General features: G+C 75.0%; 54 protein-coding genes. 22 read left to right on the forward strand and 32 right to left on the reverse strand.

The window, feature by feature from the left end:
* The first annotated feature begins 131 nt into the window (after nucleotides 1-131).
* Nucleotides 132-791, forward strand: a complete 660-nt coding sequence (locus AB0Q99_RS19120; protein WP_363573246.1) for a hypothetical protein — start codon at nucleotides 132-134, stop codon at nucleotides 789-791.
* Between the two features lie 141 nt (nucleotides 792-932).
* Entirely contained in the window at nucleotides 933-1,946 is a 1,014-nt protein-coding gene (galE, locus tag AB0Q99_RS19125; RefSeq protein WP_363573248.1) for a UDP-glucose 4-epimerase GalE, read from the forward strand.
* Between the two features lie 92 nt (nucleotides 1,947-2,038).
* On the opposite strand, the gene AB0Q99_RS19130 is transcribed toward galE, so the two are convergent.
* The gene (locus AB0Q99_RS19130; protein ID WP_363573250.1) at nucleotides 2,039-2,728 is read right to left on the reverse strand and encodes a transglycosylase SLT domain-containing protein; all 690 of its coding nucleotides are present in this window, start codon (nucleotides 2,726-2,728) and stop codon (nucleotides 2,039-2,041) included.
* A gap of 71 nt (nucleotides 2,729-2,799) precedes the next feature.
* A complete protein-coding gene (locus tag AB0Q99_RS19135; RefSeq protein ID WP_363573252.1) occupies nucleotides 2,800-3,006 on the reverse strand; it encodes an antitoxin in 207 nt (68 codons plus the stop codon).
* Between the two features lie 258 nt (nucleotides 3,007-3,264).
* Here AB0Q99_RS19135 and AB0Q99_RS19140 point away from each other — a divergent pair, with 258 nt between their 5' ends.
* Both AB0Q99_RS19140 and AB0Q99_RS19145 read left to right on the forward strand, forming a co-directional pair.
* Nucleotides 3,265-3,906 (forward strand): DUF6542 domain-containing protein, encoded by a 642-nt coding sequence (locus AB0Q99_RS19140; protein WP_363573254.1) that lies wholly within the window; start codon nucleotides 3,265-3,267, stop codon nucleotides 3,904-3,906.
* On the forward strand, nucleotides 3,899-5,632 hold the full coding sequence (locus AB0Q99_RS19145) for an LCP family protein (protein ID WP_363573256.1): 1,734 nt from the start codon (nucleotides 3,899-3,901) through the stop codon (nucleotides 5,630-5,632). The genes AB0Q99_RS19140 and AB0Q99_RS19145 overlap by 8 nt, the downstream gene beginning before the upstream one ends.
* Before the next feature lie 32 nt (nucleotides 5,633-5,664).
* Here the strand turns inward: AB0Q99_RS19145 and AB0Q99_RS19150 are convergent, their stop codons facing one another.
* On the reverse strand, nucleotides 5,665-6,492 hold the full coding sequence (locus AB0Q99_RS19150) for a nucleotidyltransferase (RefSeq protein WP_363573258.1): 828 nt from the start codon (nucleotides 6,490-6,492) through the stop codon (nucleotides 5,665-5,667).
* A gap of 124 nt (nucleotides 6,493-6,616) precedes the next feature.
* Between AB0Q99_RS19150 and AB0Q99_RS19155 the strand changes: the two genes are divergently transcribed.
* On the forward strand, nucleotides 6,617-7,054 hold the full coding sequence (locus AB0Q99_RS19155) for a DUF4259 domain-containing protein (RefSeq protein ID WP_363573260.1): 438 nt from the start codon (nucleotides 6,617-6,619) through the stop codon (nucleotides 7,052-7,054).
* A gap of 7 nt (nucleotides 7,055-7,061) precedes the next feature.
* On the opposite strand, the gene AB0Q99_RS19160 is transcribed toward AB0Q99_RS19155, so the two are convergent.
* The gene (locus tag AB0Q99_RS19160; protein WP_363573262.1) at nucleotides 7,062-8,303 is read right to left on the reverse strand and encodes an MFS transporter; all 1,242 of its coding nucleotides are present in this window, start codon (nucleotides 8,301-8,303) and stop codon (nucleotides 7,062-7,064) included.
* 183 nt (nucleotides 8,304-8,486) lie between these two features.
* On the opposite strand from AB0Q99_RS19160, the gene AB0Q99_RS19165 reads away from it, so the two are divergent.
* Nucleotides 8,487-8,930: a helix-turn-helix domain-containing protein gene (locus AB0Q99_RS19165; protein ID WP_363573264.1), complete on the forward strand. Its 444-nt coding sequence runs from the start codon at nucleotides 8,487-8,489 to the stop codon at nucleotides 8,928-8,930.
* Nucleotides 8,931-8,997: 67 nt separating this feature from the next.
* Here the strand turns inward: AB0Q99_RS19165 and AB0Q99_RS19170 are convergent, their stop codons facing one another.
* A complete protein-coding gene (locus AB0Q99_RS19170; protein WP_363573266.1) occupies nucleotides 8,998-10,377 on the reverse strand; it encodes a DUF6777 domain-containing protein in 1,380 nt (459 codons plus the stop codon).
* A gap of 268 nt (nucleotides 10,378-10,645) precedes the next feature.
* On the opposite strand from AB0Q99_RS19170, the gene AB0Q99_RS19175 reads away from it, so the two are divergent.
* A complete protein-coding gene (locus AB0Q99_RS19175) occupies nucleotides 10,646-11,995 on the forward strand; it encodes a streptophobe family protein (protein ID WP_363573268.1) in 1,350 nt (449 codons plus the stop codon).
* 12 nt (nucleotides 11,996-12,007) lie between these two features.
* Here the strand turns inward: AB0Q99_RS19175 and AB0Q99_RS19180 are convergent, their stop codons facing one another.
* From AB0Q99_RS19180 to AB0Q99_RS19200, 5 genes are all read right to left on the reverse strand, one after another.
* Entirely contained in the window at nucleotides 12,008-12,505 is a 498-nt protein-coding gene (locus AB0Q99_RS19180) for a hypothetical protein (RefSeq protein WP_363573270.1), read from the reverse strand.
* An 84-nt stretch (nucleotides 12,506-12,589) separates the two neighbouring features.
* A complete protein-coding gene (locus AB0Q99_RS19185; protein WP_363573272.1) occupies nucleotides 12,590-12,964 on the reverse strand; it encodes a DUF1304 family protein in 375 nt (124 codons plus the stop codon).
* Nucleotides 12,952-14,106: a serine/threonine-protein kinase gene (locus AB0Q99_RS19190; RefSeq protein ID WP_363573274.1), complete on the reverse strand. Its 1,155-nt coding sequence runs from the start codon at nucleotides 14,104-14,106 to the stop codon at nucleotides 12,952-12,954. Before AB0Q99_RS19190 ends, AB0Q99_RS19185 begins: the two co-directional genes overlap by 13 nt.
* Nucleotides 14,103-14,819 carry a hypothetical protein gene (locus tag AB0Q99_RS19195; protein WP_363573276.1) on the reverse strand — a complete coding sequence of 239 codons (717 nt, stop codon included), beginning with the start codon at nucleotides 14,817-14,819 and terminating at the stop codon, nucleotides 14,103-14,105. The genes AB0Q99_RS19190 and AB0Q99_RS19195 overlap by 4 nt, the downstream gene beginning before the upstream one ends.
* A 186-nt stretch (nucleotides 14,820-15,005) precedes the next feature.
* Nucleotides 15,006-17,396: an ATP-binding cassette domain-containing protein gene (locus tag AB0Q99_RS19200; protein ID WP_363573278.1), complete on the reverse strand. Its 2,391-nt coding sequence runs from the start codon at nucleotides 17,394-17,396 to the stop codon at nucleotides 15,006-15,008.
* A 170-nt stretch (nucleotides 17,397-17,566) separates the two neighbouring features.
* Between AB0Q99_RS19200 and AB0Q99_RS19205 the strand changes: the two genes are divergently transcribed.
* The gene (locus AB0Q99_RS19205; protein ID WP_363573280.1) at nucleotides 17,567-18,916 is read left to right on the forward strand and encodes an acyltransferase; all 1,350 of its coding nucleotides are present in this window, start codon (nucleotides 17,567-17,569) and stop codon (nucleotides 18,914-18,916) included.
* Between the two features lie 3 nt (nucleotides 18,917-18,919).
* On the opposite strand, the gene AB0Q99_RS19210 is transcribed toward AB0Q99_RS19205, so the two are convergent.
* The 12 genes from AB0Q99_RS19210 to AB0Q99_RS19265 form a co-directional block, all read right to left on the reverse strand.
* Nucleotides 18,920-19,708, reverse strand: coding sequence for a DUF3050 domain-containing protein (locus AB0Q99_RS19210; protein WP_363573282.1), 789 nt, complete (start codon nucleotides 19,706-19,708; stop codon nucleotides 18,920-18,922).
* Between the two features lie 119 nt (nucleotides 19,709-19,827).
* Nucleotides 19,828-20,796, reverse strand: coding sequence for a transketolase C-terminal domain-containing protein (locus tag AB0Q99_RS19215; protein WP_363573283.1), 969 nt, complete (start codon nucleotides 20,794-20,796; stop codon nucleotides 19,828-19,830).
* Entirely contained in the window at nucleotides 20,793-21,902 is a 1,110-nt protein-coding gene (locus AB0Q99_RS19220) for a thiamine pyrophosphate-dependent dehydrogenase E1 component subunit alpha (protein WP_363573285.1), read from the reverse strand. Before AB0Q99_RS19220 ends, AB0Q99_RS19215 begins: the two co-directional genes overlap by 4 nt.
* Nucleotides 21,899-22,813, reverse strand: coding sequence for a phytanoyl-CoA dioxygenase family protein (locus tag AB0Q99_RS19225; RefSeq protein WP_363573287.1), 915 nt, complete (start codon nucleotides 22,811-22,813; stop codon nucleotides 21,899-21,901). The genes AB0Q99_RS19220 and AB0Q99_RS19225 overlap by 4 nt, the downstream gene beginning before the upstream one ends.
* Before the next feature lie 32 nt (nucleotides 22,814-22,845).
* A complete protein-coding gene (gene hppD / locus AB0Q99_RS19230) occupies nucleotides 22,846-23,832 on the reverse strand; it encodes a 4-hydroxyphenylpyruvate dioxygenase (protein WP_363573289.1) in 987 nt (328 codons plus the stop codon).
* Between the two features lie 99 nt (nucleotides 23,833-23,931).
* Nucleotides 23,932-25,230, reverse strand: coding sequence for a beta-ketoacyl-[acyl-carrier-protein] synthase family protein (locus AB0Q99_RS19235; protein WP_363573291.1), 1,299 nt, complete (start codon nucleotides 25,228-25,230; stop codon nucleotides 23,932-23,934).
* Nucleotides 25,227-26,843, reverse strand: a complete 1,617-nt coding sequence (locus AB0Q99_RS19240; RefSeq protein WP_363573293.1) for a class I adenylate-forming enzyme family protein — start codon at nucleotides 26,841-26,843, stop codon at nucleotides 25,227-25,229. Before AB0Q99_RS19240 ends, AB0Q99_RS19235 begins: the two co-directional genes overlap by 4 nt.
* A 317-nt stretch (nucleotides 26,844-27,160) precedes the next feature.
* Nucleotides 27,161-27,688, reverse strand: a complete 528-nt coding sequence (locus tag AB0Q99_RS19245) for a hypothetical protein (RefSeq protein ID WP_363573295.1) — start codon at nucleotides 27,686-27,688, stop codon at nucleotides 27,161-27,163.
* A gap of 13 nt (nucleotides 27,689-27,701) precedes the next feature.
* A complete protein-coding gene (locus AB0Q99_RS19250; protein WP_363573297.1) occupies nucleotides 27,702-28,940 on the reverse strand; it encodes a beta-ketoacyl synthase N-terminal-like domain-containing protein in 1,239 nt (412 codons plus the stop codon).
* 122 nt (nucleotides 28,941-29,062) lie between these two features.
* Complete coding sequence (locus tag AB0Q99_RS19255; RefSeq protein ID WP_363573299.1) at nucleotides 29,063-29,347, reverse strand: acyl carrier protein; 285 nt, start codon at nucleotides 29,345-29,347, stop codon at nucleotides 29,063-29,065.
* Nucleotides 29,344-29,628: a phosphopantetheine-binding protein gene (locus AB0Q99_RS19260; protein WP_363573301.1), complete on the reverse strand. Its 285-nt coding sequence runs from the start codon at nucleotides 29,626-29,628 to the stop codon at nucleotides 29,344-29,346. Before AB0Q99_RS19260 ends, AB0Q99_RS19255 begins: the two co-directional genes overlap by 4 nt.
* Nucleotides 29,629-29,735: 107 nt before the next feature.
* Nucleotides 29,736-31,193 carry an AMP-binding protein gene (locus AB0Q99_RS19265; protein WP_363573303.1) on the reverse strand — a complete coding sequence of 486 codons (1,458 nt, stop codon included), beginning with the start codon at nucleotides 31,191-31,193 and terminating at the stop codon, nucleotides 29,736-29,738.
* A gap of 182 nt (nucleotides 31,194-31,375) precedes the next feature.
* Here AB0Q99_RS19265 and AB0Q99_RS19270 point away from each other — a divergent pair, with 182 nt between their 5' ends.
* From AB0Q99_RS19270 to AB0Q99_RS19285, 4 genes are all read left to right on the forward strand, one after another.
* The gene (locus AB0Q99_RS19270) at nucleotides 31,376-32,470 is read left to right on the forward strand and encodes an alpha-hydroxy acid oxidase (RefSeq protein WP_363573304.1); all 1,095 of its coding nucleotides are present in this window, start codon (nucleotides 31,376-31,378) and stop codon (nucleotides 32,468-32,470) included.
* 45 nt (nucleotides 32,471-32,515) lie between these two features.
* Nucleotides 32,516-33,352, forward strand: a complete 837-nt coding sequence (locus AB0Q99_RS19275; protein WP_363573306.1) for a methyltransferase domain-containing protein — start codon at nucleotides 32,516-32,518, stop codon at nucleotides 33,350-33,352.
* 115 nt (nucleotides 33,353-33,467) lie between these two features.
* Nucleotides 33,468-34,403, forward strand: coding sequence for an alpha/beta hydrolase (locus tag AB0Q99_RS19280; RefSeq protein ID WP_363573308.1), 936 nt, complete (start codon nucleotides 33,468-33,470; stop codon nucleotides 34,401-34,403).
* The gene (locus AB0Q99_RS19285) at nucleotides 34,400-35,686 is read left to right on the forward strand and encodes a PLP-dependent aminotransferase family protein (RefSeq protein WP_363573310.1); all 1,287 of its coding nucleotides are present in this window, start codon (nucleotides 34,400-34,402) and stop codon (nucleotides 35,684-35,686) included. Before AB0Q99_RS19280 ends, AB0Q99_RS19285 begins: the two co-directional genes overlap by 4 nt.
* 120 nt (nucleotides 35,687-35,806) lie before the next feature.
* On the opposite strand, the gene AB0Q99_RS19290 is transcribed toward AB0Q99_RS19285, so the two are convergent.
* From AB0Q99_RS19290 to AB0Q99_RS19305, 4 genes are all read right to left on the reverse strand, one after another.
* Nucleotides 35,807-36,571, reverse strand: a complete 765-nt coding sequence (locus AB0Q99_RS19290) for an ABC transporter permease (RefSeq protein WP_363573312.1) — start codon at nucleotides 36,569-36,571, stop codon at nucleotides 35,807-35,809.
* 64 nt (nucleotides 36,572-36,635) lie between these two features.
* Entirely contained in the window at nucleotides 36,636-37,610 is a 975-nt protein-coding gene (locus AB0Q99_RS19295; protein WP_363573314.1) for an ATP-binding cassette domain-containing protein, read from the reverse strand.
* Between the two features lie 194 nt (nucleotides 37,611-37,804).
* Entirely contained in the window at nucleotides 37,805-38,950 is a 1,146-nt protein-coding gene (locus tag AB0Q99_RS19300; protein WP_363573316.1) for a glycosyltransferase, read from the reverse strand.
* Nucleotides 38,947-39,300 (reverse strand): hypothetical protein, encoded by a 354-nt coding sequence (locus AB0Q99_RS19305; protein ID WP_363573318.1) that lies wholly within the window; start codon nucleotides 39,298-39,300, stop codon nucleotides 38,947-38,949. Before AB0Q99_RS19305 ends, AB0Q99_RS19300 begins: the two co-directional genes overlap by 4 nt.
* A gap of 188 nt (nucleotides 39,301-39,488) precedes the next feature.
* Here AB0Q99_RS19305 and AB0Q99_RS19310 point away from each other — a divergent pair, with 188 nt between their 5' ends.
* The 5 genes from AB0Q99_RS19310 to AB0Q99_RS19330 all read left to right on the forward strand — a co-directional run bounded on the left by AB0Q99_RS19310 (nucleotide 39,489) and on the right by AB0Q99_RS19330 (nucleotide 44,249).
* Entirely contained in the window at nucleotides 39,489-40,421 is a 933-nt protein-coding gene (locus AB0Q99_RS19310) for a 3-oxoacyl-[acyl-carrier-protein] synthase III C-terminal domain-containing protein (protein WP_363573320.1), read from the forward strand.
* An 83-nt stretch (nucleotides 40,422-40,504) separates the two neighbouring features.
* Nucleotides 40,505-40,795, forward strand: a complete 291-nt coding sequence (locus tag AB0Q99_RS19315; protein ID WP_363573322.1) for a phosphopantetheine-binding protein — start codon at nucleotides 40,505-40,507, stop codon at nucleotides 40,793-40,795.
* Between the two features lie 4 nt (nucleotides 40,796-40,799).
* Nucleotides 40,800-41,582 (forward strand): hypothetical protein, encoded by a 783-nt coding sequence (locus AB0Q99_RS19320; RefSeq protein WP_363573324.1) that lies wholly within the window; start codon nucleotides 40,800-40,802, stop codon nucleotides 41,580-41,582.
* On the forward strand, nucleotides 41,579-42,256 hold the full coding sequence (locus tag AB0Q99_RS19325) for a 4'-phosphopantetheinyl transferase superfamily protein (RefSeq protein ID WP_363573326.1): 678 nt from the start codon (nucleotides 41,579-41,581) through the stop codon (nucleotides 42,254-42,256). Before AB0Q99_RS19320 ends, AB0Q99_RS19325 begins: the two co-directional genes overlap by 4 nt.
* A 115-nt stretch (nucleotides 42,257-42,371) precedes the next feature.
* Complete coding sequence (locus tag AB0Q99_RS19330) at nucleotides 42,372-44,249, forward strand: condensation domain-containing protein (RefSeq protein WP_363573328.1); 1,878 nt, start codon at nucleotides 42,372-42,374, stop codon at nucleotides 44,247-44,249.
* A 120-nt stretch (nucleotides 44,250-44,369) separates the two neighbouring features.
* Here the strand turns inward: AB0Q99_RS19330 and AB0Q99_RS19335 are convergent, their stop codons facing one another.
* Nucleotides 44,370-45,092: a hypothetical protein gene (locus AB0Q99_RS19335; RefSeq protein ID WP_363573330.1), complete on the reverse strand. Its 723-nt coding sequence runs from the start codon at nucleotides 45,090-45,092 to the stop codon at nucleotides 44,370-44,372.
* Between the two features lie 59 nt (nucleotides 45,093-45,151).
* Entirely contained in the window at nucleotides 45,152-45,781 is a 630-nt protein-coding gene (locus AB0Q99_RS19340) for a sigma-70 family RNA polymerase sigma factor (protein ID WP_363573332.1), read from the reverse strand.
* 228 nt (nucleotides 45,782-46,009) lie between these two features.
* Between AB0Q99_RS19340 and AB0Q99_RS19345 the strand changes: the two genes are divergently transcribed.
* The 5 genes from AB0Q99_RS19345 (at nucleotide 46,010) to AB0Q99_RS19365 (ending at nucleotide 50,575) form a co-directional block, all read left to right on the forward strand.
* The gene (locus AB0Q99_RS19345) at nucleotides 46,010-46,813 is read left to right on the forward strand and encodes an SAM-dependent methyltransferase (protein ID WP_363573334.1); all 804 of its coding nucleotides are present in this window, start codon (nucleotides 46,010-46,012) and stop codon (nucleotides 46,811-46,813) included.
* 88 nt (nucleotides 46,814-46,901) lie between these two features.
* The gene (gene bla / locus AB0Q99_RS19350) at nucleotides 46,902-47,921 is read left to right on the forward strand and encodes a class A beta-lactamase (protein ID WP_363573336.1); all 1,020 of its coding nucleotides are present in this window, start codon (nucleotides 46,902-46,904) and stop codon (nucleotides 47,919-47,921) included.
* Nucleotides 47,922-48,060: 139 nt separating this feature from the next.
* Nucleotides 48,061-48,948 (forward strand): hypothetical protein, encoded by an 888-nt coding sequence (locus tag AB0Q99_RS19355; RefSeq protein ID WP_363573337.1) that lies wholly within the window; start codon nucleotides 48,061-48,063, stop codon nucleotides 48,946-48,948.
* Between the two features lie 78 nt (nucleotides 48,949-49,026).
* Nucleotides 49,027-49,845 (forward strand): SDR family NAD(P)-dependent oxidoreductase, encoded by an 819-nt coding sequence (locus AB0Q99_RS19360; protein WP_363573339.1) that lies wholly within the window; start codon nucleotides 49,027-49,029, stop codon nucleotides 49,843-49,845.
* Between the two features lie 7 nt (nucleotides 49,846-49,852).
* Nucleotides 49,853-50,575 carry a polysaccharide deacetylase family protein gene (locus AB0Q99_RS19365; RefSeq protein ID WP_363573341.1) on the forward strand — a complete coding sequence of 241 codons (723 nt, stop codon included), beginning with the start codon at nucleotides 49,853-49,855 and terminating at the stop codon, nucleotides 50,573-50,575.
* 52 nt (nucleotides 50,576-50,627) lie between these two features.
* Here AB0Q99_RS19365 and AB0Q99_RS19370 read toward each other — a convergent pair whose 3' ends face one another.
* The 4 genes from AB0Q99_RS19370 to AB0Q99_RS19385 all read right to left on the reverse strand — a co-directional run bounded on the left by AB0Q99_RS19370 (nucleotide 50,628) and on the right by AB0Q99_RS19385 (nucleotide 55,007).
* The gene (locus AB0Q99_RS19370; RefSeq protein ID WP_363573343.1) at nucleotides 50,628-51,578 is read right to left on the reverse strand and encodes an excalibur calcium-binding domain-containing protein; all 951 of its coding nucleotides are present in this window, start codon (nucleotides 51,576-51,578) and stop codon (nucleotides 50,628-50,630) included.
* A gap of 166 nt (nucleotides 51,579-51,744) precedes the next feature.
* Nucleotides 51,745-52,836, reverse strand: coding sequence for a hypothetical protein (locus AB0Q99_RS19375; protein WP_363573345.1), 1,092 nt, complete (start codon nucleotides 52,834-52,836; stop codon nucleotides 51,745-51,747).
* A gap of 13 nt (nucleotides 52,837-52,849) precedes the next feature.
* Nucleotides 52,850-53,794: an NAD-dependent epimerase/dehydratase family protein gene (locus tag AB0Q99_RS19380; RefSeq protein WP_363573347.1), complete on the reverse strand. Its 945-nt coding sequence runs from the start codon at nucleotides 53,792-53,794 to the stop codon at nucleotides 52,850-52,852.
* 88 nt (nucleotides 53,795-53,882) lie between these two features.
* Nucleotides 53,883-55,007: a DegT/DnrJ/EryC1/StrS family aminotransferase gene (locus tag AB0Q99_RS19385; RefSeq protein ID WP_363573349.1), complete on the reverse strand. Its 1,125-nt coding sequence runs from the start codon at nucleotides 55,005-55,007 to the stop codon at nucleotides 53,883-53,885.
* Between the last annotated feature and the right edge of the window lie 278 nt (nucleotides 55,008-55,285).

The raw sequence follows: 55,285 nt of genomic DNA on the forward strand, positions 1-55,285 counted from the left end.
GCTTGACCTTGCCGGTCTTCGTCACGGTGGTGAAGACCAGCGCGTCGCCGTCCCGCGCGACCCAGACCGGGGTGGCCGGCGCCCCCGCTTCCCGCGCCCGTCCCCCCACACCGCCCCGAGGAATGACCGCCATGCGAACCCGCCCGACCCTCGCCGCCGCCGCGCTCGCGGCGGCGGCCGTCCTCGCCACCGCCGTGCCCGCGGCCGCCCACGGCGACAGCGTCCACCTCGACGTCACCGGCCAGCAGAACGGCCATGTCAGTACCGTCGCCACCTGGGAGAACGACCGCGACCCGGTTACCGAGGAGTTCGCCGGCACCCTCTCCGCCACCGCCGCGGACGGCCGCGCGGTGGGCCCCTGGCGCCTGGTCGCCGTCCCGGGCCACCCGGGGACGTACACCACCCGGGAGATCCTCCCCGCCGGGCACTGGCAGGTGACCGTGGACTGCGCGTTCCCCTCCCTGGGCCACGCCCAGCGCGAGCTGGACGTCGAGGCCACCGCCATCAACGACCCGGTGCCCGCGGGTACCGCGGCCTCGCCGCGGCCGACCGACACCACCGCCGGGCCGACCCTGGAGACGGTCACCGGAGCCGCCCCGGCCCCGACGCCCGCCCCCGCGCAGCCGACCACCACCGGGCCCGCCGACGGGACTACGGTCGCCTCCGCCCACCAGACCGGCCCCGCCCGCGAGACCATCTCCGACGGCACCACCTGGGCCGCCGTCGGCACCGCCGCCGCGGCCGTCCTGCTGGCCGGCGCCGGCCTCTGGCTCCGCCGCCGCCGGGCCTGATCGGCCCCGCCGCGACCGTCGGGACGCGCCGCCCGCGACCGGTACGGGAACCAGCCGGGAACCGCCCGGGTACGAACCGACGTCCCTTCCGGTCAGCGGGCACCACCGGGCGCCCGGCCGATCGCAGGGGAGCATCCGCGCATGAAGAAGGTCCTGATCGCCGGCGGCGCGGGGTTCATCGGCAGCACGGTGGCCTCCGCCCTGCTCGACCGGGGGATCACCCCGGTCGTGCTGGACGACCTGTCGAAGGGCCGGGCCGAGTTCGTCGAGGACCGGATCTTCTACCGGGGCGACATCGCCGACGCCGCCCTGCTCGACCGGATCTTCGCCGACCACCCGGACATCGACGCGACGGTGCACTGCGCCGCGAAGATCGTCGTACCGGAGTCGGTGGCCAAGCCGCTGTACTACTACCGGGAGAACGTCGCCAAGACCATCGAACTCCTGGACGCCCTCCAGCGGCACGGCTGCACCCGCATCGTCTTCAGCAGCTCCGCCTCCATCTATGCGCCCACCCCGGACGCCCGGGTCGACGAGAGCTGCCCGGTCGACGCCGGCAGTCCGTACGCGCGCACCAAGCAGATGATGGAGCAGGTGCTCCAGGACTGGACCCGGGGCGAGGGGGCCGAGCGCCAGCGCGTCATCGCCCTGCGCTACTTCAACCCGATCGGCGCCGACCCGCAGCTGCGCACCGGCCTGCAGGACCTCCACCCCACCCACGCCCTCGGCAAGCTGATCGAGGCGCACAGCACCGGCGCGCCGTTCACCCTGACCGGCGTCGACTGGGCGACCCGCGACGGCTCCGGCATCCGCGACTACATCCACGTCCAGGACCTCGCCGAGGCGCACGTCGCCGCGCTGCTCCGCTTCGACCAGGTGATCGCCCCGGGCGCGGCGGACCGTTACCGCGTGATCAACGTCGGGACGGGCGACGGCACCACCGTCCGTGAGCTGATCGCCGCCTTCGAACAGGCTGTCGGGGTCCGCCTCGACGTCCGGGAAGCGGGCCCGCGCCCCGGTGACGTGATCGGCTGCTACGCCTCCGTCGACACCGCCCGCGACCTGCTCGGCTGGCAGCCCCGGCGCGGCATCGCCGAGGGGGTCGCCGACGCGCTCGCCTGGCGCGCCAAGTGGGCCGCCCGCCTCGGCGTCTGACGCCCGGGGAGGCGGGGCGGGGCCGGCCGCCGCCCGGCTCCGCCCCCACCGCCTCGCTCCACGGCCTCAGTGCACATCGTCACTGCACAGCGTCACTGCACGGCCTCGCCGGACTTCGTCCAGTTGTCGCGCAGCCGGTCCAGGTAGGACTGCGCCTGGGAGCCGATCTTGACGCCCCGGGCGAAGGCCAGCATGTTGCCCGCGCCCGCGTTGTAGCCGAGGGCGACCAGTTCGTCGCGGCTCAGCGGCACGCCCGGGCGGGCCGGGAGCTGGGCCGCGAGGTCGTGCAGGTGCCACGCGGCCGCCTGGACGGCCAGGTCGCGGTCGTCCGGGAGCTCCTCCCACTGGCGGGAGGCGAACGGGCGGCCCGGCTTGGTGTCGTCGAAGGCGGCCCGGTGCATGTTGGCGATGCCGAAGGACGCGTCCGGTTTGCCGCGCTGCCAGGCGCGTTCGAGCTCGGGGTCGTGCGGCTTGTACGACTCGTTGTAGAGGATCGCCATCAGCAGCTGCGGGTTGACCCCGGCCTCGGCGGCGTACTGGCGGACCGGCGCGGCGTAGTCGGCGGGGTCGTACCGCCCCGAGGGCTTCGACGGCGCCGCCGAGGCACCGGCTGACGGTGCGGTGCCGGAGGCCGGTGACGACGCGGCGGCGGACGGGGCGGGGTCGGCGGTGGTCGCTCCGTCGTGGCCGTTGCCCCGGATGAGGCCCAGCCCGGCCACGACCACGACGCCGATCACCAGCCAGCGCCCCCAGCCGGCGGGCCGCTTCTGTTCCTCGCTCACCGCTGCCGGCCCTTCCCGTTCGCCCGTGTGTCCGTTCGATCGCCGTACGGTCGATCGTGCCCGGCGGCAGGCTACTCGGCGGGCTTCCGGCCCTCGTCGAGGTTGCGCAGGAAGTCCTTCGCCTTCTCGACGCCGGTGTCGATCTGCCCGCTGTACTTGCCGTCCGTGCGGTCGTCGATCGCGTCGCCGACCTTCTCCAGCCCCTGCCCGATCACGTCGCCGTGCTCGCGGGCGAGGTCGGTGGCCTTGTCCGCGAGGTTCTTCAGACTCTCAAACATGGTGACGCTCTGCTCCTCTGATGCGTTCCTGATGGTGTGCCGACGTGGCGGGGATCATGACCATCCTAACGACGGCCCACCGGACGGTTCGCCTGCTGCCGGTCGGCCGCGGGTGACGTGGTCGACCCGGGTTTGTATGCTCCAACCCGACTTCTACAGAGGTGTAGAGGACGGGATCGCCGCCGGGACGGAAGGCGTCCCGGCACCGGCGGCGGTGCAATCGCGCCGCCGCAGCCGCAACGATCGAGGGAAGTGCGCATGGCCGGCCAGCGGGCGAGAACGCCGTACCAGGACGCGGGACCGCGTACCGAGGACCGCGCCTTCCCGGCCCAGCGCTCCCGCGAGGGCGGTGACCCGGGGGGCGCGGCGGACGCCGGGGGCGCCGGCGCGCAGCGGTCGGCGCGGGCGCCGCGGGCGGGGGAGGCGCGCCGTCGGCAGCAGCAGGCGCGGCGGCGCGGTGGGCTGGTGGCCGCGGGCTCGGCGGTCGGGCTGCCCCTGCTGGGCGCCGTCGCGGACGAGCTCGGCGGGCCCGGCGTCGGCCTGCTCTTCGCGGTGGGCGCGGTGCTGGGGACGGGCGCCGCGGCGGCGGTGTGCAGCCGGGCAGGCCGGTGGTGGGTGGTGACGGCGGCACCGGTCGTGGTGCTGCTCGTCGCATCGGGCGTGGAGTACGCGGCGGACCCCGAGCGCTACCAGGGCAAGAACCTCGGCACCGGCGCGCTGCGCTGGGTGGTCGAGGCGTTCCCGGTGATGGCCACCGCGGTGGGCGTGGCGCTGGCGGTGGCCGTCGGGCGGGCGGTGGCCGACCGCCGCCGGACCGTGCTGAGCCGCCGTCGGACGGTGCTCGACCGCCGACGACCCGACGGTTCGGGCGGCCCGACCGGGGGGAGCCGCCGTGGCTGAGCGCAACCGGAGCCGGAACGCGAACCGGAACGCGAACCGGAACGTGAGCCGGGGCGGCGGCAGCAGTGCCAGTGGCAGCAGTGCCGGCGGCCGCCAGGCCCGCCAGGGCCGCACCGGCGTCCCGCGTGGTCGCGCCCCGCGGCGCGGCGTCGCCCCGCTGACCGTCGCCGGGCGCACCCTGGCCTGCGCCGTCTCCGTCGCCGTGCTCGGTGCCAGCGGTTTCACCTGGTACGAGTACCGCAGCCTGGACGACGGCATGATCAAGTCCACCGCGCTGAGCGAGGCCAAGAAGAACGCCCCGCCGCACCTCGACAAGTCCGTCAACCTGCTGCTGATCGGCCTCGACAGCCGCAAGGACATGGACGGCAACGACCTGCCCAAGCAGTTCGTCGAGGACGAACTGCACGCCGGCTCCAGCGAGATCGGCGGCTACAACACCAACGCCCTGATCGTGCTGCACATCCCGGCCAACGGCGGCAAGGTCACCGCGCTGTCCGTCCCGCGCGACGACTACGTGCAGACCGTCGGGGCCGACGGCCGGATGCACAAGATCAAGGAGGCGTACGGCATCGCCAAGGAGGCCGCCGAGCTGAAGCTGGCCGGCAAGGGGCTCTCCAAGGCGGAGCTGGAGCGGCAGAGCCGGGAGGCCGGCCGCTCGGCCACCATCCAGACCGTGCAGGGCTTCCTGGACGTCCCGATCGACCACTTCGCGGAGGTCAACCTGATCGGCTTCTACGACATCGCCAAGGCGGTCGAACCGATCCAGGTCTGTCTCAACCACCCGGTGGACGATCCGATCATCGCCCGGACCGCCACCCACGAGGGCGGCGGCACCGGCCTCAAGCTCCCGGCCGGGATCAGCTCCCTCAACGCCGCCCAGGCGCTCTCCTTCGTCCGCCAGCGCCACCACCTGACCAACGGCGACCTCGACCGCACCCACCGGCAGCAGGCGTTCATCTCCTCCGTCGAGTACAAGCTCAAGCAGCAGGGGATCCTGAACGACTTCGGGCAGATGCAGAGGTTGTTCGGGGTGGTGAAGAAGGACGTCGTCATCGACAACGAGTGGAACATCCTCGACTTCGCCCAGCAGGCGCCCAACCTGACGGGCGGCAACGTCGAGTTCAACACCCTGCCGATCGCGGGCTTCAGGACGGTCGGCGGGCAGGAGGTCAACACCGTCAACCCGGACCTGATCAAGAAGATCGTCCGGCAGCTGTTCAACCACGAGTCGGCGCCGGGCGTGGCTCCCGGGGACACCCCGGGCGATGCTTCCGCCTCCGCCGGGGCCTCCGCCGCTTCCCCGGCCGGTTCCGCCCCGGCCTCGGCTCCGGCGCCGGGCGGTCCGGGCGGGCCGGCGAAGGCGGTGGTCGACGTCAACGCGGCGGCCGGCGCCGGTGCGGCCGCCAACGAGTCCAGGGCGCTGGCCGAACTCGGCTACCAGGCGGGCCGGATCGGCGACGCCCCGGCCAGGACCAGGGTCACCACGGTGGCCTACGGCGCCGGGGCGAAGACCGACGCCCAGCAGCTCGCCGCCCGTTACGGCGTCACCGCCGCGCCCTCCGGGGCCGTTCCGCCGGGCCACGTCCTGCTCACCCTCGCCGCCGCCCGCACCCCGACCCCGGCCGCTCCCGGGCCCTCGGGCGCGGCAGGGTCGGGTGCGCCGTCCGCCGTCCTCCCGATGCAGGGGCCCGCGGTGAAGGCGGGCGGGATCCCCTGCGTGGACTGACGACCCGTGGGCGCGGCCGGGGCCGCCGCCGGTCAGGGGCGCGGGGCCTTCTCGCCGTGCACGGCGGTGTACTCCGCCGCGAGCCAGGGGCCCAAGTCCTCGATGAGCACGGCGAGAACGGCCCGGTCCGCCTCCGGGGTGCGGGCCGTCACGGAGGCCCGGGCGGTGGCGGCGGCGAGGCGCATCTGGCCGGCGCGCTCGGGGTAGTGGGCGGCGAAGGCCTCGGCGGAGGCGGTGAGGTCGCTGGTCCAGCTGCCCCAGCGGGGCATGACCAGCGTGAAGCCGGTCCGGACGATCCGCCGGGTGACCGCGCGGGTGAGGGCGCGGAGTTCGGCGTCCGTGGTGGCGACGGCCGCTCGGTCGCGCCAGCCCGGGAGGGCGAGGGCCAGGTCGCCGTTGGTCTCCCGGGCGAGCAGGGAGCTGGGGCGGTAGCGGGGGAGCCCGGCGGCGAGGTCCGGGCCCAGCAGCGGGGTGCAGAGGCAGGCGACGAACCAGCCCAGGTCGTGCCGTTCGAGCTCGCTCAGCAGCGTGGCGGTGCCGAAGAGCAGCACGCCGACCCCGTCGACCTGCGCGAACTCGGCGTCCAGCGCGGCCTGGAGGGCGTCGGCGTCCGCCCGGTCCGCGGCCGTGGGCTCGTGGTGCAGGGCCAGCAGCAGATCGAGGTCGGAGACGCCGGGCACCGCGGTGCCGCGCGGGATGCTGCCGTAGAGGTAGGCGCTGTGCAGCCGCTCGGGGCCGAACGCGTCGGCGATCCGCTCCCGGGCGGCCGCCACCACCGGCGCGAAGGCGGCCGCCACCCGGTCGAGCGAGCCCTCCCGTGCGATGCATCCCTCGGCGTCCAGTCCCCGGTTGGTCGTCATGGGGCCTACTCTGCCCCGTGGTTGCGCCGCTGACCAGCGAATATCCGCCTGCCGGGCGGACTTGTCAGTGGGACGTGCAAGCATCGGTCGCACGCGAACACGGAGGGCGTGCGAGGGGATCGGCATGGGCACCTGGGGCATCGGGCACTTCGACAACGACACGGCGGCGGACTTCGCCGACGGCCTCGACGAGGCGGCGCCGGCCGAGCGCGAGGCGATCCTCCGGTCCGCGCTGCTGGGCGCCGCCCGGGCGGGGGAGTACCTGGACGACGGCGAGGGCGTCGAGGCGGTGGCCGCCGCCGCCTTGGTGGCGGCGCAGTGCCCGGGCGGCGCGGCGGTGGCGAGCGCCTACGGTCCGGACGGGGCGATACCGCCGTCGGCCGTCGAGCTGCGGGGGCTCGCGGTGGCGGCGCTCGATCGGGTGGTGGCCGAGGAGTCGGAGCTCGCGGAGCTGTGGGACGAGACGGCGGAGGGCCTGGCGTGGCGGCGGGGCGTACGGGCGTTGCGCGAGGTCCTGGAGCCGGTGCCGCCGAGGGCGGGGGTGCCGCTGTTCGAGCTCTGAGCGGCCGTCAACGGCGGGGCGCCGTCGTGGTCGCCCGCCAGTAGCCGAGCGCGGCGAGGCTGGTGGCGGCGCCGAGGGCGCAGACGGACGTCCAGCCGCCGTGCTCGTAGACCACGGTGGAGAGGATCGCGCCCGCGGCGCACCCGGCGGAGTAGAGCAGCATGTAGCCCGCCGTCAGCCGGCTCCGGGCCTCGGGGCGGATTTGGTAGAGGAGGTGCTGGTTGGCGACGTGGACGGACTGCAGGCCGTAGTCGATCACCACCATGGCGAGCACCAGCCACCACACCGAGTGCGGCAGGAGCGCGGCCGGCAGCCAACCGACCGTCATGGCCGCCAGCCCGAGGCCTGCGGTGCGGTCGGCCCGGCCGCGGTCGGCCTGGCGGCCCGCGAACCCGGCGCCGAGCGCCCCGGCGGCGCCGGCGAGGCCGAGGAGGCCGATCCGGGTGTGGCTCAGGCTGAAGGGCGGCGCGGCGAGCGGCAGGACCATCGGGGTGAGCAGGACGGTGATGGAGGTGAAGGTGAGCAGGGCGAGGACGGCCCGCACCCGGAGCACGCGCTCCTGGGCGAACAGGGTGAACACCGAGCGGATCAGCCGCAGGTAGCCGACCCGTTCGGCCGAGCGGCGCCGCTCGGCCGGGAGGACGGCGGCGACGGCGAGGGCCATGGCGGCGGTCGCGACGGCGGAGGCGACGTAGACGGCGCGCCAGCCGGCCAGGTCGCCGATGGTCCCGGCGACGGTGCGGGCGAGCAGGATGCCGACCACGATGCCGCCGGTCACAGTGCCGACCACGCGGCCCTGGTCGCCCGGCGCGGCGAGCGCGGCGGCATGCGCGACGACGACCTGGGCGACGACCGCCAGGACGCCGACGGCGGCCATCGCGGCGAGCATCAGCGGCGCGGAGGGGGCGAGCGCGACGGCGACGAGGGCGAGGACGGACAGGCCGAGTTGGGAGGTGATCAGCGCGCGGCGGTTGACGTGGTCGCCGAGCGGCACGAGCAGCAGCAGGCCGAGGGCGTAGCCGATCTGGGTGAGGGTGCCGACCAGGCCGATCGCGGCCGGGTCGATGCCGTGGTCCCGAGCGATCAGGTCGAGCAGCGGTTGGGAGTAGTAGACGTTGGCCACGGCGAGGCCGCAGAGGACGGAGAGGAGCCAGTTGACGGCCGGTGGCAGGCCGCGCGCCGGGGTCTCGACGGCGGGGACGGTCGGGGTCGTGGTTCCGGCTGCGGTGGTGCGTGCGGGTGTGGTCATGGGCGGGCTCCCTCGGGCGGCACCAGCATGGTTTCAAAGTGCTACCACGACACCCTGGCATATCCTGGTTTCAATAAGCAACCTCGTCCGGTCGGTACGCTGGGCGCCGACCGGCGGGAGCCGACGCGCGCGGACACGAGCCGATGAGAGCCGCGAGCCGATGAGAGCCGAGAGGTGGGAGAAGTGCCGAAACGCACCACGTACGAGGAGTGGACGTGCCCGGTCGCCCGTCCGCTCGACGTCGTCGGCGACGGCTGGGCGCTGCTGATCGTCCGTGACGCCTTCGACGGGCTGCGCCGCTTCGGGCAGTTCCAGAAGAGCCTCGGCCTGGCCAAGAACATCCTCTCGGCGCGCCTGGGCAACCTGGTCGCCAACGGCGTGTTCGAACTCGCCCCGGCCGCCGATGGCAGCCCGTACCAGGAGTACGTGCTGACCGAGAAGGGCCGTGCCCTGTTCCCGGTGATCACCGCGCTGCGCCAGTGGGGTGACCGCTGGTTCTTCGAGGAGGGCGAGCCGAGGACCCGTCTGGTGGACCGGGAGTCGGGCGCGCCGGTCGCCCCGGTGGAGGTGCGCGCGGCGGACGGGCGGGTGCTCGGGCCGGAGGACGCGACGGTGCTGCTGCCCTGAGGCGCGCCGCTGCCACCGGCCGGGAGGCCCGGACGGCGGCAGCGGGGGTGGGTGGGCCGGACGCCGGTCAGCTCGGCGCGGTGCTCACCGTGGAGACGGTGGTGCTGGTGGCCGGCGTCGTGGTGACGGTCGGCTTGACGGTGGTCGTGGTGACGGCGGCGCTCGTCGTGGTACCGGTGGCGGTCGACGCGGTGGCGCTCGACGTCGTCTTCGTCTGCGACGGACTGCTCGTGGTGGTGGAGGAGGTCGCCGAGGGGGACGACGGCCCGCCCGACGAGGTGGTCGGGCCCGAGCTCGTGGCCCCGGACGTCGTGGACCCGGATGTCGTTGAGCCGGACGTCGTGGAACCCGAGGTGGTCGAACCGGACGTCGTGGCACCCGAGGTGGTGGCACCCGAGGTGGTGGCGCCCGAGGCCGTCGCCGAGCCCGACGGCGTGGACGGCTGCCAGGGCACGGCCGGAGGGATGCCCGGAACCAGCACCTTCGGCGGTTCGACGGGCTTGTCCACGATCAGGATCCGCCCGGTCTGCCGGGCGAACCAGCCGCCGGTCTCGATGTTCACGAGGACGATCTCGGACACCGGCTGCGGCGCCGGCACCACCACGATCAGCGTGGTCGGCTCGAAGCCCGTCCAGGCCTTGCCGGTGTACTTGGCGTTGCTCATCAACTTCGCCGGCCCCAGCGGGTTGCCGCAGGCGCAGCGCACCCGGGGCACCCCGTGGGAGTCCACCAGGACGGCGGTGCCCGCCTGCAGCGCGGACTGGTACTCGACCGCGGCGCCGCTCTTGTAGCTGTGGTTGGTCACCCGGGTGTCCACCCGCAGGTACGCCGGCGTCAGCGAGCGCAGGTAGCCGGGGATGTCGGCCTGCGCGATGCCGGCCGCGGAGGCCCAGGCGCGCCCGGTGTCACCACCGGAGACCATCCCGATCAGGCGCTCGGTGTCGCAGCTGGACTTGCCCATCTCCCCGCCGTACAGCCCGGGGGAACTGCCCTCGACGCTGTGGAGGGCCGCCGTCGAGCCGCCCTTGGAGGCCGCGCCGCCCGGCTGCTGCGCCGGTGAGGTGGCGGGCGCGGGGGCGGTCATCCCCTGGTTCGCCACCGATGGGGTGAACGGGGCCGGCCCGGGGTCGGCCGGCGTCTGGAGCGCCACCTCGTTCGCGGCCGGGATGGCCTCGGTGTGGCTGCTCCGGTTGCTGACGATCAGCACCGTGGCCACCACGGCCACCACCAGGGTCGCCGCCGCCGCGGCCAGTCCCTTCGGGGAACGCCACCACGGTCGGCGCGGCCCGCCGCCGGCCGCGCCGGAGGGCCGGGAACCCCCGGGCGGCGGCGGCACGGTCGGCGGTCCGGCCGGGCCTCCGCCGGAGGGCGGTCCGGCCAGCGGTCCGGACGGGGGGCCGTACGGCGGCTCGCTCGGCGGGCCGGACGGCGGCGGTTGGGAGGTCATCGAGGCTCCGTTTCGCAGGCGGCCGGCGATCACGTCCGGCACGGGAAGCTCCTGCCACTGGTTTCCATTTCTCCCCCGGCGCCCCGCTCGCCGCAACAGCAGGTGCCCGGCCGTCGCCGAGCGTGCGTGGCGACCGTCGGCCACTCTGGAAACCGGCCGGGCCGCAGAGCCGGAAGCCGACGAGTGGCCGGCCCGTCGAGCGACCGGCCCGGCGACCAGCCCAGTGATCCAGCCCAGCGACCAGCCCAGCGAGTGACCAGGAGGCGGCATGCAGCAGCCCACGACCCGGGCCGCGGGCCCGCCCGGTGCCGTCCGCGGGTGGCTGGACGCGCTCGCCGTCGTGCTGGCCGGACTGGTCGCGATGGCGGCGGTGGCCGCGCTCGGCCTCTGGCTGGCCGGCGCCGCAGACCTCCCGGGCGGCGGCTTCCCCTCGGTGGTCGCCGCGACGATGGCTCTCGCCGTCGGCGGAGCCGTCCAACTCGACGGCGGTGCAGGCAACTTCGCCGCTGTGGACGCGGGGATCAGCGCGATGCCGCTGACCGTCTCGCTGGTCGGCGCGGTCGTGATGGTCGAGGTGTTCCTGCGTCAGCTGCGCTTCCGCGCGGTGGCCGGTGGCGGCGAACTGCTCGGCCGGATCGCCCGGACGGTCGTGGTCTGGGTGCTCGCGCTCGTGCTGCTGACCCTCCTCGCCCGGCACAGCTTCGTCGTCCCGCTCGGCGGCGACCTCGCGCAGTCGATCAGCGGCGCGCTCGGGCTCACCCCCGAGGTCGGCTTCCACGCGGACGCCCCGAGCACCATCGGCATCGGGCTCGCCTGGATGCTGCTGGTGCTCGCGGCCACCTTCGCGGTGTCCCGGCGCGCGCCGCTGCCGCCCGCTCTGGTGCGCCACCAACTCGCCGTCCGCCCGGCCGCGTTCGCGCTCTGGATGGTGCTGCTGGCGTACCTGGTGATCGGCGCGGTGGCCGGGGTGCTGACCGCGATCGTGCACGGTGACGCCCGGCATACCATGGCGGTGGTGCTGCTCGTGCTGCCGGACCTGGCCTGGATGGCCTTCGGGCTCGGCCTCGGGGCCGACTGGCAGGGCCGGCTCTCCGGCGCGGTCGGCCTGCCCGTCCCCAAGCCGCTCGCCGAGGTGCTGCGCGTCCCGAAGGGGCAGACCGCGACGGTCGACCTCGGCACCCTGGCCGCGCAGGACGCCCGCAGCTGGTGGCTGTTGCCGCTGGCCGCCGTCGTGCTGCTCGCGGCCGCCTTCCTGGCGGCCCGCCGCTCGCCCCGCAGCGTCCGGCTCTGGCGGCACGCCGTGCGGTTCGCGCTGGCCACCGCCGTCACCATGCTGCTGGTCGGCCTGTGGACGCGGATGGACGCCGCCTACGGGCTGTCCGTGCTCGGCGTCGGTCTCGGCCAGGGCGGACTGGGCGACCTGCTCGGCTCCGTCCTCGGCGACTCCGACCCGCTGGCCGGCCTCGGCAGTGGCAGCATCAGCCTGCACCCTTCGCTGGTGACGGCCGTCCCGCTGGCGGCGGCCTGGGGGCTGGTCACCGGCGGGCTCGGCGCGCTGGTCGCCACCCGGGTGCAGCACCGGGGCGAGGTGACGGCGGAGGGGCCGCCGGGCGGGTGACGGAGCGGGCCTTCAGAACAGCCGGTGCCCCTGCACCCACATGGTCCTGCTGCCGCCGCGCCGGACGAGCCGGAGTTTGTTGACGCCGTTGTGGATGCCGGCGCTGAACAGCAGCGACGGGCCGACGATCACCCCCAGGGCGGCCAGGCCGAGGAGCAGGCCGAAGGTGTCGACGGCCTGGTCGTCCCCCTCCTCGACGGTCTGGCCGCCCAGGTGGATCAGCATGGGGACGGTGGCCAGGAGCGAGAGCACCAGCAACCACCCCAGCACCCGTTGGACCTGCCGCTTGGCCCGCGCCCTGGCGGCGGTCTCCACCCGGACCGAGAACGAGCGCCGGCACCGCGGGCAGGTGATGCCGACCTGCTCGGACCCGCGGGTCGGCCGGGGCGAGCCGCCGTCCGGCAGGTGCGCGATGCTCCAGTTGACCTTCATCATGCCGGGCCGTCGTTCGACGCTCACCCGGCAGCCGAGGCCGACGATGTACCGGTCGGTGATCGGGAACCTGACCACTGCTGTCACCCCCAGCCGCCGCGACCGTCGCGGAGTAGGCGGATTTTTGCCATGCCAAGGGGCGGTAAAACCTGTGACTGGACGTCAAAAAGCCTCGGTCACAAGGATGACGGCCGCCGGGGCCGCTTGGGCGAGCGCACCGTGCCACAGTTTGGGCTCCGAGACGAACAGGGTGATCCCGCCCGCGACCATGAACGCGGCGATGTAGAGGATCACCGCCCGGCCCGGGCCGCTGTGCCCGGAGTGCAGGAGGACCAGGCCGGTGACCAGGCCGAGGGCCAGGAACAGGTTGTAGAAGCCCACGTTGAAGCGCCACAGCCGGACCTCCGGGGCGTCCGCCGTGTTGCCGGTGAGCAGGTAACGCACCCGGGGGTGCCCGTACAGGAAGCTCTCCAGCGGCCACGCGACGAGGTGGATCGCGGCGGCGACCATGGCGAAGACCTGGCTCACGGCGTCCATGGCGGGCGGCTCCCTCCCGACGTCGGGGGCGACGATGACGGCGACTGCGGCGACTGCGGCGACTGCGGCGACTGCGGCGACTCCGGCGGCGATGACGACGGTGGCGGTGACGACGCGGACGACGGTGACGCAGGTGCGGACGGCGGGCGGAGCACCGGCGCGGCCCAGGCGGGCGGCTCCGGTGCCGCGCGCGGCCCGCCCTTCGAGGCAGCCGGGACGACCCGGGTGGGCGGCCCGCCCCCGCCCCACCAGCCCGGGGCCGCGGCTGCGGGCGCGGTGCGCAGCTCGGCGACGAACTGCCGACAGCTCTCGAACCGCTCCTCCGGCGTCTTGGCGAGCGACCGGGCGACCGCCGCCACCACGGCGGCCGGCAGGTCGGGCCGCTGCTCGTCCAGTGCGGGCGGCGGGTCGTTGAGGTGGGCCCAGAGCAGCGCGAGGTCGCTCTCCCGGCGGAACGGCGGGGTGCCCGCGAGCATCTCGAAGACCACACAGCCGAGGCTGTACTGGTCGCAGCGGCCGTCCAGCGGCTTGCCGGAGATCTGTTCGGGTGCCGCGTAGTCCAGCGTTCCGACGATCTGGCCGACGCTGGTCAGCCCGCTGAGCGAGAGGGACTTCTTGGTGAGCCCGAAGTCCGCCAGGTACAGGTGCTCGGGGTGTTCGCTGTCCGTTCCGGCGGCGACCAGCACGTTGCCCGGCTTGACGTCCCGGTGCACCAGGTCGTGTTCGTGCGCGGCGTCCAGCGCGGAGGCGATCTGCAGGGCCAGCCGGGTGGCCCGGTCGACCGGGAGGGGGCCGCTGCGGTTGATCAGGGCCCGCAGGTCGCCGCCCCCGACGTAGCGCATCGCGATGAACAGGATGCCCTCGTGCTCGCCCGCCTGGAAGACCGGGATGATGTGCGGGTGGTCGATCGCGGCGGCGGCCTCGGACTCGTGGATGAAGCGCCGCCGGAACACCTCGTTGCGGGCCAGTTCGGGGGCCAGCAGCTTGACCGCGACGGTCCGGCCGAGCCGCAGGTCCTTGGCCCGGTAGACCACGGCCATGCCGCCGCGGCCGATCTCGCTCTCCAGCCGGTAGCCCGCGACCTTCCGCCCGACCAGGCCGGCGGGCAGGCTCGGGGCGGACAGCCGGTCGGCGGAGGTCACGGCTCACCCGCTTGGGTGGGGGCGTACGGGCCGCGTGCGGGCGCCGGCGCGGGCGCGGGCGTGGGAGCCGCAGTGGGAGCCGACGTCGGTGCCGCAGTGGGGGAGGACGTCGGGGAGGGTGCCGGTGCCGGTGCCGGTGCCGGGGTCGGGGTCGGGGTCGGGGTCGGCGTCGGGGAAGGCGTCGCGGACGGCGTCGGAGTCGGGGCGGGCCTCGGCGAGGAGGCCGGCGGGGTCCGGTCGGTGGCCGCGTACGTCTGGAGCTGCAGCCCGTCGCAGTAGCACCAGCGGTCGTGCACGGGGTCGAACACCCAGAGCGCCTCGCCGTCCACCACCAGGCCCACCCGCAGGCCGCGTGAGCGCTCCCGGAAGGCCTCCAGGTCGAGGATGCCGACCGCGAGGTCCTCCAGCAGGGCGCGGTAGCGGGCCAGCGCGGTCTCCGCGTCGGCGAGCGCCGGGCGGGGGTCGGCGGTCCGGGCGGGCGGACCCCCGGCCGCGGGCGGCGGCTCCGGCAGGGAGACCAGCAGACGGCCGTCGACCCAGGCCGTCCAGCCGTTGGAGCAGAGGACCTGCGCCCAGTCGCCCTGGCGGCCGAGCAACTGCAGCGGGAGCAGCGCGTCGAGCCGGGCGGTGGGCCGGGCCGGATCCGGGGCGGCCCAGGAAGCCAGACCGTCCGGTGGGACGACGTGGGTGGGGTGGAACGCGAACTCGTCCATGGGCGGCTACTTTTCCTCCGCCGCGCGACCCCCGCCGCGCGCGGCACGATTCGCACCACAGGGCTGTTTCCACTCTACCGGCGGCGGCCCGGACCGACCCGTCGCGCACGGCGTACGGGCGTACGGGCACACGGCGTACGGGCGCACGGCGACCGTGCACGACGCACGGGCACTACGTGCTGCTTGCTACTTGCGCATGATCGAGGGCTCGTGCCGCCGCAGCAGGGCGAGCACCGCCAGCCCGTACGCGACCGAGAGGCCGATCATCGAGGCCATGCCGACCAGCCAGCCGGTCCGGTCGTGGCGGAACAACGGGTCCGCGGTGATCGGGGACGGCACGGTGATCCCGTTCAGGTCGACCGTCCGGGCCATGGACGACAGGCCCCACCGGGCCGGGAACAGCCAGGCGAACTGCTCCAGGCCGGGCACCCCGTACAGCTTGAGCATCAGACCGCTGAGCACGATCTGCACGATGGCGAGGAGGACCAGCAGCGGCATCGTGGTCTCCTCCTTGTCGACGAACGCGGAGACCACCAGGCCGAGCATCATCGCCGTGAACGCGAGCATCGCGACCGCGATGATCAGTTCGGGCAGCTGGGGCATCAGCACGCCGGTCGTCACCGGTGGCGGGGCGTTCGGGCGCGGCCGTCCGGAGAGCGTGACCCCGGCCAGGCCGACCACGGTCAGCACCGCGGCCTGCGCCACCGTGACCGTCCCGAGCACCACCACCTTGGAGACCAGGTACGCCGATCTGGAGAGCCCGACCACGCGTTCCCGCCGGTAGATCGCGCGTTCCTTGACCACCTCGCGCACCGAGTTGGCCGAGCCGGTGAGCACGCCGCCGAGGCAGAGCGTGAGCAGGCAGTTGATGGCGTTCTCGTCGGTGAGGCGGGAGCCGGCCATCACCCGGCACATCAGGCCGATGACGAACGGCAGCACGGTCATGACGGTGAGGAAGAGCCGGTCGGCCGCGAGCACCGCGGCGTACCGGCGCACCAGGGTGCTCAGCTGGGAGAGCCAGCTCTGCGGCTTCTCGTGGCCGATGGTCGGCGCGGTCGCCGCGGGTTCGTGCAGCGGGTGCGCCGCTTCGGCCGTCACGTACCGCTGGTGCTGCGGCGAGGCGAGGAAGCGGTCCCGGCTGACGCCTCCGGTGTCGCTCTCGAACGCCTCGAAGGCCTCCGGCCACTCCTCCTGGCCGAAGTAGCCGAGCGCTTCGCCCGGCGGTCCGTAGTACGCCGTCCGGCCGCCCGGGGCGAGGACCAGCAGGCGGTCGCAGACGTTCAGGCTGAGCACGCTGTGCGTCACGACGACCACCGTGCGGCCGTCGTCGGCCAGCCCGCGCAGCATCCGCATCACCGAGCGCTCCATGCCCGGGTCCAGGCCGGAGGTCGGCTCGTCGAGGAAGAGCAGGGAGGGCTTGGTGAGCAGCTCCAGGGCGACGCTGACCCGCTTGCGCTGGCCGCCGGACAGGCTGGCGATCACCTGGTCGGCCCGGTTGTCCAGCCCCAGTTCGTGGATCACCTCCAGGACCCGGGCCTCCCGCTCCTGCGGGTCGGTGTCGCCGGGGAAGCGCAGCTCGGCGGCGTAGGACAGCGCGCGGCGGACGGTGAGCTGGGTGTGCAGGATGTCGTCCTGCGGGACCAGGCCGATCCTCCGGCGCAGCTCGGCGTAGTCGCGGTAGAGGTCGCGCCCGTCGTACAGCACGGTGCCCTGGTCGGCGGGGCGCAGCCCGGTGAGCGCGTTGAGCAGGGTGGACTTGCCCGCTCCGCTCGGGCCGGCCACCGCGAGCAGGGTCTTCTCGGGGAGCGGGAAGCTGACGTCGTCCAGCAGGACCCGCTGCTCCGGGCCGACCCGGACGACCAGGTGCCGGACGTCCAGCGAGATCTCGCCGGTGTCGGTGTACTCGACCAGCCGGCCGTCCACCAGGCACAGCGCGGAGTGGCCGATGCCGACGATGTCCGCCGGGCCGACCGGGGCGCGCCGGACCGGACGGCCGTTGAGGTAGGTGCCGTTGTGACTGTTCAGGTCGACGATCTCGTGACCGCCGTCCGGCAGCTCGCGCAGCTCGGCGTGGTGCCGGGAGACCACCAGGTCGTCCAGGACCATCTCGTTGTCCGGCGCGCGGCCGATCCGCACGGTGTGGCCGGGCAGCCGCAGGACCGCGCTCGGGCTGCGGAAGACGCCGGAGGACTGCGGGGCGAGCAGGACGGTCCGCGCGCCCGGGCCGGCGTCGGGACCACGGCCCGGCTCGGCGCCGGGGATCCCGGCGAAGGTCGCGGCCGGGCCGTCGACCGGATCGCCGAAGCGCAGTCGGGTGCCCGGGCCGATGTCCTCGCGGCTGACCCGGTGGCCCTCGTCGTAGGTGCCGTTGGTGCTGCCGACGTCCTCCACCAGCCAGTGGCCGTCGGTGGCGCGCACGATCGCGTGGTGCCAGGACACCCGGGGGTCGTCCAGCACGATCTCGCTGGTCGGGTCACGGCCGAGGTGATAGGCCCGGGCCGGGTCGATCAGCTGGGAGTCGGTCGCGGTGGCCAGGACGAGGGGTGGCGCAGTGAGTGCGCCGGGGCGCTCTCCCATGCTGCGCATTCTATCGCCGACGGATGCCGGCGGCCTTTCCGGACTACGACATCGACTGCAACATTGGACTGGACCATTGCCCGGACCCGGCACTATCGTTCGGCATGCCCGCGCGGGTCGCCGAGCGCCGGGTGTCGCCGAGTGTCATCGAGTGCTTCGGAACGGAACCCATGAGCATCTGGCCCGAGTTGCGCCGATCCCGGACCGTCCGAGCCGGGGCCGCCACCGGGCGGGTGCTGCGCTGCGGCCTGATGGACACCATGCTCGCCGACCTCGCCGTCTCGGTCGTGCTCTGCTTCGAGCAGCCGCTGGACGACGACCGGCTCGCGGCCGGCCTGGCCCGCGCCCTGGAGCGGGTCCCGGTCTTCGCCGGGCGGCTGCGCACCGTCGACGGCGTCCTGGAGGCGGTCTGCGACGACTCCGGCGTGCCGTTCGACGTCTACACCGTGGACGGCACGCTCGCCGAGGCGATGGGCCGGGTGACGGCGGCCGGCTCCGAACTCGTCGACCGGGTGGACGCCCCGGGCGCGCGGTCCGGCGGCGCACCGCTGTTCACCGTCCGGGTCACCCGCACCGCCGACGGCGGGACGGTGCTCGGCCTCTCCTGGCACCACGCGATCGGCGACCTGAACAGCTTCATGCTGCTGCTGCGGAGCTGGTCGGCGGCGGTCGAGGGCGAGCGGCTCCCGGAGGCCGAACTCGTGGACGACCAGGACCTGTTGCTGGACGGGGTGCTGCCGGCCGAGGACTGCGGGCGGCCCGGCTTCCGGCTGCCCCCGCCGGCGGAGGCGGAGCTGCTGGCCCGCGAGGTGGCCGCCGGCCCGCGGGCCAACCGGACCGTCCAGATCGCCTTCACGGAGGCCGAAGTGGCCCGGATGCGCGAGGAGTTCGGGGCGGCGGCCGGGCGTCGGCTCTCCTCCGGGGACGTGCTCTGCGCCCATCTGCTCGACACACTGCGGGCACTGGACGGCGACGACGCCGAGCGGATGCTGACCGTCCCGGTCAACGCGCGCCGCTGGCTGGGCCTTTCGCCCGCCCTGATCGGCAACCTGCTGAGCGAGGTGCACGTGCCGCACCGGCCCAAGGACGGGCCGGCGGCGCTGGCGGGCGCGCTGCGGGCCGCGGTCGAGGAGTTCCCGACCGCGCACCTCAACCTCCGGGCCAACCTGGGGTTCCTGGCCGCGCTCGGCCGCTCGCGGCTGCGCGAGTGCGTGCCGCTGGGCTTCGACCCGCAGGCGCGCCGGTTCAGCTTCTCCAACTGGAGCGGCTTCGGCGCGTACCTGGTCAGCTTCCAGGGGCACCGGCCGGTGTTCTTCAGCCCGACGGCCAACTACCCCTTGCCGTGGGTGTGCTGGACGGTCGAGGGATTCCGCGGTGAGGGCTGGCTGGCCACCGTGGTGCTGCCGGCCCGGCTCGCCGCCCGGGCCCGCGGGGCGGAGGGCCGGGCGGCGCTGCACCGGTACCGGGCGGCGGCCGACGAGCCACCCGCGTCGGCCGCCGTGCTGCCGAAGGTGCTCTGACCGCTACGCGAAGGAGCCCTCGATCGCGGTCCACAGCCGCGAGCGGGCCTGCAGCGCGGTGCGGACGGTCTCGGCGCAGGAGTCCCACTTGGCCTGGTCGTCGCCGCACAGGTCGATCAGCATCTGCATCGCCATCGGGGTGTGCTGCTCGCCGTCGACCTCGATGTGCCGGGCCAGGTAGTCCTTGAACACCGTGAGCACGCCGTCCGGGTCGTCGATCGCGATCACCTGGGCGAACATGTCGGGGATCAGGTCCTCGCGACCGAAGGCGAAGGCGGCGGCCCGGCAGTGCACCGGGGCGTTCTCGATGATGGACCAGGTCGTCCCGGTGAAGTCCACGGCGGCCTGGGGGACTTCGGCCGTCTTCAGCGCCTCCGGAACGGCCGTGCCGGTGCCCAGCAGCGCCAGGAACTCCTCCACCGGGCGGGCGTCGGCGCCGGCCTGGCGCATGCCCTCCAGGTACAGCTCGAAGTGGCTGGTGTAGCCCTCGCCGAGCTCGTCGCTCTCCTCGACCAGCACGATCTCGTTGATCAGCCGGCGGCTGGCCGTCGGGCCGTTCGGGACCCACGGCACCTCGACGCAGGTCAGGTCGCGCTGCAGGCTCTTCAGCAGCGACATGAAGTCCCAGACGGCGAAGACGTGGCTGTTCAGGAAGGTGCGGACGCGCTCGATGCTGCTGAGCCGGTGGTAGACGGAATGGCCGACCACCTCGCGGCGCAGCGGGTCGATGGCCTGCTGCAGGCTGGTCAGTCCGGGGTGCGAGCGGTCCCAGTGGTAGCGGTTGGCGGACATGCGGGCTCCTTGTCGGTCAGGGGTGCTTCACGAGGTCTGTTCACGAGGTGTGTTCAGGACGCCTGTTCACGAGCCGCCGGGCACGGGGATGTCGGTCCGGGGGCCGGCGAACGGGTGGGTCACGGCTGCTTCATGACGGCGTACAGCGCGTTCCGCAGCTGTTCGCGGCTCGGCTGCACGGCCCGGTCGAGGGCCGGGGCGAAGGGCAGGACGGCGCCGTCGGGCCGGGTGATCCGGCGCGGTGGGGCGACCAGGCGCAGCTCCTCGGCGGCGGTGGCCAGCACCTCGGCGCCGAAGCCGCAGCTGCGGTTGGAGTCGTCGATCACGACCAGCCGGCCGGTGCGGTCCAGCGAGTCGGCGAGCGCGTCCCAGTCGAAGGGGTGGACGGTGCGCGGGTCGAACACCTCCACCGAGACGTCCGGGGCGACCTCCTCGGCCACCGCGAGCGCGTCGTGCACCAGGTGGCCCACGGCGACCACGGTGACGTCGGTGCCCGGGCGGTGGATCCGGGCCCGGCCGAGCGGCACCGGCTCCAGCTCCCAGGTGACGGTCTCGCGCACCGGCAGGGCGGCGGCGGGCGCGAACACCACGACCGGGTCCGGGTCCCGGATCGCCGAGCGCAGCAGCCCGTAGGCGTCCGTCGGGGTGGCGGGCACCACGGTCTTCAGCCCGGCGTGGGCGAACAGGCTGTAGGGGTGGTCGGAGTGCTGCCCGGCCCAGCCGTCCCGGGAACCCGACCCCGGCACCAGGCAGGTCAGCGGCACGGCCGCCTGGCCGCCGGTCATCAGCGAGAACTTGTGTGCCTGGTTGACGAGTTGCTCGAACACCAGGAACAGCAGCGAGGGGATCTGGAACTCCAGCACCGGGCGCCGGCCGGCCAGCGCGGCGCCGACCGCCATCGCGGTGAAGGCCTGTTCGGACAGCGGGGTGTCGACGATCCGTGCCGGCCCGAACCGGTCCAGCAGGCCCAGCGTGGGACCGGCCAGACCGGCGCCGATGTCCTCGCCGAAGACGCAGACCGCCGGGTCGGCGGCGAGTTCGTCGGCCAGCGCCCGGTTGAGCGCCTTGGTGTACGAGAGCCTGGTCACGGTGTCACTCCCGCCCGGGGCCGCAGCCCGTCGGCGTACAGGTGGTCCAACGCGCCCGCCGGGTCGGGGTGTTCGGAGGCGAGCGCGAACTCCTCGGCGGCGGCGAGCTGTTCGGCCACCGACCGGTCCAGGTCGGCGACCGTCGCGGGGGCGAGCAGGGCGGCGGCCCGGGGGAGCGGATCGCGTTCGCGCCAGGCCTCGACCTCCTCGGGGGCGCGGTAGCGCAGCTTCATCCGGCGCTCCATGGTGTGGTGGCCCTCGTAGCGGTAGGTGCGGCACTCCAGGAAGCCGGGACCGCCGTCGCCGCGCGCCCGGTCGACGGCCCGCAGGGCGGCCGCGCGGACGGCCTCGGTGTCCATGCCGTCCACCTCCTCGGCGGGGATGCCGAAGCCGGCCGCCCGTCCGGTGGCGCTGCCCGCCACGGCGGTGGCGGCGGGCAGGGTGGTGGCGTAGCCGTTGTTCTCGCAGACGAACAGCACCGGGAGGCGCCACATCGCGGCCAGGTTGAAGGACTCCAGCAGCACGCCCTGGTTGAGCGCGCCGTCGCCGAAGAAGGCCACCGCCACCGGGGTCCGCCCGGTCGGTTCGTGGGCGGCCCGTGCCTGCCGGGCCGCCCAGGCGGCGCCGACCGCGATCGGGGCGCCGGCGCCGACGATGCCGTTGGCGCCGAGGATGCCGAGCGAGAGGTCGGCGGCGTGCATGGAGCCGCCCCGGCCGCCGTTCGAACCGCCGACGCGTCCGAGGAGTTCGGCGAGCAGCCGGTGCGGCGCGGTGCCCCGGGCGAGCACGTGGCCGTGGCCGCGGTGGGTGCTGGTGAGCCGGTCGGCCGGGCCCAGCGCCGAGCAGACGCCGACCGCGACGGCCTCCTGCCCGATGTACGGGTGGATCCCGCCGGGGATCGCGCCGGACTTCACCAGGCCGAGCGCCAGCTCCTCGAAGCCGCGGACCAGCCGCAGCATCCGGTAGCGCTCGGCGGCCGTGCCCAGCTCGGCCGGGCGGCCCGGCCGGTCCGTCGGCGCGGCACCCGGCTCGTCCGCCGCCGTGGTGGGGAGGCCCGACCGGTCCGCCGCCGCGGGCTCGTCCGCCGTCGTCGGCGCAGCCGTCACGGCCGTCCCCGCCAGACCGTCGGGCAGAACTCCGGGTCCGCGTAGTCCGGCCGGCCGTCGGCGGTGCGGCGCACCAGCACGTCGTGGTTGTACACCACCGGGCTGCCGTCCGCCTTGTCGTGCCGCTGGTACTCGTTGGCGCCGTCCTGCAGGTGCAGCGAGACGGCGCGGCGCGGGTAGGAGGCCAGGTTGGGGCCGCTGCCGTGGTAGGTGCGGCAGTGGTGGAAGGACATGTGGCCGCGCGGGATCCGCATCGGGACCTTGGTCACCCGTGCCCCGTTGTGGGCGGCGTTGGCGGCCAGGATGTCCTCCAGCTCGGAGCCGTCGCGGTCGGCGAAGTGCCGGGTGGAGTCCTCGCCGGAGGGTAGTTCCTGCCAGCGGTGGCTGCCGTCGACCATGGTGATGGTGCCGTTCTCCTCCCGGCAGTCGTGGAACGGGATGAACGCGGTGAGCATCTCCGGCGAGGTGCAGGTCTGCCAGTAGTGCTTGTCGAAGTGCCACGGCACCCGGTTGCTGGGCTCCTCCGGCACCGGCGGCTTGTAGATCAGGGTGGCCTGGAAGATCCGGATCTCCTCGGCCCCGGCGAGCAGCGCGGCCACCGCGCCGACCAGCGGCTTGCGCAGGATCGCGCCGATCGCGTCGCTCTCGTGGTGGACGTAGTCGTTGTGCCGCTGGATCGGCCCGTCCGAGGGCTGCCAGGAGGCCAACCGGGGCGGCCGGACGGGCAGTTCGCGGTCGCGGTGGCCGGAGTAGTACAGCTCGGTGGCGGCCTGCAGGGTGTCCAGCTCCTCGTCGCTGAACAGCCGGCGGGACAGGTACCAGCCGTGCTCGCGGTAGTGGGCCACCTCGTCGGGGGTGGGCAGCAGCTCGTGCTCGGCCTCGGTGAGCCGGAACTCGGCGGTCGTGGTCATGGTGTGGGCCTCCTTCGGAGGTGCGGGGGTGGTCAGACGGAGGCGGCGGAGCTGTTCCGTTCGATGGCCTCGTACAGGGCCTTGATGTTCGCGGTGCCGAAGGTGCCCGCGCCCTGGCGCTCGATCAGCTCCAGGAAGTAGGTGCGCCGGGGGTGGGTCGAGCGGGCGAAGATCTGGAACAGCTGTCCGCCGTGGTCCTGGTCGACCAGGACGTGCAGGTCGCGCAGGGTCTCCACCGGGATGGCCGTCGTGCCGAAGCGCTCGGCCAGGGCGTCGAAGTAGGCGCCCGGGGTGGTCAGGAACTCCACGCCGCGCGCGCGGATGGTGCGGACGGCGCTGGTGATGTCGTGGGTGCTGAAGGCGAGGTGCTGCACACCGGCGCCGCCGTGGGCGGCGAGGAAGTCGTCGATCTGGCCGGGGCGGCGGCTGGTGTCGGGCTCGATCAGGGTGAAGGTGACCGCGCCGGAGGGGCTCTGCACCACCTTGGAGTCCATGGCCTGCTCGCCGACCTCGATGTACTCCTCGAAGATCGTCCGGAAGCCCAGCGCGGCCTCGCAGAACCGTACGGATTCCACCAGTTGACCGGCCGGGAGGCAGATCGCGACGTGGTCGAGCTCGTCCAGCAGGCGGGGCGCCGGGGTCGGTTCGGCGGTCGGCAGCGGGACGAAGCGCAGCGCGGTGTCGCCGAAGCCGGCGATCAGGGCGCCGGCCCGGTCCAGCACCCGGGCGCCGTGCCGCTCGGCGCGCCGCAGCGCGGCCTGCGGGTCGGGGCAGCCCAGGGCGAGCACGGCGACGCCGTCCCCGTGCCGGGCGACGAAGTCGGCGACCGGGTGCCCGGGGTCGGCGGCGGAGGTCAGGTGCAGCCGGATGGTGCCCTGGCGCAGTTCGATGGTGCGGGTGCCGTCCGGTGCGGTCGCCGGGGCGTCGGCGGTGAAGCCGTAGTCGGCACGGAGCCCGGCCGCGGTCTTGTCGGCGTCGGCACAGTGGAACTCGACGTGGGCGATGGTCTGGATGGACATCGGGATCTCCCCCCGGAGGGATGGCGGGTCGTGGACCGGCGCGCTGCCGGCCGATCGGGTACTGGGCGCTCCCGATGGCTGTCGGGAGGCTCCCGACGGCTATCGGGAGGCCCGGGTGGCGGTCGGGCCGAGGATGAGGCTGAGGTTGTGGCCGCCGAAGGCGAAGGCGTTGCTCAGCGCGGCGCGCACCGGGACGGTCCGGGCGGCGCCCCGGACGTGGTCCAGGTCGCAGGCCGGGTCGGGGTCGGTCAGGTTGAGCGTGGGCGGCAGCGTTCCCCGCGCCACCGCCAGGGCGGTGACCGCCGCCTCCAACGCGCCCGCGGCGCCGAGGAGGTGGCCGGTCGCGCCCTTGGTGGAGCTGACCGCGGGCGGGTGCGCCCCGAAGACGGCGTGCAGGGCGGCGGTCTCGGCCACGTCGCCGAGCTTGGTGCCGGTGCCGTGGGCGTTCACGTAGTCGATGTCGCCCGGGACCAGGCCCGCGTTGGCGAGCGCGGCGCGCATCGCGTCGGCGGCGCCGGTGCCGTCGGGCCGGGGCATGGTCGGGTGGTGGGCGTCGGTGGAGGCGCCCCAGCCGAGCACCTCCGCGTAGCCGGCGGCGCCGCGCGCTCCGGCGTGTTCGGCGCTCTCCAGGACGAGGACGGCGCTGCCCTCGCCGAGCACGAAGCCGTTGCGGCGGCGGTCGAAGGGCCGACTGGCCAGCGCCGGGTCCTCCCAACCCTGGGCCAGGGCGCGGGCGTTGGTGAAGGCTGCGGCGATCGTCGGGTGCAGCGAGGACTCGGTGCCGCCGCACACCACCACGTCGGCGTCGCCGGCGCGGATCAGCCGCAGCCCCTCGGCGATCGCCTGGGCGCCGGCCGCGCAGGCCGTCACGACGGCGGAACTGTACCCCCGGATGCCGTGCTTGATGGCGACCCTGGCGGCGGCCATGTTGGAGAGCATGCCCGGCAGCAGGTACGGGCTGACGCCCGGGCGGCCGCGCTCCAGCCGGCGGTGCGACTGCTGCTCGAAGGTCTCCAGTCCGCCGCCGCCCGTCGCCAGGACCACGGCGGTGCGGTGCGGGTCGGCGTCCCGGCCGACCACCAGGCCGGCGTCGGCCAGCGCGTCGTCGGCGGCGGCCAGGCCGAGCAGCACGAAGCGGTCCACGCAGCGGGTCTCGGTGGGCGGCAGCACCTCCCGGCCGTCCACGGCGGGGGCGATCCCGGCGGCGGGCAGCCAGCCGTGCGCGGAGTGGTCCTCGGGGACGGCGCGGACGCCGGAGCACCCGGCGGTCAGCGCCTCGAACACCTCGGCGGGCTTGCGGCCGAGCGGGGAGACCAGGCCGATGCCGGTGACGACGGCTCCGCGGCGGGCGCTCCGCCCGGCGGTCGGTTCGGCGGCTCGCTCGGACGGCTCGCTCACGCGCCCACCGCCGCGAGGTGGCGCTCGCGCAGCAGGACCTTGCGGACCTTGCCGGTCGGGCCGAGCGGGATGTCGTCCGGGGAGACCACCAGCACCCGGCGGACGGTCGCGGCGGCGGCCTCGTCCAGCGCGGCGACGACCGCCCCGGTCCGGTCCGCGGCCCGGTCGGCGCCCTCGGTGAGGAGCAGCAGGACGTCGGTGACCACCCGCTCGCCGTCCCGGACCGCCACCACCGTGCAGTCCAGCACGTCGGGGCAGGCGGCCAGCACCCGCTCCTCCGACATCGCGGTGAACAGCCTTCCGCCGTCGCCGAGTTCGACCGAGTCGACGGCCCGGTCGACGTGGTAGTAGTAGCCCTCCTCGTCCCGGTACATCAGGTCCCCGGTGAGGAAGCGGCCGCGGATCCTGGTCCGGAAGGTGGTGGCCGAGTCGTTCCAGTAGCCGAGTGCCAGGGTCGGTGAGGCGGTGGCGAGTTCGCCGACCTCGCCGGGGCCGAGCGGCTCGCCGTCCGGGCCGACCACCGCGCAGTCGACGAAGGCGTGCGGGCGGCCGACGCAGCGTCCGTAGCGCTCGGTGCCCGGGCCGTGGGTGATGAAGAAGTGCGAGTGGCCCATCTCGGTGGAGCCGAGGCCGTCCACGAACTGGGAGCCGGGCGTGCGGGAGCGGCCGGCCCGGGTGACGGTCTCCCGGCTGCCGGTGGCGATCAGCCGGCGGATGTGCACCTCGTGGGCGCAGTCGCCGGTGTTCCACCAGAGCGCGACGGAGGTCAGGTCCCGGGTGCCGAGGTCGTGGCGGGCCAGGTCGGCCCAGGTGGCGGCGAAGCCGACCACGCCGGTGGGCCGCCACTGCTCGATCGCCTGGAGCACGCCGTCGCCGGACTGCCGGGACAGGAGGGCGAGCCGGGTGTGCGAGCTGAGCGCGAGGTTGAGCGCGATCAGGGTCGCGGCGTGCGGGGCGGGCAGGGCGCTGAGCATCCGGTCCTGGCCCTGCGGGCGGGGCAGCCGCAGCCGGTGGCGGATCGCCGCGTACAGGCTCGCGTGCGAGTGGACGACGGCCTTGGGCATGCCGGTGGTGCCGGAGGAGTGGGTGATCGCCACCGGGTCGCCGGACCAGTGCCGGTACGGCGCCGGGGCGGCGTCCGGGTCGCCCGCGCCGAGGGTGCCGATCTCGGGGAGCAGCGGCGCGCCGGGGTCGTGGCCGGCCAGCGCGGCCCGGTGGGCCGGGTCGGCGAGGACGCCGGCCGCGCCGAGGCGGGCGATGTAGCGGGCGGCGCGTTCGCCGTCGAGGTTGGGGTTGAGCAGGGCGGGGATGGCGCCGAGCCGGGCCAGGGCGAGGAAGGCCAGCACGTGGTCGGCCGCGTCGTCGGCGTAGACCACGACCGGGTCGCGCCGGGTGATGCCGAGCGCGTGCAGGGCGGCGGCGCGGGCCCGGACGGCGCGGTCGAGCTCGCGCAGGGTGAGCGCCTGCCAGGCGGGGTGGTCGTCCACCGGGGTGTCGAAGGTGAGCAGCGGCTCGTCGACGTCCAGCCCGAGCGCGATCCGGGCGGTCAGGACGTTGCCGGCGCCGACGTCGGGGTCGTCCGCGAGCAGGGTGCGGAGACTGCGGATGGTCACGGGGGTGGATCCCTCCCTCGGGGCCGGTGGACGGCCCGGGCGGCTGATCGGGTGGCGGGGTCGGTCGCGCGGGCGGCGGACGACCGGGGCGGCGGGGGCCGCGCGGGCGGTGAGGCGGGGGTGGTGCGGCAGTGGCGAGGGGGTGGTGCGGTGGTGAGGCGGTGTCGGGCGGGGCGGCTGGTGTGCCGGGTACGGCTGCGTCAGGCGCCGGGCCTCGGTGGTGGATACGGCCGGGGGTGATCGGCGGGTTCAGGTCGGTGCCGTCGGGGTCCGGGCGGCGGGGCCCCGGGGTGTGGTGGTTCCGGGGCAGGGGAGCGTCAGGGTGCGGGGACGGTGAGCAGCACGGCGGCGGCGTGGTCCCCGTCGGGTGTCTGCTCGGCGGCGATGAGCAGCACCCGGTCGGCGTCGCCGTCGGCGAGCAGCAGCGCGGCGAGCTCGTACGCCTCCGCCGGGACACGGCCGGGTTCGGCCTCGTCCGGGCAGATCGCCACGATCGGGCCGGTCAGGCCCCAGCGGGCGGCGATGTGTCCGAGGACGGCGTTGGGGTTGGACTGGAAGAACAGCAGCGGGCCGGTCCGTCGTCCGGGTTCGGCGCTCTGCTCGATGGCCCGCGCGGTGGCGAGGTCGCCGCTCGCGCTGGCCAGCAGCAGGGCGGTCCGCCCGGGGGCGGGCGGCGCGCCGTGGTGCTCGCGCAGGCAGCGGTCGGCGGTGTCGGCGACCAGCGGGTTGAAACCGGAGGCGGCGAAGCCGGGCAGGGGTGGCGGCGGCCCGTCCAGGCCGGGCGCGGGGCGGCGGGCCTCGGCGAGGACCCGCAGGCGGTGGGTGTCGTCGGCAGGGGTGGTCATCGTGGTGTCGGTGTCATCCAGGGGCCAGCAGCAGCGCCGTGTTGGCGCCGCCGAAGGCGGAGTTGAGGCTGAGCGCGTAGGCGGGGCGGGCGGCGCGCGGGCCGTCCAGGACGAGGTCCAGGCCGACGTCCGGGTCCGGGCCGAGCCAGCCGGCGTTGACCGGGAGCAGTCCGGTGTCCAACGCGCCGATGGTGACGGCCAGTTCGAGCAGGGCGGAGGCCTCCAGGGCGTGCCCGTGGACGGATTTGCTGGAGCTGACCGGCAGGTGGTCGGTGTGCGGGCCGAACACCCGCCGCAGGGCGCGGGCCTCGGCCTGGTCGGCCAGGCCGGAGCCGGTGCCGTTGGCGTTGACGTAGCCGACCTCGGCCGGTGCGACGCCCGCGCGGGCGAGTGCGGCCTCGACCGCCCGGGCCACTCCGGTGCCGTCCGGCTCGGGGCGGCAGACGTGGTGGGCGTCCCCGGTGCGGCCCCAGCCGGCCAGCCGGGCGAGCGCGGACGCACCGCGTCGTTCGGCGGCCGGGGCGGCCTCGACCACGACGGCGGCGGCCGCGTCGCCGAGCAGGGTGCCGGTCCGTCCGGCGCTGAACGGGCGCAGCTCGCCGTCGCGGGCCAGCGCGCGCCCGGCGTCGAAGACGGCGAACACGCCCGGTCCGACCAGGTGGACGGCGGCGACCAGGACGCGTTCGTGCCGCCCGGTGGCCACCAGGACGGCGGCGTCGGCGACGGCGGTCGCGGCGGCCACGCAGGCACCGGTGTAGACCCGGGTGACGCCCGGGGCTCCCCAGTCCGCGCGGACCCCGGCGGCCACCGCGTCGGCGGTGGCACGGGTCCGCTCGTCGCTGTGCAGCGCGAGCAGGACGGGCAGCGCGGCGCCCTCGGCGGCGGTCAGCCCGGCCTGCCGGCAGGCCTGGCCGATGGCGTCGAGCACCGCCGCGGCCGGCGGGACGGTGCCGGTCGAAGACGTGCTGTCGGTCGAAGACGTGGTGCCGGTCGAAGACGTGGTGCCGGTCGACGGCGCAGCGCCGGTCGACGCCGTGGTGCCGGGGACAGGAAGGTCGAGAACCAGGGCGTCGGGCCGTACGGGATCCGGCAGCAGGTGCCCGGGCAGCAGGGCGGCCCGGGTGGTGCGGCGGCCGCTGACGTCGAAGCGGGTGACCGGGCCGAACGCCGCCTTGCCGTGCGCGGCGGCCGAGGTCAGCTCGGCGAGCCCGCGACCGGCGGCGCTGAGCACGCCGACGCCGGTCACCACCACCCGCGCCCGCCCCGGCTGCCCGGTCGGTCCGGTCGGTCCGGTCGGTCCGGTCGGTCCGGTCGGTCCGGGAGGTTCGGGAGGTTCGGTCGGTCCGGGAGGTTCGGCACCCGTGGCGATGCCGCTCACGGCTGTGCGCCCGCGCGCTCGGCCGGGTCGGCCCGCTCGGCCAGGACGGCGTCGCGCAGCAGTCCGGTGGCGTCGTCGACCGTCCGCACCGCGCCGAAGCGCTCGTCGTCCAGGTCCAGCTGCAGGCCGTACCGTTGCTCGAACTCGGCGATGAGCCAGGTGAGTTCGAGCGAGCCGAGCTCCTCGGGCACGGTGTCGGCGGCGCGCTGCCCGAACGCCGCCAGCATCGTCAGCACCTCGGCCCGGTCCGGGAGGCGGTCGGGACGCGGGGAGCCGGTCATGCGGCGCTGCCGGAGGTGGCGGACGTCGCGGCGAGGGCGTCGATCCGGCGGGCGACGTCGGCGGTGAACTCGTCCAGCGTCATCAGCGCGGTGCTCTCCATCTCGTCCAGGTCGAACTTGATCCCGAACTCGTCCTCGACCTGCACCGACAGGTCGGCCAGCGCGAGCGATTCGAGGTCCAGCCCGGCCGGGCCGAGGTCGGTGTCCCCGGTGACCTCCGAGACGTCGTACTGCATCTCGGTCAGGGCGGCGAGGACGAAGGCGCGGATGCGGTCCTGCATGGTGGTGGGCTCCTTGTCGGGGTGGTGGTGCGAGCGGAGTCGGGCCGCGGTGCGGCCGGGGTGGGGCCGTCGAGCGTGCGGAACCGGGCCGCGGGTGTGCGTGCGGGTCAGTGCGCGGCCACCGAGGAGGTCGCGGCGGAGGTCGCGGCGGCGTCGCGCAGGGCGGCCGGGTCGCGCAGCAGCTTTCCGGTGGCGGTGCGGGGGAGTACGGGGAGCAGGGCGAGCCGGCGCGGCCGCTTGTAGGCGGCCAGGCGGCGGGCCAGCCCGGTCTGGAGCAGGGTGAGGTCGGCGTCGACTTCGGTGGCGAGGTAGGCCTCGATGGCGCCGCCGTCGAAGACGACCACGGCCTCGCGGACCTCGGGCAGTGCGGTGAGGGTCTGTTCGACCTCGGTGAGGTCGACCTTCAGACCGCCGATCGACACCTGGGAGTCCAGTCGGCCGAGTACGGTGACCAGGCCCCCGGCCTCGTCCAGTTCGGCCGCGTCCCGGGTGTGCAGCCAGCCGTCCGACCAGCGGGTCGGGTCGTCCAGCCCGGGGTACGGCGAGGCCGCCGCGCCGAGCTGCAACTCGCCCTTCATCAGGCGCATCCGCATCCCGTGGACGGGACGCTTGGCCGGGTGGAGGGTGCCGTCGAGGTCGGTGGCGATGACCCCGGTCTCGGTCATGCCGTACATGGTGCCGAGCGGGACGCCGTAGCGCCCGGTGAACAGCGCGGGCAGGCCCGGGCGGACCAGTTCGCCCGCGACGACCATCCGTCGCAGCATCGGCAGCGGCGGGGGAGCGGCCGTCCCCGCCAGCAGTTCGGCGTGGAAGGGCACCCCGATGACCGTGGTCGGCCGGTCGGAGCCGGCGACCGCGGCGAGGATGCCCGCGGCCGTCATCCGCTCCGGCACGGTGAGCGCGGCACGGGCGTACAGGCCGTTGAGCAGCCCGCCGACCAGGCCGAGCACGTGCACCACCGAGGAGAGCAGGACGATCCGCTCGCCCTCGCCGGGGAACTCCACCAGTTTTCGGTAGCAGTCGAGTTCGCGCAGCAGGTCGGTGGCGGTCCGGGCGATGACCTTGGCCGGTCCGGTCGATCCGGAGCTGAGCTGGATCAACGCGTGCCCGGTGCGGGCCGGTCGTCCGTCCGGCAGCGGGACGGCCACCGGATCCACCTCGGAGAAGCCGCGCAGTGCCGCCGCCGGCCGGTGGGCGGAGCCTACCAGCACCTGCGGGGCCAGCCGCGCGACCGCCGCGTCGACCTCGTGGTCGGTCAACCGGTGGTCGAGCAGGGCGACTTGGGCGCCCAGCCGCCAGCATGCCAGCAGCACCGCGACGAACGCCACCGAAGGCGGCAGCCGCAGCGCGGCCGTGCCACCGGGGCCCAGCCCGGCGGCCGCCAGCCGGACGGACTGCTCGTCCACCAGGGCGCGCAGGGCGTCCCGGTCGAGCGGCGCGCCGAGGCGCAGGCACTCCTCGTCGCCGGGACCGGCCAGCAGCAGCCGGTCGACCCAGTCCTCCGGGGCGTCGGAGTGCGGTGGAACGGAAGGCGGAAGTGAAGAGGGGGAAAAGCCGGTCAACACGGCTCCATACGAGCGAGGGGGATTTGACATGAACGCTATCCACAGCCAAAACGGTCAATTCCGTTGCCAGACCATGGCACAGACGTTTGGTCAAATCAAGGTCTATACCAATGTGCCCGTTGCTCCTACGCTGCCGAACCGGGACTGGTCCGCGCGTGGCCGTCCTGGAACGAGGAATGCCCGTGGGAGCTCTCACGCTGGCCGGGATCGAGCGCGCGGCGCGCGCACAACTTTCTCCGGAAATCTGGGATTTCATCGAAGGCGGCAGCGGCGCGGAACGCACCCTGGCGGCCAACCGGGAGATGTTCGGACACTATGCGCTGCGCCCGCGCACCCTGGTCGACGTCTCCGCCTGCGACCCGGCACTGACCCTGCTCGGCGCACCGCTCGGCCTCCCGCTCGGCATCGCCCCGATGGCCTACCACCGCCTGGTCGACCCGCAGGGCGAGACTGCCACCGCGCGCGCCGCCGGCCGGGCCGGCGCCCTGCTGGTCGCCGCGATGTTCGCCAGCCGCACCCTGGAGGAGATCGCCGAGGCAGCCACCGGCCCGCTCTGGCTCCAGCTGTACTGGCTGCGCGAACGCGCCGCCCTCGCCGCCCTGGTGGAGCGCGCCGAGGCAGCCGGCTTCCACGCGCTGGTGCTGACCGTGGACGCCCCGAGGATCGGCCGCCGGCTGCGCGACCTGCGCAACGGCTTCGCCATCCCGCCCGCCGTCCGCGCGGTCAACCTGGACGCGGCGCTGATGTCCGCCAGCCACCGGGCGGCGGGCGGCAGTTCGGGCATCGCCGAGCACGCCCGGGAGCAGTTCGACCCCACCCTGAGCTGGGCCGATCTCGTCTGGCTGCGCGAGCGCACCCGGCTGCCGCTGGTCCTCAAGGGCATCCTCACCGCCGAGGACGCCCGGCTGGCCGTCGAGCACGGCGCCGACGCCGTTCTGGTCTCCAACCACGGCGGACGCCAACTCGACGGGGCGGTCCCGGCCCTGGCCGCGCTGCCCGAGGTGGTCGAGGCCGTCCCCGCCGACCTGCCGGTGCTGCTCGACGGCGGCGTGCGCACCGGCGCGGACATCGCCGTCGCGCTCGCGCTCGGCGCCCGCGCCGTCCTGGTCGGCCGCCCGGCGTTCTGGGGCCTCGCCACCGAGGGCGAAACCGGGGTGCACCGGGTGCTCGACCTGCTGCGCGAGGAACTGGAGCACACCATGGCCCTGTTGGGCCGCCCCCGGCTCGCCGACCTGGACCGCACGGTGCTCGCGCCCTGGCCGTACGCGGCCGGCTGAACCGCCCGACAGCCGCGCCCCGTAGTTTCGAGAAAGAGACCCGACATGACCGACCAACCCGCACGATCCCCCGAACGACCCCCCGGCCGGAACCCTGACCGGTTCCCCGGCTGGGATTGGGACGATCCGGACGGACTGGCCACCCGACTGGACGACTTCAGCGCGCAGGTCGCCACCTGTGCCACGCTCGAAGCGCACCCCGGCGGGCTGCCGCGCGACCACGCGGGCTTCCGCGAACTCGGCCTCACCGGAATCGAGTTCGCCGCCTTCCGGACCGCCCACCCGGAGGGCCTGGGCACCGACCTCACCGCCCTGCGCGGTCCCGGCACCGAGCCGGGCACGGCCACCACCACCGTCACCGAGCCGGGCACCCTCTACCGGGTCGACGGCGACCGCTGGTTCACCCAGCTCGACATCGCCGAGCCGCTGCCCTTCGCCGACGCCAGCGTCGACTGGGTGTACGCCGAGCACCTCATCGAGCACGTCACCATGCCCGTCGCGGTCGGCTGGCTGCGCGAGGCCCGCCGGGTGCTGCGCCCCGGCGGCGTCCTGCGGCTGACCACCCCCGACCTGGCCCGCTACCTGGTCGGCTACGCCACCGGTGACGGCTTCCTCGCCAAGCACCGGCGCCGCCTGACCACCCTCGGCTTCGGCCCGCCGATGCCCACCCGCCCGGCCTTCCTGGTCAACCAGATCTTCCGCCACTACGGCCACCAGTGGATCTACGACCTGGACGAGCTGCGGCACGTCCTCACCCTGGCCGGCTTCGCCCCCGAACAGATCCGCCACTGCGCCTACCGCGAGGGCCTCCGTCCGGACGTCGCCGACCTCGACACGGCCTTCCGCACCGACGAGACCGTCTACGTCGAGGCCGACCGCTGACCCCCCGGGCTGACCGCTGAACCCCCGGGCTGACCGCTGAACCCCGGGCCGACCGCTGACCCCCGGGCCACCCAGGCCACCCGCCGAACCCCGCCGCCCCAGAACGGGACCACCCATGCCCCTGCACCCCCAGGCCGAGGCCCTGCGCGCCCGCCGCGCGAGCAGCGGCGCCCCGCCGCTCTACACCCTCACCCCGGCCGAGGCCCGCGCCGCCGACCTCGCCGACATCCGCGCCGCGGCCGGCACCCCAGAACCGGTCGCCGCCGTCGAGGACCACCGCATCGACGGCCCCGGCGGCGAACTCGCCCTGCGGCTCTACCGGCCCGAACCGCCCGGCCGCCGACTGCCCGCCCTGCTCTACCTGTTCGGCGGCGGCTGGACCCTCGGCTCACCCGACACCAGCGACGCGATCTGCCGCCGGCTCACCAACGCCGTCGGCTGCGTCACCGCCTCCGTCGGCTACCGCCTGGCCCCCGAACACCCCTTCCCCGCGGCCCTGCACGACTGCCGCGCCGCCCTCGTCCGACTCGTCGAACGGGCCGAGGAGTTCGGCCTCGACCCGGACCGCCTGGCCGTCGGCGGCGACAGCGCCGGCGGCAACCTCACCGCCGCCCTGACCCTCCTGCTGCGCGCCGAGGGCGGCCCCGCCCTGCGCCACCAGCTGCTCGTCTACCCCAACACCGACCACGGCGCCGACACCCCCTCGCTGCGCGAACACGACGACCCGCTGTTCTTCAACCGCCGCTCGGTGGCCTGGTACTGGGGCCACTACCTGGCCGACCCGGCCGACGGCGCCGACCCGTACGCCTCCCCGCTGCGCGCCGCCACCCTGGCCGGCCTGCCGCCCGCGACCGTCCTCACCGCCGAGTACGACCCGCTGCGCGACGAGGGCGAACAGTACGCCGAGGCGCTGCGCGCGGCCGGGGTCCCGGTGGAACTGCGCCGCTACCCGGGCGTGCCGCACGGCTTCTTCGCGATGACCGGCACCCTGGACGCCGCCGCCGAGGCCCAGGCGTACGCCGCCGGGCGCCTGCGGGAGGCCCTGCGGTGAAGCTCCCGCTGGAAGACCTGCACGCCTCCCTGGCCGACCCGCTGCTGGACGCGATGACCTTCCTCAACGAGGTCACCACCCGCTACCCCGACGCCGTCTCCTTCGCCCCCGGCCGCCCGTACGAGGGCTTCTTCGAACCCGAGGACGTCCCGGCCCACCTGGACCGCTTCCTCGCCCACCTCGCCGACCGCGGCCTCGACCGGGACGCCGTGCGCACCGCGCTGTTCCAGTACGGCCCGACCAAGGGCATCATCGCCGACCTGGTCGCCCGCACCCTCGCCAACGACGAGGGCCTGACCGTCGCCCCCGAGTCCCTGGTGATCACCGTCGGCGCCCAGGAGGGCATGCTGCTCACCCTGCGCGCGCTCTGCGCCGGCCCGGACGACGTCCTGCTGGTCAGCTCTCCCTGCTACGTCGGCGTCACCGGCGCCGCCCGGCTGCTCGACCTGACCACCCGGCCGGTCCCCGAGGGCCCGGACGGCGGCCCCGACCCGGAGGCCGTGCGCGCCGCGGCCCGGGCCGTCCGCGCCGAGGGCCGCCGCCCGCGCGCCCTCTACGTCGTCCCGGACTTCGCCAACCCCTCGGGCACCAGCATGCCGGTCGACGCCCGCACCCGGCTGCTGGCGGCGGCCGCCGAGGAGGGCGTGCTCCTCATCGAGGACAACCCGTACGGCTTCTTCGCCCGCACCCCGGGCCTGCGGCCCACCCTCAAGGCGCTGGACGGTCGCGGCCGGGTGGTCTACCTGGGCTCCTTCGCCAAGACCTGCTTCCCCGGCGCCCGGCTCGGCTACGTCGTCGCCGACCAGGAGGTGGCGGGGCCCGGCGGGCGCCGCAGCCTGCTCGCCGACGAGCTGGCCAAGCTGAAGGGCATGACGACGGTCAACACGCCCGCGCTCAGCCAGGCCGTCATCGGCGGCATGCTGCTGGCGCACGACTGCCGCCTGCGCGCCGCCAACGCCCGTGCCACGGCCCACTACGCGGCCGGCATGGACACCCTGCTGCGGGAGCTCGACCGGCACTTCCCGGCCTCCGATCGGCGCCGCCTGGGCGTCTCCTGGAACCGGCCGGACGGCGGCTTCTTCGCCGTGCTGACGGTGCCCTTCACCGCCGACGACACGGCCATGGAGCGCTGCGCCCGCGACTACGGGGTGCTGTGGACGCCGATGGCGCCGTTCTACCCGGCGGGCGGCGGCGAGCACCGGCTGCGGCTCTCGGTCAGCTCGCTGACGCAGGCCCGGATCATCGACGGGGTGGCCAAGCTGGCGGCCTTCATCACCTCCTGAAGGTCCGTTCGCGCACGCCGACGGGGCCCGGCTCGTGACGAGCCGGGCCCCGCTGCCGTACCCCTTTTCCGTGCCCTTTCTCCGTGCCCCTTTTTCCGTTCCCCTCGGCCGTGGTGCCGCTCAGCGCACCCGGGTGGAGAACAGCCGGGCCGACCAGTACACCGCCAGGACGGTCATCACCACGACCACCAGCAGTCCCTGCCAGACCACGTCGTCCCCGGCGTGCCCGGAGAACAGCGCGCGCATGCCCTCCACCGCCCAGTAGAAGGGGTTCCACTTGGCGAGGTCCTGCAGCCAGCCCGGCGCCAGGGTGAGCGGCAGCAGCACCCCGGACAGCAGCGCGATCGGCTGCGCGAGGGTGTTCACGACCGGCGCCATCGCCGCGTCGGCCGGCACCATCAGCGCGATGCCGAAGGAGATCGCCGAGGTCATCAGGGCCAGCAGGCCGAGCAGCAGGTAGGCGAGCAGCAGGTTCAGCGGGCTCACCCGCAGCCCGAACGGCAGCGCGATCAGCGTGATCAGGACGGCCTGCACCAGCAGCGCCACCATCTCCCGCAGCGCCCGTCCGAGCAGCAGCGCCAGCCGGCTCACCGGGGTCACCCGGGAGCGCTCGATGATCCCGGCCTTGAGCTCGCCGAGCAGGCTGAAGCCGGTGTACAGCCCGCCGAAGATGCACAGCACCGCCAACAGGCCCGGTACGTAGACCTGGTAGGCGTCGGCGTAGCTGCTCGCGCCCTCGGGGGCGAGCACCTTCTTCAGCAGCGGGGCGAACAGCAGCAGGTAGAACAGGGGCTGGATGATGCCGACGGCGATCCAGACCGGGGTGCGGATCATCAGCAGCAGCTGGCGCTGGAAGACCAGCCAGGTGTCGCGGGCGAGCTTCACGGTCTCCCCAGGGGGTCGTACGGGTCCATGTGGTGGCAGCGGTTCATCGGGTGTCGGCGCCGGGTCAGGACTGCCGCAGCGAGCGCCCGGTGCGGGCCAGGAACACGTCGTCCAGGCTGGGGCGTTGGAGCTGGACGGTGCCGGGCGTCACGCCCGCCGCGTCCAGCGCGCGGAGCAGCTGCGGGATGGCGGCGGCGCCGTCCTCCAGGTACAGCCGCAGCCCCTCGTCCCCGTCGGCCTCCAGGCGGTGCAGGTACGGCTGCGGGCGCAGTACCTCGGCCGCCCGTTCGGCGGCGCCCTCCCCGGCGTCCAGGCCGACCAGGACGACGTCACCGGAGATCTCGCGCTTGAGCGCCTCGGGCGTGCCCTCGGCCACCACCTGGCCGTGGTCGACGATGGCGACCCGGTCGCAGAGCGCGTCGGCCTCGTCCAGGTAGTGCGTGGTGACCACGACGGTCATGCCCTCGGTGCGCAGCCGGCGGATCTCCTCCCAGACGTGGGCCCGGCTGGCCGGGTCCAGCCCGACCGTCGGCTCGTCCAGGAACAGCACCCGGGGCTGGTGGATCACCCCGAGCGCGATGTCCACCCGGCGGCGCTGGCCACCGGAGTAGGTGACGCACGGCCGGTCGCCGAACTCGCCCAGGTCGAAGGCCTTGAGCGCGTCCGCGGCGGCCGACACGGCCCGGCTCTTGGCCGCGCCGTGCATCCGGGCCTGCAGCACCAGCTCCTCGCGGGCGCTGACGTTGTCGGTGGTGCCGCCGCCCTGGGCGACGTAGCCGATCCGGCGGCGGACTCCGGCCGGGTCGGTGAACAGGTCGGCCCCGGCGATCTCGGCCCGTCCGCCGTCGGGGCGGATGAGGGTGGCCAGCATGCGCAGGGTGGTGGTCTTCCCGGCGCCGTTGGGGCCGAGGAAGCCGTAGATCTCGCCGGCGGCGACCGACAGGTCGATGCCGCGGACGGCGTCGACGGTCTGGCTGTCGCCGCCGCGGCGGGAGGTCTTCTTGCGGTAGGACTTGCGCAGTCCCGTGGTCTCGATCAACCGGAACTCCCGGACGGGGTGGGCTGCACGGCACCTGGGAAGGCGGTGCTCGGCACCTGCGGAGGGCGGTGCTGCTGCGACACCCTAGGGCGAACCCCGGTCCGGAAACAATGGCCTAGACCAATGGACGTGCGATCTCCGGTTCTGCTAAGGGCACTTCCGCGCCGGAGGGCCGGGCGAGTGCTTCCGGAGCGTCAGACGAGCGCCGCCAGTCGGTCCGCGGCCGCCGCCGCACCGCCCCCGGCCAGCAGCTCCCGCCCGACCCGAACCGCCCGGTCCCGGTACTCCGTCGTCCCGAGGACCGCCCGCAGCGCGTCCGCCAGCCGCTCCGGGGTGACCCGGGCGAACGGCACCCGCAGCCCGGCCCCGGCCGCCGCCACCTGGGCGGCGACGAACGGCTGGTCGTGCCGGATCGGCGCGGTGACCAGCGGCAGGCCGTGCGCGAGCGCCTCGCCCACGGTGTTCATCCCGCCGTGGCACAGCACCGCGTCCAGCTCGCCGCGCGCCATCAGCTCCAGCACCGGTGCCCGGTCCACCGCGACCGCGTGCGCCGGGAGCCCGGGCAGCAGTTCGCGCGGCGCCGCGAACACCGGCTGCACGGCCTCGCCGCACAGCTCCAGCGCCCGTACGGTGCGGGCCAGGAAGTCCGCGCCCAGCTCCCCGGCCAGCGTCCCCATGGTGACCAGCACCCGGCGCCGGCCCGGCCGCAGCCGCTCCCACGGGAACTCCGGATCGTGCGGCCGGGCCGCGAGCACCGGCCCGACGGCCGCGTGGTGCGGGGGCGGGGCGGAGCCGGTCAGCGCCGGACCGGTGGTCGTCAGCACCAGCGCGGGGGAGAACCGCGGGTCCAGGTACTCCGCCTCGGGCAGCCGTGCGCGCTCCCACAGCCCGCGCAGCAGCCCGGTCATCCACGCCTCGACCTGCGGCAACGCGCGGTACGGGCGTCCCAGTTCCATCGCCCCGGGCGCGAAGCTCGCCCACGGCAGGCCGTGCCGGTGTGCGACGAGCGCGCCCGCCGGGGTGTGCTGGTCGACCAGCAGCACGTCCGGCCGGTACTCCCGCACGGCCGTGTCCAGCGGCTTCGCGGTGAACCGCGCGTACGGCACGATGAAGCCCTCCCAGAGCGAGCGCAGCGCGGCCAGCCCGTGCCCGCCCTGGGCCCGGAACGCCCGGGTGCCGGTGCCGAGGACGTGCGCGCCGGGGCCGAGCAGCGGCCGCAGCACCGACTCCGTGCCGGTCCAGGCGACGTCGTGGCCGCGCGCGGCCAGTTCGGCGGCGATGCCCGCGGCCGGGTTGACGTGTCCGGTCAACGGGGGCATCACCAACAGGAACCGGGTCATCGGGCATCCTCCTCGGGGAGCAGTCGCCGCAGGTCGGCGACGGTCAGCGCCTCCAGCGCGGCCAGGTCCAGCCCGGCGCGCAGTGCCGCCAGGTCGGCGGCCGGGCCGAAGCGCTCGCGCAGGAGCGCGGCCAGCGCGGCGAGTTCGGTCTCGTCCAGCAGCAGGTCGCCGTCCAGGCGGGCGGTTGGTGTGACCCGGGCGGCCCAGCCGGGCGGCGCGCCGGCCACCTCGACGAGGAGCGCGACCAGCCGGGGGTCCGACGACCCGGCGGCGTCCGGGGAGCCCGCAGGGTCCGGGGAGTCGGCGGCGTCCAACGGATCCACGGAGGACGGTGGTTCGGTTCGCGACATGAGAGATATCCCACCTGCTCGACGGCACGGGGTGAACGCGGCGGCACCGGGCGCGGTTGACGGCTTCCAGGGCGCGGCCACGACGGCGGAGGGCCCGGCGGCCCGGCGTCGCACCCCCGTGGACGGGAGTCCGAGGACGGGCCCGAGATCACTTGTGCGACCCGGCGGGCGTCGGAATACTAGCCCGCGTGACCGCACTGGAGGCAGTGGCCGTCCACCTCCCCCCACACGCCGTGCCCATCGAGGCGGTGGGCGAGCGCATCGGCCTGACCCCACGTCAACTCCGTCTCTTCCGCCGCTTCCACGGCCTGGACCAGCTACGTCTGGATCCGGCCGGGACGCTGCCCGACCTGCTCGAAGCCGCCCTGGACGACCTGCCGGAGCTGCGCGGACGCGAACGCGACATCCGTTTCGTGATCCACGCCCGCAGCATGCCGGTGGCGGTGCCCCACCCGCTCAACCCGCTGCACGACCTGCTCGCCGCCCGCGGGCTCGGGCACGCCAACGCCTTCACGGTGACCCACCACGCCTGCGCGGTGGGCCTGCTGGCGATCGACCTGGCCGGCCGGCTGCTCGCCTCCGAACCCGACCCGGCGGCGCTCGCGCTGGTCCTGGCGGGGGAGAAGACCTTCACCAAGGACGCCCAAGTGGTGCCCGAGACCGGCATCTTCGCCGAGGGCGCGGCCGCCTGCCTGGTCAGCGCCGGAGGCGAGAGCCACCGGGTGCTGTCCTTCGAGGTGCGCCAGCGCCCGGAGTTCGACGGCCGGCTGGCCGAGGACCCGGACCTGCTCGCCCGCTACCAGCGGGAGTACCCGAACGTGATGGTCGAGGCGATCGAGGCCGCCCTCGACCGGGCCGGTCTGGACCTCTCCGACCTGGCCGCGATCCTTCCGCACAACGTCAACCAGGCGTCCTGGCGGATGATCGCACGCCGCATCGGCTTTCCGATCGACAAAGTCGTGCTGGACAACGTGCGGTCGGTCGGGCACAGTTTCGCTGCAGACAGCCTCATCAATCTCCACACCGCCACCACGCGGGGGCTGCTCCGCCGCGGTGACCACTACCTGATCGCCGCCGCCGGCGTCGGAGCCACCTTCTCCGCGATGGCCGTGCGGTACTGACGACCGGTCGGACATCCGGGATCGTCGGCCACTCCTCGAAGCCCTCAGGGCGCACTTCCCACGTACGACGGGACGGTACCCCCATGTCAGAACCCGTGGTCCAGACCACTGACCCCGAGCTGCGCGAGCGGATCCTGCACGGCATCGGTGAACTCCTGCCGCGCGTCCTCAAGCGCGAACTGCCCGAGATCCCGCAGGACGCCTGCCTCTTCGACGACCTCGGCCTCACCTCCGCCGGCACCATCGAGCTCATCCTGGAGCTGGAGGAGTCGCTGGACATCCAGGTCGACGTCGAGCAGATCACCGAGGACGACCTGCGCTCGGTCACCAGGCTCGCCGACTACGTCGCCGGGCACGTCATCCCCGAGGACTGACCGGGTGACCCCCGGCCCCTCCGGCCTGCGGATCACCCGGGCGCTCGCCCGCCGCTTCGACGGCCGCTCGGAGACCTCGCTCGACCCGGACCTGCGGGTGTTCGTCTCCGACCTGGTCCGCCCCTACGGCCTGCCGCTGCGCGAGGACCTGCTACGCGAGGGCGTCGGCCACTCCTACGAGGAGCTGGCCGCCGGACTGCTGCGCGAGGCGCTCGCCGAGGACGAACCGGTGGACCTGCTGATCCTCGCCTTCGACACCCCGGACGTGCGCCCCGGCGCGCCGTCCTCGCTCGCGCTCAGCCGGTCCGTCCCGGGCAGCCCGCTCGCCTTCGCGATCTGCGACCAGGGCACCGCGGCGGCGTTCACCGCCCTGCGGCTGGCCGCCGACCACCATCGCACCGGCGGCTGCCGCCGGGCCGTGATCGTGCTCGCCGAGCAGACCGCGCTGCACTACGAGCCGTCGGAGCCGGTCCCGCTGCCGGAGCGGCACGCGGTGGTGGTGCTGGTCTGCGAGGAGGCGCCGGGGGCCGGACTGGCCGTCCGGCAGGTCACCGGCAGCGGGTCGCCGGAGGAGGCGGTCCGGGTCCGGGCCGAGGAGCTGGGGCCCGGGGTGGAGGTCGTGCTCGGCGGCGGCTTCGACGCCGAGGACTTACCGGCCCAGCCGTTCACCGGCCTCTGGGCCCGGCTGGCCGAGCACCTGCCGCAGTGGCGGAAGGGGGAGCGGCCCGTCCTGCTCGCCGGGTACGACCGGCGGCTCGGGGTGCTCAGCACGCTGACCCTGCCATGACCGGGGTCGCGTTCTGGCTCATCCGGACCGACCGGTCCGCGGACGTCGTCGCCGCGCTGCGGCGGCTGCTCGACGGGCAGGAGCGCGCCCGGACCGCCGGCGCGGACCCCGGGCAGCGCGACCGCTTCACCGTGGTGCGCGGCGCCGTGCGGCAGCTGGTCGGCGCCCGGCTCGGGCTGCCCCCGGCCGAGGTCGTCTGGCGGTACGGGCCGAACGGGAAGCCCGAGGCCGCCGACGCCGGCGGGCTGCGGGTGAACTGGTCGGCCGCCGGCCCGCTCGCCGTGCTGGCCCTCGCCGAGGGGCGGGCGGTCGGCGTCGACGTCGAGCGGCTCCACGAGGCCCGGACGGCCGAGCGGATGGCCGCCCGCTGGCTCCCGTTCGAGGAGGCGCGCGCCGTCGCCGAGCCCGCCGATCCGGCCGAGCGGGCGGCCCGCTTCACCGCGCTCTGGTGCCGCCGCGAGGCCTGCGTGAAGGCGTACGGCGGACGGCTGACGCAGTCCTTCGGCGTGTCCGTGTGCGGCCCGTCGCCGGTGCTGGTGACCGACCCGGGCGGGCTCGGCACGGGGCCGGCCCGGCTCTGCGACGTACCCGTTCCCGGGCCGTTCCGGGCTGCCGTGGCGGCCCTCGGCGAGCCGCCGGTCCATGTCGACGTGTCGGTGTGGCAGCCGGTCTGACGGCTCCTCGAATCCGGCCCCGGTTTGGTCTGGACCAGCCTGGAGATCCGCTGGTAGCGTCCCGGCCACGCCCCCCTCCTGAGCCCCTCCCGGCGAGCCGAAAGGCGCGTACGACGTGACTCCGCACGACCTGATTTCCCGCGAGGCGGCTCCGGACGGGGCGACCCCGCACCCGGCAGGCCCGCACCCGGTGGCTCCGCGTCCAGCGGCTCCGCACCCGGCAGCTCCGGACGACCCGAGAGCGGCCGACCGGCGGGTCACCGTCCGCTTCGCCGCCGCGAGCAGCGGCACCGGCCCGCTCACCCGCGGGCAGGACAACATGATCCGCTGCATCCGGAGCGACGCCCCGGAACAGATCAACAAGGACTCCGTCTGGCCGGTGCCGCCCGGCACCTCGGTCCCGGCCGGCCTGGTCGCCCTGCGGCTGCTGGTCGAGCGGCACGAGTCACTGCGGACCTCCTTCCCGCCCGGCCCCGGCCCGGACGGCTTCCCGGACCGCCAAGTGGTCCACCCCAGCGGCCGGTTCACCGTGACGGTGGTCGAGGCGGACGACCGGATCGGCCCGGACGGACAGGTCGGTCGGAGCAGCCAGGACAGCCAGGACCAGGACGGCGATGACGACAGCCGGCTGGACGCGCTGGTCGCCCGGTTGGGCCGCGCCGACCTAGCCGTCCCGCTGGACCTGGCGGCGGCGCCCCGCATCCGGTTCACCCTGGTCGCCCGGGGCGAGCGGCTGCTCCGGCTGGTCGCCGTGGTCTGCCACGCGGGCGCCGACGGCGCCGCCACCGCCGTGCTGATCCAGGACTGGTACGCCCTCGCGGCCGGGAAGGAGCTGCCCCCGGTCGTCGCGCCGACGCCGCTGCGGCTCGCGGCCGGGGAGCAGAGCGCGCACGGCCGGCGCAAGGCGGCCGCCGGTCTGCGGCACTGGGCGCGGGTGCTGGGCAGCGGCCCGCAGACCGTGTTCGCCGACGCCCGGATCACCGGCCCGCCGCGCGACCACACCGCGCTGCTGGTGCGCTCGCGGGGGGCGGCCGACCACCTCGCCGCCGTCTGCCGCCGGGTCGGCGCCAGCCCGTCCGTGGTCCTGCTCGCCGCCTTCGCGGCACTGGTCGCCCACCGCTCGGGCCGCCGGGGCGAGTTGGTGATGTCGGCGCTCTCCGCCAACCGGCACCAGGCCGAGCTGATCGACCACGTCGGCACGCTCGCGCAGGACGCGCTGATCCTGCTGGACACCGACGCGGCCGACCTCGACCAGCTGATCGGCCGGGCCAAGGCGGCCTCGCTGAAGGCCTATTGGCACAGCATCCTGGACGCCGAGCAGGTCTGGCAGCTGGTCGAGGACGTCGCGCACCGGCGCGGTGCCCGGTTCGCCCGCCAGGTCGTCGTCAACGACCTGAGCCTCACCATCCCGCCCGCCGTCGCCGACGCCCAGGCGCCGCCGTCCGGCGAGCCCGAACTGACCCGGATGCCCAGCCCGCCGCTGCCGGTCCGGCTCATGCTCGCCATCCTGCGGATCACCGGCAGCCTGGACTTCGTCCTCGTCGCCTGCCCCCAGGTGCTCGACCCCGAGGAGACCGAGGGCTTCGCCGGGGCCCTGCTCGCCGTGCTGGAGGCCGCCGCCGAAGGCCCGGTGCTGCTGGCCGACCTGCCCGCCGTGCTCGGCCCGCCGGCTGACGAACGGGGAGACCGGTGGCGACTGGTCGACGGTTCGTGGGTCGACCTCGACGCCGTCGAAGCCCTGCTGGAATCCTCCCTCGGCCCGCATCGACTGGTGTTCTCCGACGGCGAGTTGGTGGCCGAGATCGAGACCGTCGATCCGGCGTTCGACCCGGCCGCCGCCCACCGGGCGGTCGTCGCCGCCCTTCCCGGCCGCGACACCGCGATGGCGCCGCACCGCTACGTCGTCCGTCGCGCGACGCCGGACGGCGAGGAGGTCGAGGCCGGCAGCGGTCGGGACCCGGAGATCGTCGCCCGGCTGTCCGCGCTCACCTGAAGGAATGATCGCGGGCGGCCGGGGCCGGCTCACTCCAACGAGTCCCCGCCGCCCGCCCCGGCGATCGCGTGCCGTTCCCCCGGCGGGTCGGCCGGCCCGCCGTTCACCCCGGCCCGCCGTTCACCCCGGCGCGTCCGCCCCGTCCTCGCCGAGCCCCCAGGGGAGGTCCCACGAGCACACGGAGGTCGCCCCGGAGGTGAGCCCCCACGGGCTCGGGACCTCCTGCGCGTCGTCGTCGCCCTGCAGCGGCAGCCGGTCGATCACCGCGACCAGGGCGGGCGGCAGCTGCGGCGCCAGCCCCCGGTGCACCCGGGACAGGATGTCGCGCCGCACGTCCTCCGGCAGCAGCGGTCGGCTCATCCGCAAGGGCCGTGGCCCGGGTGGGCGTTCGGCCGTGGACAGCTGGTCCGACCAGGCCCGCCAGTAGTCCGCGTCGTCGGTCTCGCCGAGCATCAGGTGGTGCAGGTGCAGGCAGTACGCGGCCGTCCCGCTGCCGGAACCGGCCGCGAACCGCCACCAGAACTCGGCGCCCTCCTCCTTGCCGGTGGCGTAGAGCAGCGCGCCGAACACCTCCGCCCCCTCCGGCTGGATCCGGCGCGCGTTCACCAGCAGGTCGAGTCCCCGCGAGGCGTCCGGCGCGCCCAGCACCAGGGCGACCACCAGGCCCAGTTCGAAGGAGGCCTGCTCGTACTCCGAGGGCAGGTGGGTCGGCGCGGCCGTCAGCCGGGCCTGGCGCACCGCCGCGATCCGCTCGGCGTGGGCGCGTTCGGCCCGGGGCACGTGGAACACCGCGGGCCCCCCGTCCGCCACCCACGCCCCGTCCGCCGCCCATGCCCCGTCCATCGTTCACACTCCGTCCGTCGTCGATGCCTCGCCCGTCGGCCCGACCGTCCGTCGATCCGTCACGCATCACCTGCACGGTCCGGGAGTTCGCCCACCCCGAGCCGGCGCGCCAGCCGTTCGCGGGCGTGCCGCAGATTGGAGTGCACCGTCGCCACCGGCCGGCCCAGGTAGGCTGCGATCACCTTGGGATGCAGGCCCAGCAGGTAGCGCAGGATCACCACGTCCCTTTGCCGGTCCGGCAGTTCGAGGATCGCCGCGTACAGCCGCACCTCGTCCGCCTCGCTGCGCAGCAGGCCCTTCGCCACCTGCTTGAACGCGCCGATCACCGCGGCGAAGGTGACCGCCTCCACCTCCACCGGCTCCTCGGCGGCGACCCAGTCCGAGACGTGCCGGTTCGTCAACCGCCAGGCGTACGCGGCCGGTTCCTCGAACCGCAGGACCTGGGGCCAGCAGCGGGCGAGGTCGGCCTTCACCGCCTCGACCACCAATGCGGCGTCGGCGTGGCTGCCTATCCTGGTCAACGCGAGGGCGTGCCAGGCGGGTTCATGGGTCTCGCAGAACGCGGCGTAGGTGAGGTCCAGCCGGAGGCCGAGGTCCCCGGCCGTCCGCTCCGGCAGGGCCCCGCCGGTGCAGTCCACTGCCGTCCCACCCTGGTACCCGCGCGCCGGGGCACCCCTGTCGATCGTCATCGAGCCTGCTTTCCGCGGCCGTCGGCTGCTCGCCGGGCCATCCGAGGGTCGGCCTGTCCGTGGCCATCCTCATTCCATCAGGCCTGTCACTCCAGGCTGCAAAGCGAACACAGATTGTCATCTCATGTGATCTGTCGACCGTGGGAATCGCTCCGGCCGCGATTGGTTCCCGGATAGCGTGGGCAGCAATTCGATCGGTTGCGAGCGAGGTACCGAGGGGGAAACGCGATGGGTCTCTACGACGGGGTGGATCTGCGGCTGAACGTGCCGCACTCGGCCAGGATGTACGACTACTTCCTCGGCGGCTTCACCAACTTCGCCGCCGACCGCGAGGCCGCCGGGCACGCCCTCGCCGTCGCGCCCTGGCTGCGCACCGGGGCCCGGGTCAACCGCTCCTTCATGCACCGCTCGACCCGCGCCCTCGCCGAGGCCGGCTTCGACCAGTTCCTCGACATCGGCACCGGGATCCCCACCTCGCCCAACCTCCACGAGATCGCCCAGCGGGTCCGCCCGGACGCCCGCGTCGTCTACGCCGACAACGACCCGATCGTCCTCTCGCACGCCCAGGCGCTGCTCACCGGCACCCCGGAGGGCCGCACCGCCTACGTCGAGGCCGACGTCACCGACGTCACCCGCCTGCTCGCCGCCCCCGGGCTGCGCGACACCATCGACCTCGGCCGCCCGGTCGCGCTCTCCCTCAACGCCCTGCTCCACTTCGTCCCCGACGCGCGCGGCGCCTACGAGCTCGTCGAGCACCTGAAATCCGTCCTGGCCCCCGGCAGCGCGCTGGTGATGACCCACGTCACCCCCGACTTCGCGCCCGAGGACATCACCAACCTGGTCCGCATCTACGAGTCCGCCGGCACCGCCGTCCAGGCCCGTACCCGCTCCGAGTTCGCCCGCTTCTTCGACGGCTGGACCCTCCGCGCCCCGGGCGTCGTCCCCACCCCCCGGTGGCGCCCGTCGGCGGACGAGCCCGTGGTCCCCGCCGCGGAGGCCTCGGCCTACGCGGCGGTGGCCATCCGGCCCTGATCGACCGCCGACGAACCAATCGCTGCCCCGGCTGCGTCCTGTGATCGAGAAGGCGGTTCGCGCCGCGACATTCGAACAAAGGGGCACCATGGACTCGCAGCCTTCGGAAACCCGGCACAGTCGCCGTACGGTCCTCGGCCTCGGCCTCGGGGCGGCCGTCACAGCCGCAGCCAGCGGACCGGCGCCCGCGGCGTCCCGGCCCGGAACGGCCGGCGGCTCCGGGGCGGGAACGGCCGACGGTTCCGGGGCCGGGAGCCCCGACGTTTCCGGGTCGGGGGCGCCCGGCGGCTCCGGGCCCGACGACGCCGACCTTCACCGCCGGCTCGCCGCCCTCGAACAGGAACACTCCGCCCGGCTCGGCGTCCACGCCCGGAACCTCACCACCGGCCGGACCGTCCGCTACCGCGCGGACGAACTGTTCCCGATCTGCTCGGTCTTCAAGACCGTCGCCGTCGCCGCCGTCCTGCGCGACCTCGACCGCGACGGCGCGTTCCTCGCCCGGCGGATCCGGTACGGCCGGGCCGACCTCGACCGGGCCGGCGGCGCGCCGATCACCGGCAAGCCCGAGAACCTGGCGAACGGCATGACCGTCGCCGACCTCTGCGCGGCCGCCATCGACCACAGCGACAACGCCGCGGCCAACCTGCTGCTCCGCGAACTCGGCGGGCCGACGGCCGTCACCCGCTTCTGCCGCTCGATCGGCGACCGCGTCACCCGCCTCGACCGCTGGGAGCCCGAACTCAACTCGGCCGAGCCCGACCGGATCACCGACACCACCAGTCCGCAGGCCATCGCCGGCAGCTACACCCGCCTCGTCCTCGGTGACGCCCTCCCGGCCGCCGGGCGCGAGCAGCTCACCGCCTGGCTGCGGGCCAACACCACCAGCACCCACCGCTTCCGCGAGGGCCTCCCGCCGGACTGGACCCTCGCCGACAAGACCGGCACCGGCAGCCACGGCACCACCAACGACGTCGGCATCGCCTGGACCCCGGCCGGAGCCCCGATCGTGCTCGCCGTCCTCACCACCAAGCCCGCGGACGCCGCCGCCCCGAAGGACGAACCCCTGGTCGCCGCGGCCGCCGCGCTGCTCGCCCCCGTCCTCGGGTGACCCCGCGCCCGGCGCGCCCCTCCCGCCCCACCTCGGCGTCCGCGCCTCGCCCCCGCGTCCCCGCCCCACCCGTGCGTCCCCGCCACCCCGGGCACAGACTGGTGGTGGACCGCTGCTGCCCCGCGACGCTGGGAGACGCATGCTGCTGGGACTGACCACCGCGCTGGTCGCGACCGTCTGCTTCGGCTTCGGGGCGGTCTTCCAGGCGCGCGGGGCACGGTCGGCCCCGCGCGCCGACCGGGTGCGGGCGGGGCTGCTGGCCGCGCTGGCGCGGTCGTGGCAGTTCCTGGTCGGGACGCTGCTGGACATCGCCGGCTTCGTGCTGAGCATCGTCGCCCTGCGCAGCCTCCCGCTGTTCCTGGTGCAGGCCGTCACCAACGCCGGCCTGGCCGTCACCGCCCTGGCCGCCGTCTGGCTGCTGGGCGCGCACCTCCACCGGGCGGACGTCGCGGGCATCCTCGCCGTGGTCGTCGGCCTGACCCTGCTCGCGGTCGGCTCCGGCCACGAGGGACGGAACCACGCCCCGGCCGCCTTCCACTGGACGCTGCTCGCCGTCACCGTCGTCATGCTGCTCGCCACCCTCGTCCTGGTGCGCCGGGACGGCACCGCGGCCGCCGCCGGGCTGGGCCTGCTGGCCGGGGTCGGCTTCGGGGTGACCAGCCTCGCGGTGCGCGTGCTGGACGCCTCCGGCCCGCTCGCGGTCCTCGCCGACCCGGCCGCCTACGCCCTGGTCGTCGGCGGCCTCGGCGGCTACCTCGCGTACGCGCTGGCCCTGCAGCGCGGCACGGTGACGGCCGCGACCGCCGCCGGGACGGTGGTCGAGACCTTCGGCCCGGCCCTGGTCGGCGTGCTGGCGCTCGGCGACGCCGCCCGTCCCGGGTTGGAGTGGTGCGCACTGACCGGCTTCGCGGTGGCGGTGGGCGGCACCTTCCTCCTCTCCCGGTTCGGTGAACCCGAAGGCGGGCCGGCCGAGCCGGCCGCCCCGCACCCGGACGCCGACGCGGAGCCCGCCGTGCCGCCCCGGTAGCCCGCGCGGCCCCGCCGTGCGAAGGTGACTTGCCGGACAAAACGGACGGCGACACGGCCTCAGAGCGGCAGGTGCGCGATGGCGGAGGAACCCCGATCGGACTCGGATCCCCGGTCGGAACCCGACCCCCGATCCCGGCGGTCGGCGCCGACCGGCCGACCCGTCGCGCTGATCACCGGCGGTTCCTCCGGCATCGGCCTCGCCACCGCCACCCGACTGGCCGAGGCCGGCTGGCGGACCCTGCTCTCCGGCACCGACCGCGCCCGCCTCGACGAGGCCGCCGACCGCACCGGCGGCCTGGCCCTGCCCGAGGACCTGAGCAAACCGGACGGCCCGCGCCGCCTCGCCGAGGCCGCCCTGGCCGAGGCCGGCCGGGTGGACGCCCTGATCGCGAGCGCCGGACTCGGCTGGCGCGGGCCCTTCGCGGACACCCCCTCCGACACCCTGGACCGGATGATCGAGGTCAACCTCGCCGCCCCGCTGCGGCTGGTCCGCCTCCTGCTGCCCGGCATGCTGGAGCGCCGCCACGGCCGGATCGTGCTGCTCGGCTCGATGGCCGGCCAGGTCGGCGTGCGCAACGAGTCGGGCTACGCCGCCACCAAGGGCGGGCTGGCGATGTTCGCGGAGAGCCTCTGGTACGAGCTCCGCGGCACCGGGGTCGGGGTGCGCCTGGTGCTCCCGGGCGCGGTCGACACCCCGTTCTTCGACCGGCGGGGCACGCCGTACCACCGGGAACGGCCGCGCCCCGTCTCGGCGGAACGGGTCGCGGACACCGTGGTCGCCACCATCACCACCGAACGCGACCACCTCTACGTGCCGCACTGGCTCGGCTTCCCGGCCCGCATCCACGGCGTCGCGCCGGGCGTGTTCCGCCGGATGGCCTCCCGCTTCGGGTGAGCCCGCGGTGACCGTCGCGACCAGGGCCCTCGCCGCCGCGGCCGCCGTGGAGTTCCTGCACCTCGCCCCCGCCGCCGTCCGCCTCCCGCCGCTGCGCCGCACCCTGTTCCGGCGCACCGCCGGCCACGGCACCGCCCCCGGCCACGTCGCCCTGACCTTCGACGACGGCCCCGACCCGGGCAGCACCCCGTACGTCCTCGACGCGCTGGACGAACTCGGCGCCCGGGCCACCTTCTTCCTGCTCGGCTCGATGCTGGAACGCGCCCCCGCGCTCGGCCACGAGCTGGTGCGGCGCGGCCACGAGGTCGCCGTGCACGGCTGGCACCACCGGCCGCAGTGGTACCCGGCCCCCGCCCGCGACCTGCGCGAACTGCGCCGCGCCACCGGGGCGGTGACCGAACTCTGCGGAGCCCGTCCGCTCTGGTACCGCCCGCCGTACGGCGTCCTGACCGCCGGGCCCGCCCTGGCCGCCCGCCGGCTCGGCCTGCGCAGCGTGCTGTGGACCGCCTGGGGCCGGGACTGGACCGCGGACGCCACCGGTGCCTCCGTCCACGCGACCGCCCGCCCCGGCCTGACCGGCGGCGCGACCCTCCTCCTCCACGATTCCGACTGCACCTCCGCCCCCGGCTCCTGGCGGGCCACCCTCGCCGCCCTGCCGCTGATCGCCGCGCACTGCCGCGACCACGGCCTCACCCTCGGCCCCCTGCGCGACCACGCGGTGCCGTCCTGAGCGGAGCGGGCGCGGGGCGGGTGCGGCGGCCGGTCCGTCGGGGGCGGAAGGCTCAACGCTCGCAGGCGACACCGTCGTTGTCGCGGTCCAGACCGGCCCGATAGCCCGGGTCGCCCCGGTGCAGCGGGGCCTTGCCGGCGGCCTTCGCGTCGGCGCAGTTCTTGAAGTAGACGCTGCCGCCCCCGCCGTCACCACCCCCGGACGTGCTACCGCCGGACGCACTGCCCGAGGTGCCGCCGGAGGTGCCGCCGCTCGTTCCGCCGGTGCTGCCGCCGGAGGTCCCGCCCGAGGTGCCGGTCCCGCCCGAGGTGCCGGTCCCGCCCGAGGTGGCGCTGCCGCCGGAAGTGCCCTGGTGGCCCTGGCCGGCCGGGTCGTTCCGCTGGTCCGCGTAGAGGGCCTGCTGCTGGTCTGCCGGGCAGGTGGCCCCCGGCCGCACCAGTCGCAGGGTCGCTTCGGCGCCCGGGTTCAGCGGGCTGCCCGGCGGGACTTCGTTCGCGCAGGCGATCCAGGCCCCGTGGTCGGCCGGGAGCGGGAGGTCCTGGTAGCGGCTCGCCTCGTGGACCCGATCGGTCGTCAGGCCGGCGGCGACCAGCAGGGCGCGCGCCTCGATGGCGGTGTGCCCGCCGACCTCGGGCATGACGCTCTGACGCGGCGTCTCCGTCGCCACCGGCGCGGGGGTCGCGCCCGGGGTATCGGTGGGTGTGGGCGTGGGCGCGGGCGCGGGAGTCGCCGCCGCGGCCGTCGTCGGTGCCGCCGCCGGAGCCGCGACCGGCTGGTCCTTCTTCGGCGGCCCGGTCATGACGCCGATCCAGTAGAAGGTCCCGAGCACGCAGAAGACGGTCAGCGCCACCTTGGCGGCGATGTGGAGACGGCGGGAGCGCCAGAGCCACACCGCGGCGACCGGCGGGACGAACAGCAGGGCGGCGGCGCGGACGAGCCGGTTGGCGGGCGTCCGGGGAGGGAACGCAGGCGTCGCGGACGGGCGGAACGAATCGTGCGTCAAGTGCTGCTTCCTTCAACAGGTGCGGGAGTCCCCGGCGAACGCGGCGCCACAGGGCGTCGCCGAGTGTAAAGGATTTGCATAGGGACGGTAAGTGGCGGGTAGCGGTCCGTTTCGTCGGCTCCCCTTTCCGCGCACCGTTCCCGCCCCCGCTCCCGGGCGGATCCCGCTACCCCAGCCCGACCCGCCGCAGTGCCTCCCCGAAGCCCGTCCGCCAGCCCTCCGGCGTGGCCCCGGGCGAGGGGTCGGGGGAGGGGCGCTTCAGTGCCGCGAGGGCGTTGCGCACGACCTCGGCCGGCCGGGCGGAGGTGACGTCGGCGTGGCCGAGTTCGAGCTCGTGCTGGAGGTTGTCGCGTCCGTGGCCCTGGACGACGTCGAGCAGCAGCAGCCGCCGGCCGAGCGCGCGGGCCTCGCTGCAGGTGTCGCCGGAGCTGGTGACGACGAGGTCGGCGGCGGTCATCAGTGCGGGGACCCGGTCGGTGTAGCCGAACGGGTGCAGCCGGGGTTCCCGGCGCGCGACGGTGCGCAGGCGGCGTTCGAGTTCCCGGTTGCGCCCGGCCACCGCGAGCACGTGCGGCCCGGCGGCGGCCAGCGAGGCCGCGGCCCGGGCGAGCGGACCGAGTCCCCAGGAGCCCGACATCAGCAGCACGCACGGGGCGTCCGCCGGCACGCCCAGCCCGGCCCGGGCCTCGGCCCGTTCCGGTGGGTGGTAGAACGGCCGCCGCAACGGCGCGGGCACGACGACGATGTCGGCGTCCGGCCGGTAACGCCGCACCGCGCAGGCGGCGACCTCGGAGGTGACCAGGTACAGGTCGGTCCCCTCCTGCACCCAGAGCCGGTGCGGCGTCACGTCGGTGCAGAACACGAAGTGCCGGAACTCCCGCCCCTGCCCCCATCCCTGGAGGCGGTTGACCGCCGAGGTCGCGGTCGCGAACACCGAGACCACCAGCTGCGGCCGCTGCGCCTCGACCAGCGCGCGCAGCGCCGGGACCAGCCGGGCGCGGGCCGCCGCGTCGGCGAGCAGCGCGATCCGGGCGCCCGGCCGCAGCGCCGAGAAGTGGAAGGCGTCGTACACCCCGGGCAGGGCGAGCAGCCGGCGGAAGACCGCTTCCCCGGCCGCGCCGGAGCGTTCGCCGAGCAGGGCCATCGCGTCGACGGTGGTGGTGGTCCAGCCGCGCTCCCGCAGGGTGTCCGCGCAGGCCTGGGCCATCACGTCGTGGCCCTGGCCGAGCGAGCCGGAGATCAGCAGGGCGTGCGGCATCGGGCGGCTCCGGTCAGCTGCCCGCGGACGCGCCGGTGGCGGTCCGGTACCAGTCGGCGTACCGCCGCACGCCCTCCGCGAAGTTGGTCTGCGGCGACCAGCCGAGCAGTCGTTTGGCCTGGGCGGAGGAGATCCGCCGCCCGGTGTAGTCGGCCTTCCGGCCGCCGATGTGCTCGATGCTGACCGGCCCGAGCAGGTCGTCGACGGTGTCGGCGATGTCGCGCACCGAGACGGCCGTGGACCCTTCCAGGGCGAAGGTCTGGTCCTCGGCGGCGGGGGACAGGGCCCGGACGTGGGCGTCGGCGAGGTCCTCGACGTAGACGAAGTTGCGGCTCTGCCGCCCGTCGCCGGCGATGGTGATCGGCCGCCCGGCCAGCGCGGCCTGGACGAACCGGGCGACGACCAGTTCGTCGCGCATCCGGGGCCCGTACGGGATGCCGTAACGCAGGATGGTGAAGTGCTGCCCGTACAGCTCGCGGTAGCTGTGCACCAGCATCTCGGCGGCGAGCTTGGTGGCCACGTAGAGGTGGCCGCTGTGCTCCAGCTCGATCGGCACGTGCTCGTCCAACTCCTGTTCCTCGCCGCCGAGTTGCTCGCCGGCGAGGGCGGCGCCGTAGACCCAGACGGTGCTCGCGAGCACCGTCCGGCTGAGGCCGCTGCGCCGGGCGGCCTCCAGGACGGCCTCGGTGCCGTCGATGTTCGCCCGCACGGCCCGGACCGGGTCGGCGGAGACCTGCTCGACGTCGGCCATCGCGGCGAGGTGGTAGACCACTTCGCTGCCCGCCAGCGCGGAGGTCAGGGCCTTCAGATCGAGGACGTCGATCCGCGCGTGCTCGGCGTCGGGGTTGAGGTACTTGTCGGTGGTGTCCACCGCGAGGACCTCGTGGCCGGCCGCGATCAGGTGGTCCACGACGTGTGAGCCGATGAATCCGCAGCCCCCGGTGACGGCTATCCGCACGTTCTTGCTCCCTTCGCTCTCTTCCGGCTCTTCCGGCGCTTCCGGTTGGTCCGGTTGGTCCGGCCGTCCGGCTCTTCCCGCTGTCCGGTCATCCGGCCAGCCGCCGGTGCACCGCCGAGACGGCCTCGATGACCTGCTCCGTCTCGTCCTCCGTCATGTCGGAGTGCACCGGCAGGCAGACCTGCCGGGCGCAGACGTCCTCGGCGGCCGGCAGCGCCTCGCGCCGGTACGGGGCGAACACCGGCTGCAGGTGCAGCGGCAGGTCGTAGACCTCGCCGGACAGCCGGACGCCGTGCTCCTCGGCGACCGCCCGTTTGAACGCCGCGCGGTCCGTGCCGGGCGGCAGCAGCGCCACGTACTTGTAGTAGTTGCCGCGGCAGCCGGGCGGTTCGAGCACCGGCTCCAGGCCGTCCAGTCCGGCCAGCGCCGCGTCGTAGCGGCGGGCGACGGCCCGGCGGGTCTCGATGAACTCCTTGAGCCGGCGCAGGTGCACCGCGCCGACCGCCGCGTGCAGCTCGCTCATCCGCCAGGAGTAGCCGAGCAGCACGTGGTGGTTGGTGGTGAAGGAGCCCTTGCCCTGGTCCCGGTAGATCCGGGCCTCGTCGCGCAGGTCCGGCGACTCGGTGAGGATCATGCCGCCCTCGCCGCTGGTGGTGACCTTGGTCGGGTAGAAGGAGAACGCCCCGGCCAGGCCGAAGGTCCCGGCGGCCCGCCCGCCGACGCTGCTGCCGTGGGCGTGGGCGGCGTCCTCGACCAGCGGGATGCCGTGCCGGTCGCAGAGCGCCCGCAGGGCGTCGACCTGCGGGGTGACCAGCCCGCCGATGTGGACCAGGACGACGGCGGCGGTGTCCGGGGTGAGGGCCGCCGCGAGCGTCTCGGGGGAGAGCGCGAGGGTGGCCGGGTCGACGTCGGCGAACACCGGGCGGCCGCCCGCGTGGACCACCGCGCCGGCGGTCGCGTAGAAGGTGACGGCGGGGACGACCACGTCGCGGCCCCGGACGTCGACGGTGCGCAGGATCACCTCCAGCGCGGCCGTGCCGCTGCTCACCGCGACGGCGTGCGAGGCGCCGTGCTCGGCGGCGAAGGCCTGCTCGAAGCGCTCGGTCCACGGACCGAGGGTGAGGGCGCCGGTGGTGAGCATCCCGGTCACCGCCTCGGCGACGGCCGCGCGGTCGCTCTCGTCGAACACGATGCGGGCGGCTGGAACGCCCATGGGGCACCTCCGGCGGCGGGCTGCGCGAGCAGCACCGATCGGATCGGATCCTCCCGAACCGCACGAAAAGCGGTCGGGTCAGGCACATCACGCTACTTCGCCCGGCCGGGCCACGGCCCGTCGTCGCCGCCCGCACGGGTGACCCGGCCGCTTCCTCCGCAGGTAGGAGGGCCGCTCCCGATGCCGGGCGTGCGCTCCTCCGTCCGGGGGAGGGCCGTACTGCGTCCGCAGTACGTGAACGGCCTGCGCCCGGACGACGACGGAGCGGGGGTCGGCGA

The organism is Kitasatospora sp. NPDC086791, assembly GCF_040685975.1.
Taxonomy (GTDB): domain Bacteria; phylum Actinomycetota; class Actinomycetes; order Streptomycetales; family Streptomycetaceae; genus Kitasatospora.

Coding starts and splice junctions, on each gene's coding strand:
- galE (WP_363573248.1), top strand. CDS start 933: ATGAAGAAGGTCCTGATCGCCGGCGGCGCGGGGTTCATCGGCAGCACG.
- AB0Q99_RS19375 (WP_363573345.1), bottom strand. CDS start 52,836: ATGCCGCACGCCCTGCTGATCTCCGGCTCGCTCGGCCAGGGCCACGAC.
- AB0Q99_RS19200 (WP_363573278.1), bottom strand. CDS start 17,396: ATGGGAGAGCGCCCCGGCGCACTCACTGCGCCACCCCTCGTCCTGGCC.
- AB0Q99_RS19155 (WP_363573260.1), top strand. CDS start 6,617: ATGGGCACCTGGGGCATCGGGCACTTCGACAACGACACGGCGGCGGAC.
- AB0Q99_RS19345 (WP_363573334.1), top strand. CDS start 46,010: ATGGGTCTCTACGACGGGGTGGATCTGCGGCTGAACGTGCCGCACTCG.
- AB0Q99_RS19160 (WP_363573262.1), bottom strand. CDS start 8,303: ATGACCACACCCGCACGCACCACCGCAGCCGGAACCACGACCCCGACC.
- hppD (WP_363573289.1), bottom strand. CDS start 23,832: ATGTCCATCCAGACCATCGCCCACGTCGAGTTCCACTGTGCCGACGCC.
- AB0Q99_RS19135 (WP_363573252.1), bottom strand. CDS start 3,006: ATGTTTGAGAGTCTGAAGAACCTCGCGGACAAGGCCACCGACCTCGCC.
- AB0Q99_RS19205 (WP_363573280.1), top strand. CDS start 17,567: ATGAGCATCTGGCCCGAGTTGCGCCGATCCCGGACCGTCCGAGCCGGG.
- AB0Q99_RS19195 (WP_363573276.1), bottom strand. CDS start 14,819: ATGGACGAGTTCGCGTTCCACCCCACCCACGTCGTCCCACCGGACGGT.
- AB0Q99_RS19325 (WP_363573326.1), top strand. CDS start 41,579: ATGACCGGGGTCGCGTTCTGGCTCATCCGGACCGACCGGTCCGCGGAC.
- AB0Q99_RS19355 (WP_363573337.1), top strand. CDS start 48,061: ATGCTGCTGGGACTGACCACCGCGCTGGTCGCGACCGTCTGCTTCGGC.
- AB0Q99_RS19360 (WP_363573339.1), top strand. CDS start 49,027: ATGGCGGAGGAACCCCGATCGGACTCGGATCCCCGGTCGGAACCCGAC.
- AB0Q99_RS19170 (WP_363573266.1), bottom strand. CDS start 10,377: ATGACCTCCCAACCGCCGCCGTCCGGCCCGCCGAGCGAGCCGCCGTAC.
- AB0Q99_RS19175 (WP_363573268.1), top strand. CDS start 10,646: ATGCAGCAGCCCACGACCCGGGCCGCGGGCCCGCCCGGTGCCGTCCGC.
- AB0Q99_RS19140 (WP_363573254.1), top strand. CDS start 3,265: ATGGCCGGCCAGCGGGCGAGAACGCCGTACCAGGACGCGGGACCGCGT.
- AB0Q99_RS19385 (WP_363573349.1), bottom strand. CDS start 55,007: ATGGGCGTTCCAGCCGCCCGCATCGTGTTCGACGAGAGCGACCGCGCG.
- AB0Q99_RS19260 (WP_363573301.1), bottom strand. CDS start 29,628: ATGCAGGACCGCATCCGCGCCTTCGTCCTCGCCGCCCTGACCGAGATG.
- AB0Q99_RS19185 (WP_363573272.1), bottom strand. CDS start 12,964: ATGGACGCCGTGAGCCAGGTCTTCGCCATGGTCGCCGCCGCGATCCAC.
- bla (WP_363573336.1), top strand. CDS start 46,902: ATGGACTCGCAGCCTTCGGAAACCCGGCACAGTCGCCGTACGGTCCTC.
- AB0Q99_RS19305 (WP_363573318.1), bottom strand. CDS start 39,300: ATGTCGCGAACCGAACCACCGTCCTCCGTGGATCCGTTGGACGCCGCC.
- AB0Q99_RS19315 (WP_363573322.1), top strand. CDS start 40,505: ATGTCAGAACCCGTGGTCCAGACCACTGACCCCGAGCTGCGCGAGCGG.
- AB0Q99_RS19245 (WP_363573295.1), bottom strand. CDS start 27,688: ATGACCACCCCTGCCGACGACACCCACCGCCTGCGGGTCCTCGCCGAG.
- AB0Q99_RS19120 (WP_363573246.1), top strand. CDS start 132: ATGCGAACCCGCCCGACCCTCGCCGCCGCCGCGCTCGCGGCGGCGGCC.
- AB0Q99_RS19335 (WP_363573330.1), bottom strand. CDS start 45,092: ATGGACGGGGCATGGGCGGCGGACGGGGCGTGGGTGGCGGACGGGGGG.
- AB0Q99_RS19275 (WP_363573306.1), top strand. CDS start 32,516: ATGACCGACCAACCCGCACGATCCCCCGAACGACCCCCCGGCCGGAAC.
- AB0Q99_RS19150 (WP_363573258.1), bottom strand. CDS start 6,492: ATGACGACCAACCGGGGACTGGACGCCGAGGGATGCATCGCACGGGAG.
- AB0Q99_RS19280 (WP_363573308.1), top strand. CDS start 33,468: ATGCCCCTGCACCCCCAGGCCGAGGCCCTGCGCGCCCGCCGCGCGAGC.
- AB0Q99_RS19300 (WP_363573316.1), bottom strand. CDS start 38,950: ATGACCCGGTTCCTGTTGGTGATGCCCCCGTTGACCGGACACGTCAAC.
- AB0Q99_RS19210 (WP_363573282.1), bottom strand. CDS start 19,708: ATGTCCGCCAACCGCTACCACTGGGACCGCTCGCACCCCGGACTGACC.
- AB0Q99_RS19225 (WP_363573287.1), bottom strand. CDS start 22,813: ATGACCACGACCGCCGAGTTCCGGCTCACCGAGGCCGAGCACGAGCTG.
- AB0Q99_RS19340 (WP_363573332.1), bottom strand. CDS start 45,781: ATGACGATCGACAGGGGTGCCCCGGCGCGCGGGTACCAGGGTGGGACG.
- AB0Q99_RS19255 (WP_363573299.1), bottom strand. CDS start 29,347: ATGACCGGCTCCCCGCGTCCCGACCGCCTCCCGGACCGGGCCGAGGTG.